This is a genomic window from Amycolatopsis sp. NPDC049159 (assembly GCF_040648295.1).
In the GTDB taxonomy this organism is placed as follows: domain Bacteria; phylum Actinomycetota; class Actinomycetes; order Mycobacteriales; family Pseudonocardiaceae; genus Amycolatopsis; species Amycolatopsis pretoriensis_A.
Window position 1 is genome coordinate 1 of the sequence record NZ_JBEZDL010000033.1, and the last position, 56,829, is coordinate 56,829.

General features: G+C 70.7%; 51 protein-coding genes (1 of these 51 only partly in view). 28 read left to right on the plus strand and 23 right to left on the minus strand.

The annotated features are described in order from the left end of the window. Positions 1-98 precede the first annotated feature (98 nt). Positions 99-935 (minus strand): PHP domain-containing protein, encoded by an 837-nt coding sequence (locus tag AB0B33_RS41810; protein ID WP_360782367.1) that lies wholly within the window; start codon positions 933-935, stop codon positions 99-101. A gap of 40 nt (positions 936-975) precedes the next feature. Here AB0B33_RS41810 and ligD point away from each other — a divergent pair, with 40 nt between their 5' ends. Together ligD and AB0B33_RS41820 are read left to right on the plus strand one after the other, a co-directional pair. Continuing rightward, entirely contained in the window at positions 976-1,926 is a 951-nt protein-coding gene (ligD, locus tag AB0B33_RS41815; RefSeq protein WP_247023416.1) for a non-homologous end-joining DNA ligase, read from the plus strand. A gap of 35 nt (positions 1,927-1,961) precedes the next feature. Beyond that, positions 1,962-2,381: a hypothetical protein gene (locus AB0B33_RS41820; RefSeq protein WP_360782370.1), complete on the plus strand. Its 420-nt coding sequence runs from the start codon at positions 1,962-1,964 to the stop codon at positions 2,379-2,381. Here the strand turns inward: AB0B33_RS41820 and AB0B33_RS41825 are convergent. After that, a complete protein-coding gene (locus AB0B33_RS41825; protein ID WP_360782371.1) occupies positions 2,312-3,508 on the minus strand; it encodes a thiolase family protein in 1,197 nt (398 codons plus the stop codon). The two genes, AB0B33_RS41820 and AB0B33_RS41825, sit on opposite strands and share 70 nt — an antisense overlap. A gap of 167 nt (positions 3,509-3,675) precedes the next feature. Between AB0B33_RS41825 and AB0B33_RS41830 the strand changes: the two genes are divergently transcribed. From AB0B33_RS41830 to AB0B33_RS41860, 7 genes are all read left to right on the plus strand, one after another. Continuing rightward, entirely contained in the window at positions 3,676-4,116 is a 441-nt protein-coding gene (locus tag AB0B33_RS41830) for a helix-turn-helix domain-containing protein (RefSeq protein WP_247023413.1), read from the plus strand. A gap of 276 nt (positions 4,117-4,392) precedes the next feature. Next, entirely contained in the window at positions 4,393-7,992 is a 3,600-nt protein-coding gene (locus AB0B33_RS41835) for a discoidin domain-containing protein (RefSeq protein WP_360782374.1), read from the plus strand. Between the two features lie 69 nt (positions 7,993-8,061). Continuing rightward, on the plus strand, positions 8,062-8,817 hold the full coding sequence (locus AB0B33_RS41840; RefSeq protein WP_360782554.1) for an SDR family oxidoreductase: 756 nt from the start codon (positions 8,062-8,064) through the stop codon (positions 8,815-8,817). A gap of 89 nt (positions 8,818-8,906) precedes the next feature. After that, positions 8,907-11,207, plus strand: coding sequence for a glycoside hydrolase N-terminal domain-containing protein (locus tag AB0B33_RS41845; protein ID WP_360782376.1), 2,301 nt, complete (start codon positions 8,907-8,909; stop codon positions 11,205-11,207). A gap of 221 nt (positions 11,208-11,428) precedes the next feature. Then, complete coding sequence (locus tag AB0B33_RS41850; RefSeq protein WP_360782378.1) at positions 11,429-12,199, plus strand: alpha/beta hydrolase; 771 nt, start codon at positions 11,429-11,431, stop codon at positions 12,197-12,199. Continuing rightward, positions 12,196-13,077 (plus strand): LysR substrate-binding domain-containing protein, encoded by an 882-nt coding sequence (locus AB0B33_RS41855; RefSeq protein ID WP_360782380.1) that lies wholly within the window; start codon positions 12,196-12,198, stop codon positions 13,075-13,077. The genes AB0B33_RS41850 and AB0B33_RS41855 overlap by 4 nt, the downstream gene beginning before the upstream one ends. Beyond that, positions 13,074-13,742: an HAD family hydrolase gene (locus AB0B33_RS41860; protein ID WP_360782383.1), complete on the plus strand. Its 669-nt coding sequence runs from the start codon at positions 13,074-13,076 to the stop codon at positions 13,740-13,742. Before AB0B33_RS41855 ends, AB0B33_RS41860 begins: the two co-directional genes overlap by 4 nt. Here the strand turns inward: AB0B33_RS41860 and AB0B33_RS41865 are convergent. Together AB0B33_RS41865 and AB0B33_RS41870 are read right to left on the minus strand one after the other, a co-directional pair. Continuing rightward, positions 13,739-13,906 carry a hypothetical protein gene (locus AB0B33_RS41865; RefSeq protein ID WP_247023406.1) on the minus strand — a complete coding sequence of 56 codons (168 nt, stop codon included), beginning with the start codon at positions 13,904-13,906 and terminating at the stop codon, positions 13,739-13,741. The two genes, AB0B33_RS41860 and AB0B33_RS41865, sit on opposite strands and share 4 nt — an antisense overlap. Positions 13,907-14,028: 122 nt before the next feature. Further along, the gene (locus AB0B33_RS41870; protein WP_360782384.1) at positions 14,029-14,883 is read right to left on the minus strand and encodes an NAD-dependent epimerase/dehydratase family protein; all 855 of its coding nucleotides are present in this window, start codon (positions 14,881-14,883) and stop codon (positions 14,029-14,031) included. 102 nt (positions 14,884-14,985) lie between these two features. On the opposite strand from AB0B33_RS41870, the gene AB0B33_RS41875 reads away from it, so the two are divergent. Further along, positions 14,986-15,744: a CoA ester lyase gene (locus AB0B33_RS41875; RefSeq protein ID WP_360782385.1), complete on the plus strand. Its 759-nt coding sequence runs from the start codon at positions 14,986-14,988 to the stop codon at positions 15,742-15,744. Between the two features lie 38 nt (positions 15,745-15,782). Here AB0B33_RS41875 and AB0B33_RS41880 read toward each other — a convergent pair whose 3' ends face one another. The 3 genes from AB0B33_RS41880 to AB0B33_RS41890 all read right to left on the minus strand — a co-directional run bounded on the left by AB0B33_RS41880 (position 15,783) and on the right by AB0B33_RS41890 (position 18,249). After that, the gene (locus tag AB0B33_RS41880) at positions 15,783-16,958 is read right to left on the minus strand and encodes a CaiB/BaiF CoA-transferase family protein (RefSeq protein ID WP_360782387.1); all 1,176 of its coding nucleotides are present in this window, start codon (positions 16,956-16,958) and stop codon (positions 15,783-15,785) included. A gap of 22 nt (positions 16,959-16,980) precedes the next feature. After that, positions 16,981-17,961 (minus strand): hypothetical protein, encoded by a 981-nt coding sequence (locus tag AB0B33_RS41885; RefSeq protein ID WP_360782389.1) that lies wholly within the window; start codon positions 17,959-17,961, stop codon positions 16,981-16,983. Between the two features lie 144 nt (positions 17,962-18,105). Continuing rightward, on the minus strand, positions 18,106-18,249 hold the full coding sequence (locus AB0B33_RS41890; RefSeq protein WP_360782390.1) for a hypothetical protein: 144 nt from the start codon (positions 18,247-18,249) through the stop codon (positions 18,106-18,108). A 619-nt stretch (positions 18,250-18,868) separates the two neighbouring features. On the opposite strand from AB0B33_RS41890, the gene AB0B33_RS41895 reads away from it, so the two are divergent. Together AB0B33_RS41895 and AB0B33_RS41900 are read left to right on the plus strand one after the other, a co-directional pair. Beyond that, positions 18,869-19,048, plus strand: a complete 180-nt coding sequence (locus tag AB0B33_RS41895) for a hypothetical protein (protein WP_360782391.1) — start codon at positions 18,869-18,871, stop codon at positions 19,046-19,048. A 137-nt stretch (positions 19,049-19,185) separates the two neighbouring features. After that, positions 19,186-19,395 (plus strand): hypothetical protein, encoded by a 210-nt coding sequence (locus AB0B33_RS41900; RefSeq protein ID WP_360782392.1) that lies wholly within the window; start codon positions 19,186-19,188, stop codon positions 19,393-19,395. Positions 19,396-19,597: 202 nt separating this feature from the next. On the opposite strand, the gene AB0B33_RS41905 is transcribed toward AB0B33_RS41900, so the two are convergent. The 4 genes from AB0B33_RS41905 to AB0B33_RS41920 form a co-directional block, all read right to left on the minus strand. Next, positions 19,598-19,924, minus strand: a complete 327-nt coding sequence (locus tag AB0B33_RS41905) for a hypothetical protein (protein ID WP_360782394.1) — start codon at positions 19,922-19,924, stop codon at positions 19,598-19,600. An 888-nt stretch (positions 19,925-20,812) separates the two neighbouring features. Next, the gene (locus AB0B33_RS41910; protein ID WP_360782396.1) at positions 20,813-22,135 is read right to left on the minus strand and encodes a hypothetical protein; all 1,323 of its coding nucleotides are present in this window, start codon (positions 22,133-22,135) and stop codon (positions 20,813-20,815) included. Positions 22,136-22,182: 47 nt separating this feature from the next. Then, complete coding sequence (locus tag AB0B33_RS41915) at positions 22,183-23,220, minus strand: hypothetical protein (protein ID WP_360782398.1); 1,038 nt, start codon at positions 23,218-23,220, stop codon at positions 22,183-22,185. A 398-nt stretch (positions 23,221-23,618) separates the two neighbouring features. Then, a complete protein-coding gene (locus tag AB0B33_RS41920; RefSeq protein WP_360782400.1) occupies positions 23,619-23,816 on the minus strand; it encodes a hypothetical protein in 198 nt (65 codons plus the stop codon). On the opposite strand from AB0B33_RS41920, the gene AB0B33_RS41925 reads away from it, so the two are divergent. From AB0B33_RS41925 to AB0B33_RS41945, 5 genes are all read left to right on the plus strand, one after another. Next, positions 23,809-24,099 carry a hypothetical protein gene (locus AB0B33_RS41925; RefSeq protein WP_360782401.1) on the plus strand — a complete coding sequence of 97 codons (291 nt, stop codon included), beginning with the start codon at positions 23,809-23,811 and terminating at the stop codon, positions 24,097-24,099. The genes AB0B33_RS41920 and AB0B33_RS41925 overlap by 8 nt on opposite strands. A gap of 662 nt (positions 24,100-24,761) precedes the next feature. Further along, a complete protein-coding gene (locus AB0B33_RS41930) occupies positions 24,762-26,084 on the plus strand; it encodes a M20/M25/M40 family metallo-hydrolase (RefSeq protein WP_360782403.1) in 1,323 nt (440 codons plus the stop codon). After that, complete coding sequence (locus tag AB0B33_RS41935) at positions 26,084-26,977, plus strand: alpha/beta hydrolase (protein ID WP_360782405.1); 894 nt, start codon at positions 26,084-26,086, stop codon at positions 26,975-26,977. The genes AB0B33_RS41930 and AB0B33_RS41935 overlap by 1 nt, the downstream gene beginning before the upstream one ends. A gap of 32 nt (positions 26,978-27,009) precedes the next feature. Next, positions 27,010-27,609, plus strand: coding sequence for a helix-turn-helix domain-containing protein (locus AB0B33_RS41940; RefSeq protein ID WP_247023399.1), 600 nt, complete (start codon positions 27,010-27,012; stop codon positions 27,607-27,609). Further along, a complete protein-coding gene (locus AB0B33_RS41945) occupies positions 27,599-28,321 on the plus strand; it encodes an SRPBCC domain-containing protein (protein ID WP_360782407.1) in 723 nt (240 codons plus the stop codon). The genes AB0B33_RS41940 and AB0B33_RS41945 overlap by 11 nt, the downstream gene beginning before the upstream one ends. Here the strand turns inward: AB0B33_RS41945 and AB0B33_RS41950 are convergent. The 3 genes from AB0B33_RS41950 to AB0B33_RS41960 form a co-directional block, all read right to left on the minus strand. Beyond that, positions 28,318-28,542 (minus strand): DUF5703 family protein, encoded by a 225-nt coding sequence (locus AB0B33_RS41950; protein WP_247023397.1) that lies wholly within the window; start codon positions 28,540-28,542, stop codon positions 28,318-28,320. The genes AB0B33_RS41945 and AB0B33_RS41950 overlap by 4 nt on opposite strands. After that, the gene (locus tag AB0B33_RS41955; protein WP_360782409.1) at positions 28,539-29,552 is read right to left on the minus strand and encodes a hypothetical protein; all 1,014 of its coding nucleotides are present in this window, start codon (positions 29,550-29,552) and stop codon (positions 28,539-28,541) included. Before AB0B33_RS41955 ends, AB0B33_RS41950 begins: the two co-directional genes overlap by 4 nt. Positions 29,553-29,643: 91 nt before the next feature. Then, entirely contained in the window at positions 29,644-30,612 is a 969-nt protein-coding gene (locus tag AB0B33_RS41960) for an aldo/keto reductase (protein ID WP_360782411.1), read from the minus strand. A gap of 87 nt (positions 30,613-30,699) precedes the next feature. Between AB0B33_RS41960 and AB0B33_RS41965 the strand changes: the two genes are divergently transcribed. The 4 genes from AB0B33_RS41965 (at position 30,700) to AB0B33_RS41980 (ending at position 35,525) form a co-directional block, all read left to right on the plus strand. Beyond that, on the plus strand, positions 30,700-31,737 hold the full coding sequence (locus AB0B33_RS41965) for an LLM class F420-dependent oxidoreductase (RefSeq protein ID WP_360782413.1): 1,038 nt from the start codon (positions 30,700-30,702) through the stop codon (positions 31,735-31,737). A 1-nt stretch (position 31,738) separates the two neighbouring features. Further along, on the plus strand, positions 31,739-32,581 hold the full coding sequence (locus AB0B33_RS41970) for an undecaprenyl-diphosphate phosphatase (RefSeq protein ID WP_247023393.1): 843 nt from the start codon (positions 31,739-31,741) through the stop codon (positions 32,579-32,581). 76 nt (positions 32,582-32,657) lie between these two features. Next, positions 32,658-33,377, plus strand: coding sequence for a histidine phosphatase family protein (locus AB0B33_RS41975; protein ID WP_360782415.1), 720 nt, complete (start codon positions 32,658-32,660; stop codon positions 33,375-33,377). Positions 33,378-33,470: 93 nt separating this feature from the next. After that, positions 33,471-35,525, plus strand: a complete 2,055-nt coding sequence (locus AB0B33_RS41980) for a M3 family metallopeptidase (protein ID WP_360782417.1) — start codon at positions 33,471-33,473, stop codon at positions 35,523-35,525. 103 nt (positions 35,526-35,628) lie between these two features. On the opposite strand, the gene AB0B33_RS41985 is transcribed toward AB0B33_RS41980, so the two are convergent. The 4 genes from AB0B33_RS41985 to AB0B33_RS42000 all read right to left on the minus strand — a co-directional run bounded on the left by AB0B33_RS41985 (position 35,629) and on the right by AB0B33_RS42000 (position 38,612). Beyond that, positions 35,629-36,309, minus strand: coding sequence for an SGNH/GDSL hydrolase family protein (locus AB0B33_RS41985; protein WP_360782419.1), 681 nt, complete (start codon positions 36,307-36,309; stop codon positions 35,629-35,631). A gap of 69 nt (positions 36,310-36,378) precedes the next feature. Beyond that, the gene (locus tag AB0B33_RS41990) at positions 36,379-36,975 is read right to left on the minus strand and encodes an ATP-dependent Clp protease proteolytic subunit (RefSeq protein WP_360782420.1); all 597 of its coding nucleotides are present in this window, start codon (positions 36,973-36,975) and stop codon (positions 36,379-36,381) included. A gap of 123 nt (positions 36,976-37,098) precedes the next feature. Next, complete coding sequence (locus AB0B33_RS41995) at positions 37,099-38,079, minus strand: malate dehydrogenase (protein WP_360782422.1); 981 nt, start codon at positions 38,077-38,079, stop codon at positions 37,099-37,101. An 80-nt stretch (positions 38,080-38,159) separates the two neighbouring features. Next, positions 38,160-38,612 carry a MarR family winged helix-turn-helix transcriptional regulator gene (locus AB0B33_RS42000; protein WP_360782424.1) on the minus strand — a complete coding sequence of 151 codons (453 nt, stop codon included), beginning with the start codon at positions 38,610-38,612 and terminating at the stop codon, positions 38,160-38,162. Between the two features lie 102 nt (positions 38,613-38,714). Between AB0B33_RS42000 and AB0B33_RS42005 the strand changes: the two genes are divergently transcribed. From AB0B33_RS42005 to AB0B33_RS42020, 4 genes are all read left to right on the plus strand, one after another. Beyond that, positions 38,715-39,116, plus strand: coding sequence for a nuclear transport factor 2 family protein (locus AB0B33_RS42005; RefSeq protein WP_360782426.1), 402 nt, complete (start codon positions 38,715-38,717; stop codon positions 39,114-39,116). Further along, positions 39,116-39,481: a VOC family protein gene (locus AB0B33_RS42010; protein ID WP_360782428.1), complete on the plus strand. Its 366-nt coding sequence runs from the start codon at positions 39,116-39,118 to the stop codon at positions 39,479-39,481. The genes AB0B33_RS42005 and AB0B33_RS42010 overlap by 1 nt, the downstream gene beginning before the upstream one ends. Positions 39,482-39,483: 2 nt before the next feature. Then, positions 39,484-40,338 (plus strand): TIGR03560 family F420-dependent LLM class oxidoreductase, encoded by an 855-nt coding sequence (locus tag AB0B33_RS42015; protein ID WP_360782429.1) that lies wholly within the window; start codon positions 39,484-39,486, stop codon positions 40,336-40,338. A 242-nt stretch (positions 40,339-40,580) separates the two neighbouring features. Beyond that, a complete protein-coding gene (locus AB0B33_RS42020) occupies positions 40,581-41,210 on the plus strand; it encodes a DUF4360 domain-containing protein (protein WP_360782431.1) in 630 nt (209 codons plus the stop codon). A gap of 76 nt (positions 41,211-41,286) precedes the next feature. Here AB0B33_RS42020 and AB0B33_RS42025 read toward each other — a convergent pair whose 3' ends face one another. From AB0B33_RS42025 to AB0B33_RS42035, 3 genes are all read right to left on the minus strand, one after another. Further along, a complete protein-coding gene (locus AB0B33_RS42025) occupies positions 41,287-43,368 on the minus strand; it encodes an FUSC family protein (protein ID WP_360782434.1) in 2,082 nt (693 codons plus the stop codon). Further along, positions 43,365-46,487 carry a GH92 family glycosyl hydrolase gene (locus AB0B33_RS42030; protein ID WP_360782436.1) on the minus strand — a complete coding sequence of 1,041 codons (3,123 nt, stop codon included), beginning with the start codon at positions 46,485-46,487 and terminating at the stop codon, positions 43,365-43,367. Before AB0B33_RS42030 ends, AB0B33_RS42025 begins: the two co-directional genes overlap by 4 nt. A gap of 122 nt (positions 46,488-46,609) precedes the next feature. After that, positions 46,610-50,926 (minus strand): GH92 family glycosyl hydrolase, encoded by a 4,317-nt coding sequence (locus AB0B33_RS42035; RefSeq protein ID WP_360782557.1) that lies wholly within the window; start codon positions 50,924-50,926, stop codon positions 46,610-46,612. A gap of 245 nt (positions 50,927-51,171) precedes the next feature. On the opposite strand from AB0B33_RS42035, the gene AB0B33_RS42040 reads away from it, so the two are divergent. Then, positions 51,172-51,804: a class I SAM-dependent methyltransferase gene (locus AB0B33_RS42040; RefSeq protein WP_360782438.1), complete on the plus strand. Its 633-nt coding sequence runs from the start codon at positions 51,172-51,174 to the stop codon at positions 51,802-51,804. Here the strand turns inward: AB0B33_RS42040 and AB0B33_RS42045 are convergent. Both AB0B33_RS42045 and AB0B33_RS42050 read right to left on the minus strand, forming a co-directional pair. Next, positions 51,794-53,083: a M20/M25/M40 family metallo-hydrolase gene (locus tag AB0B33_RS42045; protein WP_247023380.1), complete on the minus strand. Its 1,290-nt coding sequence runs from the start codon at positions 53,081-53,083 to the stop codon at positions 51,794-51,796. The genes AB0B33_RS42040 and AB0B33_RS42045 overlap by 11 nt on opposite strands. After that, positions 53,076-53,903 carry a M55 family metallopeptidase gene (locus tag AB0B33_RS42050; protein ID WP_360782440.1) on the minus strand — a complete coding sequence of 276 codons (828 nt, stop codon included), beginning with the start codon at positions 53,901-53,903 and terminating at the stop codon, positions 53,076-53,078. The genes AB0B33_RS42045 and AB0B33_RS42050 overlap by 8 nt, the downstream gene beginning before the upstream one ends. A gap of 169 nt (positions 53,904-54,072) precedes the next feature. Here AB0B33_RS42050 and AB0B33_RS42055 point away from each other — a divergent pair, with 169 nt between their 5' ends. Together AB0B33_RS42055 and AB0B33_RS42060 are read left to right on the plus strand one after the other, a co-directional pair. Beyond that, on the plus strand, positions 54,073-55,896 hold the full coding sequence (locus AB0B33_RS42055; RefSeq protein WP_247023378.1) for an ABC transporter substrate-binding protein: 1,824 nt from the start codon (positions 54,073-54,075) through the stop codon (positions 55,894-55,896). A 2-nt stretch (positions 55,897-55,898) separates the two neighbouring features. Continuing rightward, a protein-coding gene (locus AB0B33_RS42060; protein ID WP_247023377.1) for an ABC transporter permease crosses the window boundary here: on the plus strand, positions 55,899-56,829 show its 5' portion. The gene runs 95 nt beyond the window's last position; only the first 931 of its 1,026 coding nucleotides appear in the window; the start codon lies at positions 55,899-55,901; its stop codon lies beyond the right edge, outside the window.

Here is a 56,829-nt window from a genome sequence, read left to right on the forward strand (position 1 = left end):
TTGTGCTATTTTGATCTTTTCTGGCGGGGGTTTTGCGCTTAACTTTGATTGGGAAAGTGCGCACCTGGGGGCCGCACTTTCACGTGAAAGTGCGCGGGTCAGCGGCGCCAGAAGTCGTGGGGGGTGCGGCCCGGGCGGAAGCCGCAGGACTCGACCAGTGCCGCGGCCTCGGCGAACCCCCGGCCGACCAGGCCGGGCTCGTGGGCGTCGCTGCCGAACGTGACCGCCTCGCCGCCGTCTTCGAACCACCAGCGGATCACCTCGCCCGGCAGCGGCACCTGCGTGTTGACCTCCAGGGCCCGCCCGCTCGCCTTGAGCGCGCGCAGCACCGTCCGGAACTCCTCCTCGTAGTCCGCCGCCGCGAACGGCGGGCCCTCGGCGGGCCAGGACCGCAGCGCGTAGTCGATGTGCGCGAGCACCGCGAAGTCCGCCGTCGACTCGACCAGGCCGAGCGCCTCCGTCAGGTACGCCCGCAGGATGTCGCCGGGCGGCCGCCCGGAAACCACGGTCAGCTCGTGGTAGTGGTCGCCGTCCGTGAGCGAGTGCACCGAGCCGAGGACACGGTCGAAGTCGTGGGCCGCCAGCAGCGCGTCGGCCCGCGGGCGGTGCCAGTGCGGTTCGCTCAGCTCGACGCCGGACAGGATCCGCAGCGCCGGGAACCGGTCGCGGCACTCGGCGACCGTCGCCAGGTAGCCCTCGACGTCGAGGGCCGGCGGTTCGAGGACGCCGTCCGGGCGCAGCCGCACCCGGAAGTGGTCCGGCAGCAGCGGGCGGACCGGCTCGGGGATCAGCCACGGCGTCAGGTCCGCGTGCTCGGTGAACGCCACCGAGGGCAGACCGAGCTCGAGGGCCCGCTCGCACGAGCCGATCATCGACCCGGTGACCGTGTCCCATGACCATTCGGTGTGGACGTGACCGTCCGGCGGCAGGCTCACCGACCCACCGTAACGCGGTTTTTGGGCTACCGTCTGGCTCATGGCGCAGAAGTCGGCGGCGGTGGAGCTCGAAGTCGGGCACCGGACCGTGCGGGTCTCCAACCCGGACCGGGTCTACTTCCCGGCCCGCGGCGAGACGAAGCTCGACCTGGTCAACTACTACCTCTCGGTGGGCGACGGCATCGTCAACGCCCTGCGCGAGCGGCCGTGCATGCTGCACCGCTTCCCGTCCGGCGTCGCGGGGGAGAAGGTGCACCAGAAGCGCGTGCCGAACGGCGCGCCGCCGTGGCTGGAAACGGTGCGCGTCGACTTCCCGCGCTACGGCAGGCACGCCTACGAGCTGTGCGTCACGGAGCTGGCGCACGTCGCCTGGGCCGTGCAGATGTCCACAGTGGAGTTCCACCCGTGGAACTCCCGGCGCGCCGACACGGAGAAGCCGGACGAGTGGCGCATCGACCTGGACCCCATGCCCGACTGCGGTTTCGACCGCGTGCGCCGCGTCGCCCACGTCGCGCACGAGGTCCTCGACGAGCTCGGCGCGGTCGGCTGGCCGAAGACCTCCGGCGGCCGCGGCCTGCACGTCTACGTCCGGATCGAACCCCGCTGGGGCTTCACCGACGTCCGCCGCGCTGCGCTCGCGTTCGCCCGCGAAGTCGAGCGGCGCGCCCCCGACGACGTCACCACGACCTGGTGGCGCAAGGATCGCGACCCGCGGCTGCTCTTCGTCGACTACAACCAGAACGCCCGCGACCACACCATCGCCGCCGCCTACTCGGTGCGCGGCAACCCCGAGGGCACGGTGTCGACGCCGATCCGGTGGGACGAGATCGACGACGTCGAGCCGGGCGACTGCACCATCGCGACCGTCCCGGCCCGCTTCGCCGAGCTGGGCGACCTCCACGCGGGCATCGACGACGCCGTGTTCTCCCTCGACCCCTTGCTGGAGTGGGCCGACCGCGACGGCGTCGAGGAACCACCCGACCCGGACTGACGTATTTTCCGCGCCCGCCCGCGGCTCTGCCCGGGGTGAAGGTCGTACTGTCGGGTTTGGACGCGGGCGCGTGGAGCCTGGTCGCGTTGCGGGTGGTCCTCGAGCGCGAGGGTCACGAAGTGTCGGTGGCGGCCGACGTGCTGAAAGTCTGCCGCCGGGAGCGGCCGGACTGCCTGGTGCTGTCCACTGTGCGCGGTGCTTCGGGGGTGGACGTGCTTCGCCGCGTGCGCGCCGACCCCGGCCTGGGCGAGCTGCCGGTGGTGCTCGGCGGCCGGCTGCGGAACACGCGCGCGGACCTGCTCGCGCTCGGCTTCGACGAGGTGTTCCCGGTCGCCGCCGCGGATCCCGGGGGAGCCGTGGCGGCACTGCGGGCGTACCTGGCGCGTCAGTCCAGGCGTTCGACGATCGTCGCGTTGGCGAGGCCGCCCGCCTCGCACATCGTCTGCAGGCCGTAGCGGCCGCCGGTCTGCTCCAGCACCGACAGCAGCGTCGTCATCAGCCGGGCGCCGCTGCCGCCGAGCGGGTGCCCGATGGCGATCGCGCCGCCGTTGACGTTGACCTTGGCCGGGTCCGCGCCGATCTCGGCCTGCCAGGCCAGCACGACGCTCGCGAACGCTTCGTTGACCTCGAACGCGTCGATGTCCGAGACGCTCAGCCCGGCCCGGTCGAGGACCTTGCGGGTGGCCGGGATGACGCCGGTGAGCATGTACAGCGGGTCGTCGCCGGCGACGGCGAAGCTGTGGAGCCGGGCACGCGGCCGCAGCCCGAGCGCCTTCGCCGTCTCGGCGCTGGTGATCATCAGTGCGGCGGCACCGTCGTTGATCGGCGACGAGTTCCCGGCGGTGACGTGCCAGCCGAGCTCCGGGAACCGCTGCTCCCAGACGTCGGCGCGGAACGCGGGCCTGAGCCCGGCGAGGATCTCCGGCGTGGTGCCCGGCCGCACGGTCTCGTCGGTCGTGACGTCGACGAGCACCCCGTCCGGCCCGGGCGCCTTGAGCGGCGCGACCTCGCCGGCGAACTTCCCGTCCGCCCACGCCTTCGCGGCCCGCTGGTGGCTTTCGGCGCTGAACTCGTCGAGCTGAGCGCGGCTGAAGCCCCACTTCGCGGCGATGAGCTCGGCGCTGATGCCCTGCGGCACGAGCCCGTCGGGGTAGCGGGCGGCGACGTGCGGCCCGAACGGATCCCGCCCGGCGACCTGGCTGCCCATCGGCACCCGGCTCATGGACTCGACCCCGGAGGCGATGACGGCGTCGTACGCACCGGCGATGACGCCCTGCGCGGCGAAGTGGACGGCCTGCTGGCTGCTCCCGCACTGCCGGTCCACGGTCACGGCGGGCACCGACTCCGGGAGGCCCGCGGCCAGCGCGGCCCAGCGGGCGGTGTTCATGCTCTGCTCACCGATCTGGCCGACGGCCCCGGAGATGACGTCGTCGATCCGGGCCGGGTCGATGCCGGTGCGCTGGACGAGCTCGCGCAAGACGTGGGCATGCAGGTCGACCGGGTGCACCCCGGCGAGCGTTCCGTTCGGCTTGCCCTTGCCGATGGGGGTCCGTACCGCGTCGACGATCACCGCGTCCGTCATGGCGTCTGCCTCCTCGCAGATCGGGGATGTGTTCGGTATACGCCGGGTAAGTTGGATTACACAACTCACCTGTCCGGCACGTCACAAAGGGGAGTGGGCCCGTGGGTGATCGACGGCCGCTTCCCGACCGAAGTGCTAGGTTGGATTTTCAACCCGATGGAGGTGGCATGGTCCGGCGTGGTCGTGAGTGCTCGGTCGCCGAGGCCCTCGAGGTCGTCGGTGAACGGTGGAGCCTCCTGGCGTTGCGCGAGATCATGCTCGGCGAACGGCGGTTCAACCAGATCGCCGAGAACACCGGTGCCAGCCGGGACATCCTCGCCACCCGGCTGCGGAAGCTCGTCGACGCCGGGGTGCTCGAAAAGGTCCAGTACGAGGCCCACCCGCCGCGGCACGAGTACTACCCGACCGAAGCCGGGCGGGCGTTGCAGCCGATCCTGCTCGGGCTGATGGCCTGGGGTGACAAGTACGTCCACCAGGGCGAACCGCCCACCCTCTGGCGTCACGCCTGTGGTGAAGAGCTGCTTCCGGTCACCGTCTGCGCGCACTGCGGCGAGCCGGTCAACGCGCCGGGCACCCACGCGATCCGGCTCGGGGCCGTCCACTCCTGATCCACACCGCAAAAAGGCCTCCTCGCATCCCCCGCGAGGAGGCCTTTTTGCGGCCCGGGCGTTGACTTGAGACCCCCGTCACGGTAACTCTTGAACGAATCAGTGCAAGAACCTGACAGCAGCGCGAGAAATCGCAGCAGTCGTCAGGAAGCCCTCGACGAAGAGGTGCCCATGACGTGCTGCCCGCGTGCGCCGCCGAACCGGTTCCGCGCGTGTCCGTTCCCTGGTTGTGCCGTCCCGACGCGTCTCCCCTCCTCCCCGGATCCGAGGAACCCCATGAGAACGAAGCGACTCCTGTCGCGCGCGGCGACCTACGCCGCCCTGTCCCTCCTCCTGGCCGCACCCGCCGTGGCTGCCGGCAACGTGCCCGCACCCGCACCCGCACCCGCACCCGCACCCGCCGCTGTTGCCGCGGAAGCGGCGGCCGCGACCTACACCGCGAGCAGCCAGCTCGCCGGCTACCCCGCCTCGAACGTCGGCGACGGCAACCAGGCCACCTACTGGGAGAGCGCCAACAACCAGTTCCCGCAGTGGGTCCAGGCGGACCTCGGCGCGGCCACCACCGTCGCCCAGGTGGTGCTGAAACTGCCGGCGAACTGGGAGGCCCGCACCGAGACCTTCAACGTCCAGGGCAGCACCAACGGCACCAGCTTCAGCGACCTCAAGCCCGCCGCCGGCTACCGGTTCGACCCGGCCACCGGCAACACCGTCACCGTCGACGTCACCGGCAGCACCCGGTACGTCCGGCTGAACGTCAGCGCCAACACCGGCTGGCCCGCCGCGCAGCTGTCGGAGTTCGAGGTGCACGGCCCGGCCGGCGGGGACACGCAGCCGCCGTCCGCGCCCGGCAACCTCGCCTACACCCAGCCCGCGAGCGGCCAGATCCGGCTGACCTGGTCGGCCTCGACCGACAACACCGGGGTCGCCGGCTACGACGTCTACGCGAACAACCAGCTGCGCGGCAGCGTCGCCGGGAACGTCCTGACCTACACCGACAGCCAGCCCGACGGCACCACCGTCTCGTACTTCGTGCGCGCGAAGGACGCCGCGGGCAACCAGTCGGGCACCAGCAACACCGTCACCCGCACCGGCACCCAGGCCGGGACGAACCTCGCCGTGGGCAAGCCGATCACGGCGTCGTCGACCGAGTTCACCTTCGTCGCCGCCAACGCCAACGACAACTCGACCAGCACGTACTGGGAGGGCGGCGGCGGGACCTACCCGAACCTGCTGACCGTCGCGCTCGGCTCGAACGCCGACCTGAACCAGGTCGTCGTCAAGCTCAACCCCGACGCCTCATGGGGCCCGCGCACCCAGACGATCGCCGTCGAAGGCCGGGAGCAGAGCGGCACCGCGTTCACCACGCTGGCCGCCGCGCAGACCTACAGCTTCAGCCCGGGCAGCGGCAACACCGTCACGATCCCGCTCAGCGGCCGGGCCGCCGACGTCCGGCTGCGCGTCACCGCCAACTCCGGCGCCGGCGGCGGGCAGGCCGCGGAGTTCCAGGTCTTCGGCGTCCCCGCGCCCAACCCGGACCTGACCGTGTCGGCCGTGTCCTGGTCGCCGCAGAACCCCGTGGAGACCGACGCGATCACCGCGTCGGCGACCGTCCGCAACGCCGGGACGGCGGCCTCGGGCGCGACGAACGTCAACCTCTACCTGGGCACCACCAAGGTCGGCACCGCGAACGTCGGCGCGCTCGCGGCCGGTGCGTCGGCGACCGTGTCGGCGAACATCGGCACCCGCGACGCCGGCAGCTACCAGCTGACCGCGAAGGTCGACGAGGCCAACGCCGTCATCGAGCAGAACGAGGCCAACAACTCCTACACCGCGTCGACGGCGCTGGTCGTCAGCCCGGTGCAGAGCTCCGACCTCGTCGCGGCGACGGCGTGGTCGCCCGGCAACCCGTCCGCGGGCAACACCGTCACGTTCAGCACGACCCTGCGCAACCAGGGCACGGTCGCGTCGGCGGCCGGGGCCCACGGCATCACGGTGACCGTCACCGACCAGAACGGCACCGTGGTGAAGACCCTCAGCGGCAGCTACACCGGCGCGATCGCCGCGGGTGCCACCGCGGCGCCGGTCACCGTCGGGACCTGGACCGCCGCCAACGGCCGGTACACGGTCAAGACGGTCGTCGCGAACGACGCCAACGAGCTGCCGGTCAAGCAGGCCAACAACACCAGCACCCAGGCGCTGTTCGTCGGCCGGGGCGCGAACATGCCCTACGACATGTACGAGGCCGAGGACGGCGTCGTCGCGGGCGGTGCTTCGGTGGTCGGTCCCAACCGCACCATCGGCGACCTCGCCGGTGAAGCGTCGGGCCGCAAGGCCGTCACGCTGAACTCGACCGGCTCGTCGGTGGAGTTCACCACCCGCGCGTCGACCAACACCCTCGTCACCCGGTTCTCCATCCCGGACTCGGCGGGCGGCGGCGGGCAGAACTCGACGCTGAACGTCTACGTCGACGGCACGTTCCTGAAGGCCATCGACCTGACCTCGCACTACGCCTGGCTCTACGGCGCCGAAACCGGCCCGGGCAACTCGCCGGGCGCCGGGCCGCGGCACATCTACGACGAGGCCGGCGCGATGCTCGGCACGACCGTGCCCGCCGGGCACAAGATCAAGCTGCAGAAGGACGCGGCCAACAGCACGAACTACGCGATCGACTTCGTGAACTTCGAGCAGGCCACCGCGACCGCCAACCCGGACCCGGCACACTTCGCCGTGCCCACCGGCTTCACGCAGCAGGACGTGCAGAGCGCCCTCGACAAGGTCCGCCAGGACACGACACTGACCGGCGTCTACCTGCCGGCCGGGAACTACGCGATGTCGAGCAAGCTGAACGTCTACGGCAAGGCCGTGACGGTCACCGGCGCCGGGCCGTGGTTCACGAAGTTCTCCGCGCCTTCGGGTCAGGAGAACACCGACATCGGCATCGACGTGCAGGCGAGCGCGAACGGGTCGACGTTCAGCGGGTTCGCGGTGTTCGGGAACTACACCTCCCGCATCGACGGTCCCGGCAAGGTGTTCAACCTGACCAACGTCGCCAACCTGACGATCGACAACATCTGGGTCGAGCACCAGGTGGTGATGGTCTGGGGCACGAACGTGGACAACACCACGATCAAGAACTCCCGGATCCGCGACACCTTCGCCGACGGCGTCAACCTGACGAACGGGAGCACCGGCAACCACGTCACCAACATCGAAGCCCGGTCCACCGGCGACGACAGCTTCGCGCTGTTCGCCGCCACGGACCTCAACCCGGGCAACCAGTACGACAACGTGTTCGAGAACCTGACCTCGCTCACCCCGTGGCGCGCGGCCGGGCTGGCGGTCTACGGCGGGTACAGCAACACCTTCCGGAACCTCTACATCGCGGACACGCTGACCTACTCGGCGATCACGATCAGCTCGCTCGACTTCGGCTACCCGTTCCTCGGGTTCGGGCCGCAGCCGACGACGGTCCAGAACGCCTCCCTGGTCCGGGACGGTGGCCACTTCTGGGGCCAGCAGACCTTCCCGGCGATCTGGTTGTTCTCGGCGTCCAAGGAGTTCCGCGGCATCCGGGTGTCCGATGTGGACATCCAGAGCCCGACCTACAGCGGCATCATGTTCCAGACCAAGTACGACGGCACCACGCCGGAGCACCCGGTCGAGGACACCGTGCTGACGAACGTGTCGATCACCGGGGCGCACCGCAGCGGGGACGCCTTCGACGCCAAGTCGGGGATCGGCATCTGGGCCAACGAGCTGCCGGAACCGGGGCAGGGCCCGGCCGTCGGCTCGGCGACGTTCACCGGGCTCACCCTGAGCGACAACGCCCAGGACATCCGCAACACGACCAGCACGTTCACCATCACCCGCAACTGAAAGCACGCACAGGTGCCCGCCGGGAAACCGTTTCCCGGCGGGCACCGCCGTGCCAGGATGGCGCCGGAGGTGGTCGACGTGCGGATCCTGGTCACCGGCGGCACCGGGCAGCTCGGCTCGGCGGTCGTGGCGGGCCTGCGGGCGGCGGGGGAGGAGGTCCGCGTGCTCAGCCGGCGGGCCGCGCCGGACGTCGTCCGGGGTGATCTGCGGACCGGTCGGGGCATCGACAGCGCCGTGGCCGGAGCGGACGTCGTGGTCCACTGCGCCACGGACTTCCTGCACGAGACGACGCTGGCGCGGACGCTGGTCGAGGCCGCGCGCTGGGCCGGCGCCCCGCACCTGGTGTACGTCTCGATCGTCGGCGTCGACCGCGTGCCGCTGGGCTACTACCGGGCCAAGCACGAGACCGAGCAGCTGCTCGCCGCGTCCGGGCTGCCGTACACGATCCAGCGGGCCACGCAGTTCCACGGCCTGGTCCGGACCCTGCTCGCGGGTGCGGCCCGGCTGCCGGTGGTACCGGTGCCGCGGATCTCGTTCCAGCCGGTGGACGTCCGCGACGTCGCCGGGCGGCTCGTCTCACTCGTGTCCGATGAGCCGGCGGGCCGGGTGGCCGACTTCGGCGGCCCGGAGATCCTGACGGCGGCGGAGCTGGCCGGGGCGGTCGGCGAGGTGAGCGGGCGGGTCCGGCGGATCGTGCCGCTGAAGGTCCCGGGGGAGACGTTCCGCGCCTACGCCGGCGGTGGCCACCTGGCCCCGGAGCACCGCGAAGGCGAGATCACGTTCCGGGAGTACCTGACCGAGCATGCTCGGATGTATTCGGATTAATTACGAAGATTCTTGACCTCGGATCCGGATAGGTCATATGTTTGGCGGGCTGCACGCCGGTCCCGCCTTCAACGCCGAACGGATCCGACATGTCGAACCCTCCCTCTCGCCGTACCTTCTTCAAGCTCGGTGGCGCGGTCGGCGCCGGTCTCGCCTTCAGCGGCATCCCGCCTTTCGCTGCCAGTGCGGATGTTCTGCGTCCGGCCGAGGCCGACCTCGTGCCGGACGCGCGGGCGACGACGCTGTGGTACCCGGCCCCCGCGGCCGAGGACAAGATCATCGAGCAGGGCTTGCCGATCGGTAATGGTCGGATCGGTGCCCTGGTCGGCGGTGACCCGGCCGCCGACTTCCTGTACCTCGCCGACGCGTCGCTGTGGACCGGCGGCGCCAACGACGTCCTCGAAGACGACGGCCAGTTCCCCTACGAACGCGAGAAGTTCGGCACCCTCGGCCTGCTGGCCGAGCTGCGGATCTCGGTGCCCGCGCACACCGGCGTCACCGACTACCGCCGCACGCTCGACCTCAGCAACGGCGTCGTCGTGATCACCTACCGGCACCAGGGCGTGCGCTACCGCCGCGAGTACTTCGCGAGCCACCCCGACGACGTCGTGGTCGTCCGGCTCACCGGCGGCCCGGTGACCGGCTCGGTCTCGCTGGAACCCACCCGCGGCGAAACGATGTCCGGCACGGCGGCGTTCGCCGGCTCGTTCGCCAACGGCCTGGAGTACGCGTGCACCGTGGCCGGCGGGGTGACCTTCAGCGGGAGCCGGGACGTCGTCATCGTCTTCAGCGGCGGCACGAACTACGTGCCCGACGCGGCCCGGAAGTTCCTCGACGCCGCCCTCGACCCCTTGGCGCTCGCGAAGCAGAAGGCGGCGAAGGCCGTGCACGCCGGGGGTGGCGCGCTGCTGGCCACGCACGTCGCCGACTACCGGCGGCTCTACGACCGGATGGCCGTCGACCTGGGCCAGTCACCGCCGGCGAAGCGGGCGCTGGACACCTGGTCGCGGCTGCTGGCCCGGCACGACGACCCGGCGACCGCCGACCCGGAGCTGGAGGCGAGCTACCTGCAGTTCGGGCGCTACCTGACCATCACCGGATCGCGCGGCGGCCTGCCGATGGGGCTGCAGGGCCTCTGGCAGAACACCAACACGCCGGACTGGATGAGCGACTACCACACCGACATCAACCTGCAGATGAACTACTGGCTGGCGGACCGGGCGGCGCTGCCCGGGAGTTTCACTGCCTTGGCTGATTACTGCCTCGCGCAGCTTCCCGTGTGGACGGACAGCACGAACCGCCTGTTCAACGACCCGAGGAACCGCTTCCGCAACACCAGCGGCAAGATCGGCGGCTGGGCGGTCGCGTTCTCCACCAACATCTACGGCGGCTCCGGCTGGTGGTGGCACCCGGCCGGCAACGCCTGGCTGTGCAACTCGCTGTGGGACCACTACGCGTTCACCCAGGACAAGGCGTACCTCACGCGGATCTACCCGCTGCTCGAGGGCGCGTGCGAGTTCTGGGAGGCGCGGCTGGTGCCGATGACGCTCGGCGGGCGGGAGGTGCTCGTCGACGACCACGACTGGTCGCCCGAGCACGGGCCGCAGGACACCCGCGGCAACACCTACGCCCAGGAGATCGTCTGGGACCTGTTCGAGCACTACCGCGAAGCCGTCGCGGTGCTCGGGCGGGACCGCGCGTACGGCGACCGGATCGGCGGCCTGCAGCGGAAGCTCTACCTGCCCGAAGTCAGCCCGGCGACCGGCTGGCTCGAGGAGTGGATGTCGCCGGACAACCTCGGCGAGACCACGCACCGGCACCTCTCGCCGCTGATCGGCTTCTTCCCCGGCGACCGGATCGCGGCCGACACGTCCCCGAAGGCCCTGCTCGACGGCGTGCGCGCGCTGCTCGTCGCGCGCGGGATGGACAGCTACGGCTGGGCGACCGCGTGGCGCTCGGCGTGCTGGGCCCGGCTCAAGGACGCCGACCGCGCGTACCAGCTGCTGCTCACGGTGCTGCGGCCGTCGGTGGCCAACGGCAACGGGACCGCGCCCAACTTCTTCGACATGTACAGCCAGGGCAGCTACACGATCTTCCAGATCGACGCGAACCTCGGCGCGCCGGCGGCGATGGTGGAGATGCTCGTGTACTCGCGGCCGGGAGTGCTGGAACTGCTGCCGGCCCTGCCCACGGCGTGGGCGGCCTCGGGCCGGGTGACCGGCATCGGCGCACGCGGCGGGTTCGAGGTCGACCTGTCCTGGCGCGCGGGGAAGGTGACGAAGGCGGTGATCCGCAGCGTCGGCGGCACCCGGACCGAGGTCCGCGCCGGGGCCTGGAAGCGCACGATCACCCTGCGCCCGGGCGGATCGGTCACGGTCCAGCCGAGTTGAGGCGTTGCCGGAGAACCCGGACACGGGCTGGACGGCGGACTTCTCCGACGCGGCGGTGAGGCAGCTCGCCGCCACCGAACTGGCGGCGATCCGGATCGGTGCGATCATCGTGCACGCACGGCGCGAGGAAACGAAGGCGCTGCCGATCAACGCCGTGCTGCTGGTGCCGGCGGCGTTCGTGGCGATCGGCCGGTTCGCCGGCCGAGGATCCGGAGGGTGCGATGACGCTCATCGGCGGGCGGGAAGTGGCCTGGACCGACCACGGCGGACCGGCCCCGGTGGTCGTGCTCCTGCACAGCTTCCTCATGGACGGCCGGATGTTCGCCGCGCAGCTGGCGGCCTTCGAGGGCTTCCGGTGCGTCACCGTCGACGAGCGCGGGCACGGCGGCACCCCCGCCGGCGGCGCGTTCGACTACTGGGACGTCGCCCGGGACGTCCTCGGCGTGCTCGACCACCTCGGAGTCGAGCGCGCGGCGGTCGTCGGGACGAGCCAGGGTGGGTTCGTCGCGCTGCGGCTGGCGCTGCTCGCCCCGGCACGGATCAGCGCCATCGCGGTGCTCGGCACCTCGGCGGCCGCGGAAGACCCCGCCGTCGCGGCCGGCTACCGGGCCGTGCTGGACGCGTGGGTGGCCGGCGGCGCCCCGGCCGAGGTGCTCGACGGCGTCGCGAAGATCTGCTTCGGCGACTTCGACGCTCCGGAGTGGAAGGAGCGCTGGCGCTCGGTACCGCCCGCGCAGCTGACGCCGGCCATGAACGCGCTCGTCGACCGGGACGCCGTCCTGCCGCGCGCGAGCGAGATCTCGTGCCCGGCGCTGGTCCTGCACGGCTCCGCGGACCTCGCCTACCCGGTCGAGCGCGCGTCGGAGCTGGCAGCCGCGCTGCCCGCCGCCGAGCCGCTGGTCGTCGTCGAGGGTGGTGCCCACTTCCTGAGCTTCACCCACGCGGCGGCGGTGGACCCGCCCCTGCGGACGTTCCTCGGGGCGCACGCGTGACGGACGTCGACCTGCGCAAGCTGCGCTACTTCGTCGCGGTCGCCGAGGAGCTGAACTTCGGCCGCGCCGCCGCGCGGCTGCACATCGCGCAGCCGGTGCTGTCGCGGCAGATCCGGGCGCTGGAGGCCGAGCTGCGGGCGCAGCTGTTCCGGCGGGACAAGCGGTCCACCGAGCTCACCGACGCGGGCCGCCAGCTGCTCGCGGACGCGCGTCCGCTGCTGGCCTCGGCCGAAGCCCTGCGCCGCCGGGTCGCGACGGCCGCTCGCGCCACGTTCACCGTGGCGTTCATGCCGGGTCTCACGGTCACCGACGCGGTCCAGGCGCTGTCCGCGCGCCACCCCGGCGTCGCCGTCGAGCTGCTGCGCACGACGTGGGAGGACCAGACCGAGGTGCTGCACGACGGCCGCGCCGACGTCAGCCTGATCCGCCTCCCGGTGGACCGGCGCGGGCTGACCGTCCGGCCGTGGTTCGCCGAACCGCGCGTGGCGGTGGTGCGGGCCGGGCACCGGCTGGCGGGCAAGGAGTCGGTCCGCGTCACCGACCTGGCGGACGAGCACGTGCTCAACGACCCGGACGCGGTCCCGGAATGGCGGGACGTCGCGGTCGAGCTGCGCGACGGCACGGCCCCGCGGCGGCGCGAGTTCCGCAGCGTCGAAGAGAAGCTGGAGCACGTCGCCGCCGGGCGCGGGATCGCGGTGGTGCCGCGGTCGACGTCGGCGTACTACACCCGGCCGGACGTCGCGCACGTGCCGGTCGAGGACCTGCCGCCCAACGAGGTCTGCCTCGCCTGGGTGGCCACCCGGCGATCGCGGCTGATCTCCGAGTTCGCGGAGATCATCGCCGGGGAAGACCGGACGACGAGCACGGGAGAGCGATGATCCGCTGGGCGACCTTCGACTGTTTCGGCACGCTGGTGGACTGGCGCCACGGCATCGCCACCGGGATCGAGCTGCTGTTCCCCGGCCGCGGCGCGGAGCTGCTCGAGGTCTACAACCGCTTCGAACCCCAGGTGCAGGCGGAAGAACCGGGGCGGCGCTACCGCGAGGTGCTCGCCGAGTCCCCGCGCCGGACCGCGGCCGAAGCCGGGCTGGAGCTGGTGCCCGACGACGCGTCCGTGCTCGGCACCGGGCTGCCGCACTGGCCGGTTTTCCCGGACACCCGCGCGGCACTGGCCGGGCTGCGGGAAGCGGGCTGGCGGATCGCCTTGCTGACCAACTGCGACCGCGACCTGATCGGCGAGACCCAGCGCCGGCTGGTGGTCCCGGTCGACGCGATCGTCACCGCGGAGGGCGTCGGCGAGTACAAACCCGCCCACGGCCACTTCCGGCGCTTCGCCGAGACTTTCGGCGCCACCGCGGAGAACTGGGTGCACATCGCGCAGAGCCACTTCCACGACATGGTGCCGGCGCGGGCGCTGGGCATCCCGCGCGTGTGGATCAACCGGCACGCGGACCCGCACGACCCGGCGGTGGCGGATGCCGTCCTGCCGGGTTTGGCCGGGCTGCCGCCGGTGGTCGAGCGGGTGCACGCGGCGGCCCGCTAACGCTCGGCCGCCACCCGCAACTCCGCTCGCCGCACCGGGAACAGGCCCGCGCGCAGGCTCCGCCACACCTTCGACGGCCGGCGCCGGGCCACCGCCGCCGGGGCGGGGCCGGCCCGGTACTCCATCTCCACCTTGGCCCAGTCGTAGATCCAGTCGCCTCGCATACCGATCCCTCACTCCGTCGAACGGTGCCGAACGCTGTCGAACGTTGCCGACGGAGTCCACGATCGTGCTGAGGCCGCCCCGCCCGCATCGGGCGAACACGCACTCCGGCCGGGCCGGGCCCTTACCCCCGGAGTTCGGCCACCGCGTCCAGGTGCCGCGGCGCCCAGCCGAGTTCGCGCCTGGCCCGGGCCGCCGTCAGGCGCTGGTCCAGCGCGAACGCTTCGGCGATCGGCCCCATCCGGTCCGCCGCCTCCTCGGACGACAGCGAAGTGACACGGCCGGGACAGCCGGCGGCGTGGGTAAGGGCTTCGACGACGTCCCGCACCGGCACGTTCTGGCTCACCCCCGCGTACACCGCCTTCGCCGGCGCGTTCAGGGCGAGCACGTACAGCTCGGCGACGTCCTCGACGTGCACGACGGCCCAGTGGTTGCCGCCGTCGCCGATCATCGGGACCGAACCCGCCGCGCGCCCGGGCTCGGCGAAGAACGCCTCGACGAGCCCGCCGCTGAGGCCGTAGACCAGGCCGGGCATCACGAGCACCGGATGGCCGCCGCGCGAGAGGACCCGGTCCTCGTTCGCGCGGCGCCACGCCGTGATCGACGGCGGGGACTGGGGCGTGTCCTCGTCGACCACGCCGTCGGTGTTCCCGTAGACCCAGACGCCGCCGGTGTGCACGTACGGCCCGCGGTCGCCGAGGCCGTCCTGCAGGGCGTCGGCGGCCGCGCGGTCGACTTCGGCGGTGTCAGCGCCGTAGTGCTGGCCGAGGTGGATGACGCCGTCGGCCGAGGCCGCGGCCTCGCGCAGGACGCCGGTGTCCGTCAGCCCGCCCGTGACCGGTCGCGCACCCAGTCCGGTGAGCGTCCGCGCCGCGGCTTCGCTGCGGGCCAGCGCGCTCACCTCGTGCCCGTCCCGCACGAGTGCCCGGACGGTCGCGCGGCCGACGTACCCGGAGCCGCCGGTGAGGAAGACCTTCATTGCCAACCCTTCGTGGTCGTGGTGGTTCGCCCTCCACTCTCGGCCGGACCCCGCCGCCGCGTCCAAGACCCTTCCCGTCGCCTTTGATACCTTCGGGGCACCATGACCGCGACGACGTTCCTGTTCGTGCCCGGCGACCGGCCCGACCGCTTCGCCAAGGCGGTGGTAAGCGGCGCCGACGTCGTGATCGCAGACCTCGAAGACGCCGTGGCCCCGGCGGATAAGGACACCGCCCGCGCGGCGGTCGGCGAGTGGCTGGCGGGCGGCGGCACGGCAATGGTCCGGATCAACGCCCCGGGCACGCCGTGGTTCGAGGCCGACGCCGCGCTCGTGGCGGCGCGCGGGGTGCCGGTCATGGTGCCGAAGGCGGAGACGCCGGGTGTGCTCGCCGGGTTCCGCGAGGTCGTGGCCCTGGTCGAAACCGCGCGGGGCGTCGAAGGCGCCGGTGAACTGGCGGCCGTGCCGTCGGTGTCACGGCTGGCGTTCGGCAGCGTCGACCTGGCGGCGGAACTCGGCGTCGACCCGGACGACCCGGAGCCGTTCGCCTACGCCCGTTCGCGGCTGGTGGTCGCCTCCGCGGCGGCGGGTCTGGCCCCGCCGGTGGACGGCGTGACGACGGACCTGAGCGACGACGAACGGCTGTCCGCCGATGTCCGCTACGCGCGGCGGCTGGGGTTCGGCGGGAAGCTGTGCGTCCACCCGCGGCAGATCGCCCTGGTCCGAGCGGGTTTCGAGCCCACGGAAGCGGAACGCGCCTGGGCACGACGTGTCGTCACGGCGGGCGATTCGGTGTCCACTGTGGACGGGAAGATGGTGGACAAGCCGGTGCTCACCCGCGCCCGGCGGATCCTGGGGGAGTGAGGCCGGCCGGACCCGCGGTACCACAAGATCCCGATGCGCTACACGGCTCCCTGACGCCGCAACGCCTCCGCGTCGAAGCCGAACTCCGTCAGCACCGCGTCGGTGTGCTCGCCCACGTCCGGCACCGGGTCCATCCGGGGCGCCCGGCCGGCGACGGTGATCGGCGGCAGCGTCGCCCGGATCGGCCCGGCCGGCGTCGCCACGTCGGCGAAGCGGTCGCGTGCCGTCAGCTGCGGGTGGCTCAGGACGTCGGTCAGCTCGCGGCGACGCGCGTGCGCGATCCGGCCCGCCTTCAGCCGGGACTCCAGCTCACCGCCGCTCAACCCGGCGAAGATCGCCTCGATTTCGCCCTCGAGCAGCGCCCGGTTGGCGACGCGGGCGCTGCCGGTCGCGAACCGCTCGTCCGTCACCCACTCCGGCCGCTCGACCGCGTGCTCGCAGAACGCCGCCCACTCGCGGTCGTTCTGCACCGCCAGCACCAGCTCGGTGCCGTCCCCCGCGGCGAACGTGCCGTACGGCGCGATCGCGGGGTGGCTCGTGCCCGTCCGCGGGGGTGGCGTCCCGCCGTAACCCGCGTAGTACAACGGAAATCCCATCCACTCGACGAGCGAGTCGAACAGGCTGACCTCCAGCTCCGTGCCCCGCCCGGTGCGCTCCCGGTCGTAGAGTGCGGACAGGATGCCGGAGAACGCGTACATCCCGGCGCCGATGTCGGCGGCCGGGATGCCGCTCTTCGCCGGCTCCGCCTCGGACCCGGTCACCGAAACCAGGCCGGCCTCGGACTGGATGAGCAGGTCGTACGCCTTCGCGTCGCGGTAGGGTCCGCTCGAGCCGTACCCCGACACCGAGCACGTGATCAGCCGCGGCCGGGACGCGCGGATGTCCGCCGCACCCAAGCCGAGCCGCTCGGCGACGCCGGGGGCGAAGTTCTGCACGAAGACGTCGGCCCGGTCCAGCAGCGCGGCCATCACCCCACCCGCGGCCTCGCTCTTCAGGTCGAGCGTGATGCTCTCCTTCGACCGGTTGAGCCAGACGAAGTGGCTGGACAGGCCGTGCACGGTTTCGTCGTACGCGCGGGCGAAGTCGCCGCTGCCCGGCCGTTCGATCTTGAGCACGCGGGCGCCGAGGTCGGCCAGGTGCCGGGTGGCCAGTGGCGCGGCGACCGCCTGTTCGCAGGACACGACCGTGACGCCGTCGAGGGGCAACGAAAACATGGCCGCATCCTGCCACCGGACCTCAGCCGGCGCGGGCGATGGCGATGTTCCCGGCCAGCCGCGCGCCGGCCTCGTAGATCATGTACTCCCAGCCCTGGTAGGTGCCGAAGCTCGGCGCCGCGCAGCGCCCGTTGTCCGGGGCGCCGGCCAGCGGGGCGTGGAACACCCCGAGGTGGTCGCGCTTCGAGAAATCGGTCCCGACCTCGGTGATCATCAGCTTCCCGCCGTGCGCGATGTCGGTGTTGTAGACGACGTACGTGCTCCCGTTGCGCTCCAGCAGGTGCGGGCCGCCGATGTCGGACGCGCCGACGTCGGTGTGGCGCACCAGCGGCGTCTGGGAGAACGTCCACGTCCGCGCGTCGGCCGACCAGCCCCAGCCGATGTCACGGTGGTTGGTGGTGTTGTTGAGCATGAAGACCATGACGTACCGGGCGTTCTTCGCCGGCAGGTCGTGGCGGAACACCCGGGCGTAGGACGTCTCGGTGGTGCCCGCGGGCTGCAGCCGCGTCGAGAGGACTTCCTTCTCGTAGCCGAAGTGGATGCCGTCGGCCGAGCTGGCCAGCCGCGTCACGGTGTTCTCGCCGTGGAAGTACAGGTAGAGCCGCTGGACGTCGTCGTTCCACAGGGCGTGCGGGGAGGAGACGTGGCTGACCGAGTACTCACCCGGCCACGAGTTCTTGATGACCGGGTTGCCGGCGTACTCGGTGAACTCCTCGTCGAGGGAGTTCGCGTACGCCAGGCAGATCCCGCCGGGCGCGTCGTGCGGGGCGTAGTAGAGGTAGTACGCGCCGAGCGCGCCCGGGATGCGGCCCTTGGTCCCCCGGATGCAGGGGAAGATCAGCTCGCCGGTGGGGTTGTAGCGCAGCTTGCTCTTCACGAGGGCGAGCCGCTGGTACCGGTAGTCCGGGAACCCGGCCGGTGCCGCGGAGGCGGTCCCGGGCAGGAACGCGGCCGCGCCGAGCGCGGCGGTACCGGCCAGCAGGCCGCGGCGGGTGAGGGTCATGGCGGCTCCTCCGTCGTCGAAGTGTGCCGTGACGGTGGCATGGGGCCGGGGCTGGGTCAAGGGAGTGATACGTATTACTGACTCCGGGGCAGCGATGGGGGAGTTTCGGGCACTCCGACCTTCAGTCGAGACAGCGGAGGCTGCTCACTTCGCTCGCCAATTCGTCATCAGCCCGTTCCGCGGGCGGTCCATCACGGCGGCGTTGAACGCATTCCCGCTCGCTGCGAACTTCTGCAGGGTCTCCTCCGGCGTCGCTTGGGCGTCGGCCTCGACGTCGGCCGTCGCCATCAGCCGGCAGAGCTCGGGGAGGGTGCAGATGTACAGGTCGATCAGCCTCCGCTGGTCTTCTTGACCACCTTGCTCAGGAGTGGTTCCCAGCTGAAATCGCCCAAAGCTCCTTTGTGGGTGAACGTCGTGCGGTATGAACTGTCCGCCTGCAGCAGATGCAGGGAAACGCCTGATTGCGCGTGCGCATCATTTTGGTAGTGGGCACGCCTGATCCAATTTTCCTCGCTCAGTTTGCCGCGCAGCTCCGGTGGTCGAAGTTCCGGTGCAGGTAGTGGCCGACGTAGCAGGGGTTCGCGAAATAGCCGAACAAGAACGGCCGCGATGACGTGTGAAGGGTCGTGATAATGGGATCCCGTGTTACAGCCGCCGTCTCGATTCCGTCACGTTCGGTTCGCCGGCATGTAATCCGTAACTCGGCCGCCGGCGCAGGCGACTCCGATGGCACTCGCCTAACGAGAAGGTCCGATGAAACCGTTCTTTTGTCACGCGAATCGTCCGATCGGCGTCGCCCTCGAGGTGGTCGCTGTCGCTGGATTGCTGGGCATCGCCGGGGCGATGACTTCCGCGCCGGCCGACGCGGCTCCCGGGCGGACCAGCCGCGGCGACGCGGAAGCCCGTCTTGCGCGCGAGCTGTGCCGGCGGAGCCGCCATCCGGAACCACCACGTGGTCGGCGGTGGCTCGCCGGCCGACATCGACGGGCGGGTGTCCATTCGCGTGCTGCCGTCGGTGGACGGCCGCCACTATTGCCAGGACGACTGGCACGTCATTCTAGTGGCGGAAATCAGCGGCGGGGACTAGCGCCGCAGCGCCGTCTGGGGGTCGAATTCACCTAGTGCCGGAGGTCCTGCTGCCGCTTGCGCAGCTGCTCGAACTCCGGGACCCGGCTCGGGCTCGATGTACCGCCTGGGTGAACGGCTGCTCGTACGGGCGCGGCGGTGGGCGTCGACAACGCGGCCGTCCAGCTCGGTTACGCCTACGAAGCCGAGGTCACGGCTTTGGCGCTCGCCGCGAACCTCGGCTTCATCAGTCAGCTGGGGCCACCCGGGGTTTCGACCACCGTACCGTCGGGCCCGCGGAGCTGGGCCGGTTCGACGCCGTCCCGGACATCGCGGGCACCGGCCTGCCGAGCGTCCGGCGGCTACTGACTCTGGGAGGCCGCATGGTCACCATCGCCTTCGCTCTGACTTGGCCCGGACCTCGCTGGGTTACATCGCGGCCAGCGCAGCACACGGGCGTGGCGCGGCCGTCGACAAGGTGCCTTCCCTGGCGGAGACGGCGCAAGCGCACCGCGCTGGAAGCCCGGTGGTGTGCGGGGGGAAGTACGTCGTACAGATCGGGTAGGTCGGGTCACTTCGTCTGGACGTCGGGACTGAGGTAGATCCACCCGGCACCGCAGACCACGCTGGAGTAGATTTCGTCGCCTTGCTTCCGCCATGCGCCGTAGAAGAAGTTGTGGTCTTCGGAGCCCGTGGGCGTGAGGTACTTGCAATAGGCCGCCGCCCGGAACTGCGAGCCGGGAGCGGATGCGATGCAGTAGGCCATCGACCCGTTGTTGCCGTACTTCGCGGTGGTGCAGCCATTGACGGCCGCGGCCGCGGGTGACGCCAGGGAGACGGACAATCCGGCGGCCGTCAGTGTTGCGGCGACCACGGCTTTTGCAGTGCGAGAGTTCATCGATCCTGCCTTCCGGCGTGTCGGATGGGTGCACAGTGCCCCACGCGGCCGTCCCGTGTGCGGTTGAGAGGACATCCGGAACGTCACCCGGTCGGCCCAGCCGGTCCCTTTCGTCGCTCCCTGGCGGATCCGACGGAGAAGTACCCGGGAGCAAGGGAGCCACCGATCCGGCCGGTGCCGCTCGGTAAGGCATCCGGCCATGCTCATGGTCCGGGAGTTGTGGATCTTGGCGCGCGGCGGCCAGGCCCCACCGTGGACAACGAGATGAGCGCCGCCGCGAGCGGGACCTTCCTCGTCGGAAGGCGCGGCCGGGCAGACGTCCGGCTTCGAAGAACCGGGCGAACGGCAGCGTTGCCCCTGCGCGACCGCCTCACCGCCTCGACGCCGATCACCTGGGTCGAAGTCGAAACTGCTCCAACGCCGCTCAGCTCACCGCTACCGCCAACGATGTCCTCGACCGCGCCCAGTAGCTTGGCAACCTTCTCGCTGAGCTTGGGAAAGTGAAACTTGGCTGTCGGCAGACATAAAACCACCCGACTGGTTGATGCGCCGGTGTCCCGAGTCTAGCTTTTCTCGATGACAACAGGGCGCAATTACCCGAGTGGTGACCGCGATTCGGCGTGTATCGCTTTCGCGTCGTGAGAGGTAGGGCTCGGCGGCAAACAGGGGGAGTATTGCCGCCGAGCCGCACAGCCTGCGATCGGGACGGTCGGGGGGGGCATGCCGGACCGGTCACCTCAGCACTAGACAAGAGGGTCGCCACGACCGGGAATGACGTCCCACCTCGGAGATCACCAAGTCGAGTGATGCGCGCCGGTGCCCGGCGCTCCGCCGAGCGCGCCGGCTCGGCCCCTCACTGAACTGCTCGAGGCGGCCTCAGGTCGACTATCAACGGATGATCACGTAGAACGGGTCGCCATCCAAGATATGGTCAGTACCCAGCCACTTTCCGTAGAGCTGTCCCGCCGTCTCGTTGTGCAGGGCATTGACTGGCCTGACAGCGTAGGTGAGCGGGGTGCTGTCGTTGACTCTGGCCGAGTTCTCGTAAGTGGTGGCAAAGGGATACTCGTCGCATTGGAGCACTTCACCCGCCGCGTTGAGGGTGTAGTCGACGCCCCACCGGACCTGGCAAGCGCGGCGGACCTTGCGGTGCGAGCCCGCGATGTCGTTCTTGGTGTCATAGTCTTTGTAAAGCCTGTGCAGCGGTTCTTCCCCAAATCTGCCAGGCACCTTCTTTCCCAGCGAGCCGGGGTAGGTTAGAACGAGATTGGTCTGAGCATCTTTGATGAACTTCGCCGACTCCCCGTGCTTCGGGTCGCTGGTGTAAAGGGCAAGTGATGAGGAAACCTTATGGAAAACGCATTTGCTTCCGGACACGTACTTGGCGTCGTCGCATCGAACATCTGCTGCGGGATAGAATGTCGTCGCCATCCTGCCCTCGCGATCGGTGACGGTCACCAGGTGGTCAACGGAAAAATAGCCACGCCTCTCCGCACTGTACATATCGGTCGACGCTTTGGTTGTGCTCAGTGTCGACTCGAACCAGGCGGGATCTGCTCCGTTCTCGACCTTCAGCTGAGCAATTGTTTTTGGGGCGCCGCCAAGAGATGTTGTGCAACTACCTTCCCAGGCGGGATCCAGATGAACCTCCAGGCAGCCTATCTTGAGGTCTACTAGCACGCTGTCATCGACAACGTCTTCGTCATGATCGTGGATGAGTCGAATGCCGAATTTTATCCGATTTTCCGCAGGCTGCGCGATCGAAATATAACTTCTTCGAAACACTGACGTGCCAGTGAGGACCCGTTGTCCATTTCGGGTCACATAGTGATCGATGCCGAGCGCCGTTGAAACGCACGAGTTGTATTTATTCTTGAACCAGATGGGATTCGCTGGAGTTACCTGATGTGATTGACATTCATCGAAGGTCACCGGATCGATCTCGTCGCCGGCCAGCATCTCCGGTGTTGTCTGCACGACGTATTTGCTCGACTCCGCCAGGTTGCGCAGCGCATCACCCTGCGGGCCGGAGCTCAGTCTGGCCCGGTGGACCGCCTCGGCTTCCGTCGCCATACCATGGAAGACCGCTGACCGACTCGGGTCGAGCACTGCTGAATCGACGGCGGAGAGCGAGCCGGCCGCGGCTGGCGCCGGAGGTGTCAACAGGCCGGCCGCAAGAGCGCACACGGCAACTTTGATTCTCATCTTCACGGCGTGATCACCTGTTCCAGTCGAATGGGTCGTATAGTCGGCGAGGCTCAGGTGAGCAAATCCATTGCCTGCCAGCCGCCGGTCCCGATCGTTCTCGGGGTTCCCAGCGCCGGGTTGGACTTCCAGCCGTTGAACGGGTAGTAGATCAACACTCCGGCCGGTGTCGCCTTGACAATGTCATTCTTTCCATCTCCGTCGACGTCCATCAGGAAGACCCGTTGCGTCGTCGTCTGATCGAGCTGTCCGGCTGTGAACTTCCACGGGTCATCGGTGTCCCATGTACCCGCGCCCACGGTGAGTTTGTGTGTGTGGCGGATTGCGGTGACAACACCGTCTTCCCCTATGCCGACCAGATCCGGGTCCTCGCGGGCCCATTCTGTGAAGAACAATCCGGCATCTGTTTCCGAGTACCCTGCACCGAAGAGCTGGCGCGGCAGGAATGTTGATTTGCCGTTGAGCCTTCCGGTGTGCAGGTAGAAGTAAATCTTCTGCTCGTCGTTGTCGACCGCGAAGATGTCGTCGAAGCCATCCGTGTTGATGTCGGCGAGCATCAAGGTTTCGTAGATGTTCCAGTTGGTGCCGACGGTGACCGGTGTCCCCCAGGTGGACTTGCCGTTGAGAGCTCCGCTGTGCGGGTAGATGAACAACGTGCCGTCGGTGCGCCGGGCGAGCAGATCCGCCGGCGCCGACGCCGAGGTTTCGTATTCCGGGGTGTCACCGGTGAGTTCGGCGACTCCGATCCAGTTCATCGTGTTCCAGTTCGTGCCGGCCAGGACTCGGGGCCCCAAGATGGCCCCCTGCGGGTTGCGCGTGTGGGGGTAGATCCACAGCGTTCCGTTGTTCAGGTCCGGTTGTCGTGCGATGAGGTCAGGCCAGCCGTCGCCGGTGACGTCCCGCGACCGCGCGGTCGAACGTTGCAGCCGGTCGCCGACCGCCGCCGCCATGTTCGTCGGCCTCGTCGATCCGAGAACCACCGACAGCGGCGCCGGAGGATCACCAGCGGCCGCCGTCGTTGGCACCACGGCACCGAGCGCTGTCACCACGACCAACAGCGTTCGCGACACCACTCCACGTTTGATGAACAACTTCGCCTCCCCAGAGGCAGGTCGGGGACAACCCGGATGTTCCGGGCTCGCCGCCACCACGCCGACATCGAAGACGAGGTTGATGTCCGCGGACGCTGTTCACCTGAATGCTGTAACCCTTGGCTGGCCGCCGGCGCGGATCCGGTCGGGAAAGCTGCGGGCGGTACACGCCCCAGGAGTCCGTCTCGGACGTCGCCGTGGGTCGGATGCTCCGCGCGGTGGATCAGGCTCTGCCAGTCATTGGCCAGGAGCACGTCGATCACGGCCTCTCGGGTGCTGTCGCGGAACCGCCGCCGCGGCTTCAGGTTGAGCCACTCGAACGGGAGCGCCTTGGCCGCGTCCCGGCTTCCCCTGATGAGCAGTTCGCGTCGCGCGCGGGCGGCCGCCTCGAACAGCAGTCACCGCAGCACCTCGTCCGTCGGGTCGCCGAAGTCGCGAACCTGCCGGAAGAACCGGTGGCAGTAGTCGCGCATGGCCGTGATGGCCTGCACGCCGGTCGTGGCCGGGTTGAGTCCGATCAGTTTGTTGACGCCCGTCACGCCCAGGAGATCCATGAACGGCGGTCGGACCAGGGCGCCGAGGTCGGGCGTGATCAAGCTCGCGCCCGACCGTCACGCCGAGGTGCTGCTGCGTGGTGGCGGTGATCCCGGCGATCGGGGTGGTGCCGATCAGCGGCCGGTCGAACACCCACGTCGTCAGCTGCTTCCGCGGCTTGAACCACGGCGAGCGAGCCGGGCGGGGTTCGGCGTCGTCGAAGCGGTCCAGCTCTTGGGCGGCCGCGGTCGCGCGCGCGTCGACGGCCTGGTCGTCGACCTCGTTGGCCGGGTCAGCCGCCAGCTCCTCGGCGTCCTCGGCGCAGCCGTCGTCGTCGCGCGTTGATGCGCATCTGGTTGACGGAGAACGGGGCGGGCGTGGTCACGATGCGCCTCCACCCGGGAGCGGGCGTCATCGCCGCGGGCTTGCGCGCCGAGCGGGATGTCGGTGCGGGCGGTGGTGACGCGGTAGGCAGCGGCCGGCCGGCGAACTCGTCCCACCGGGCCGCGGCGGCCGGGTTGTCCAGGCCGTTACCTGGATTTCGATGGCGTCGGGGCGTCGCGTCTGGAAATTGTCAAGAAACGCGTCGTCTGGCGCAAGGCTAACGGCAGACAACTCACCGGTGGCAGTTGGCTGGCCGCTGGCGCCATAACCCGTCCACAGTGGATCGGCTGGGCCGAATCTGGGTCATAGCGTGATCGGTTGCAACCGGCATCCATCGGTTCTGACCAGCTAAAACGCCCCGTCGTGGCGTCCTGGGCTTCCGCAGTGTGGATGGCGGGCCGCGACGCACGTCGGGATCTGGTCTACCGGGTCGCGGGACGGTCAGCTCACCGGGTCCAAGCCTGCTTGGCCGGCCCGGCTGGTCCCACCCTTGCTTGCCACAGAGAGGAGCCTGGTGCGGTCGATGCGCGCCGTCGTGGCTCGGCGGCTCCACCGGGGCCCGCCGGCCGTCCCAGCAGGCGCGCGGCCAGCGCACCCGGCCATCCGGGTGATAGGAATGGCCGGTGACCGAACCGAACACCATCGAAGCCGCCGCGGCCGAGGCCGTCACGCTGACCAGCGAGCTCATCCGCATCGACACCACCAACACCGGGGACCCCGACACGCTGGTCGGCGAGCGGGCGGCGGCCGAGTACGTCGCGGAGAAGCTGACCGACGCCGGCTACGAGATCACCTACGTCGAGTCGGGTGGGAAGAACCGGCACAACGTGATCGTCCGGCTCGAAGGCGCGGACCGGTCCCGGGGTGGGCTGCTCGTCCACGGGCACCTCGACGCCGTCCCCGCGGACCCGTCGGAGTGGTCGGTCCACCCGTTCTCCGGCGCGATCCAGGACGACTACGTCTGGGGGCGCGGCGCGGTCGACATGAAGGACATGTGCGGGATGGCGCTCGCGCTGGCCCGGCACTACAAGCTGAACAACGTCGTGCCGCCGCGCGACCTCGTCTTCGCCTTCCTCGCCGACGAAGAAGCCGGCGGCAAGTACGGCGCCCAGTGGCTGGTCGAGAACCGGCCCGAGCTGTTCGAGGGCGTCACCGAGGCGATCAGCGAGGTCGGCGGCTTCTCGATCACGCTCAAGGACGACGTCCGCGCGTACCTGATCGAGACCGCCGAAAAGGGCATCCGCTGGATGAAGCTGCGCGTGCGCGGCACCGCCGGGCACGGCTCGATGATCCACCGCGACAACGCCGTCACCAAGCTCGCCGAGGCCGTCGCGAAGCTCGGCAACCACCGCTTCCCGCTCGTGCTGACCGACTCGGTGAAGGAGTTCCTCGCCGGCGTCACCGAGATCACCGGCTGGGACTTCCCGGAGGACGACCTCGAAGGTTCGGTCGCCAAGCTGGGCAACATCTCGCGGATGATCGGCGCGACCCTGCGCGACACCGCCAACCCGACCATGCTCACCGCCGGGTACAAGTCGAACGTCATCCCGTCGGTCGCCGAAGCCGCGGTCGACTGCCGGATCCTGCCGGGCCGGCTCGACGCCTTCGACCGGGAGCTCGACGAGCTGCTCGGCCCGGACATCGAGAAGGAGTGGATGGAGCTGCCGCCGGTCGAGACGACGTTCGACGGCGCGCTCGTCGACGCGATGACCGCCGCGGTGCTGGCCGAGGACCCGGGTGCGAAGACGCTGCCGTACATGCTCTCCGGCGGCACCGACGCCAAGTCGTTCCAGCAGCTCGGCATCCGCAACTTCGGCTTCGCGCCGCTGAAGCTGCCCGCGGACCTCGACTTCTCGGCGCTCTTCCACGGCGTCGACGAGCGGGTCCCGGTCGAGGCGCTGAAGTTCGGCACCCGCGTGCTGGACCGGTTCCTGCGCACGTCCTGATGACCGGCTTCGCGCTCGCCGACGGTACGCCACTGCAGGTCATCCGCAGGGGCGACCCGGCCGCGCCGGTGACCGCGGTGTTCGTCCACGGCTACGCGCTCGACCAGCGCAGCTGGGGCCGGATCGCACCGCTCGTCCCGGACGCGGCCGAGGGGCCGGTGGCCGTGCTGACCTACGACCAGCGCGGCCACGGCGGTTCGGGGCGGGCGCGGCGCGGCACCGCGACCATGGCGCAGCTGGGCGACGACCTCGCCGAGCTGCTCGAGCGCGAAGTGCCCGGCGGCCGGGTGGTGCTCGTCGGGCACGACATGGGCGGCCTGGCGATCATGTCGCTGTCGCAGCGGCACCCGGCGCTGTTCGCCGCCCGCGTGTCCGGCCTGGTGCTGCTGGCGACGTCGTCGGGGACACTGGCCACCGAGGTGTCGGCGGCCTGGCCCAGCGCGCTGGGGAAACTGGCGCGCGACCTCGAAGCGGTGCTCGGTTCGAAGCTGTTCGGGGTCGTGCGCGAGCGCACCAGCCGGGCGGTCAGCGCGGGCCTGCGCTGGTGGCTCTTCGGCGACGACCCCGACCCGGAGCTGGTCGAGCTGACCGTGAAGATGATCCGCGGCAACTGGCCGCACACCGTGTCGCTCTTCCGCCCGGCCCTCGACGCCTACGCGCGCGACGCGGCGCTGGCGCAGGTCGGCGGCGTGCCGGTGACGGCGATCGTGGGGGAGCGGGACCGGATCGTGCGGGCGTCCGACGTCGAGCAGTGGGCCGGCGGGCTCGACGACGGGGCCGCCGTGGTGCTGCCGGGCGTCGGGCACGTCGTCCCCTTGGAAGCGGCGGCGCAGGTGCTGCCGCGGGTGGTCGCCCTCGTCAACGCCGTCTACCGACAAGACGAGATTTCTTGACAACTTCTCTGTTCGGCCGCGATGCTGGGCGCATGTTCTCCGTGGCGGTGATCGAAGACCCGGCCGCGGCCGAGGTGTCGCTGGACCCGATCCGCGCGCGGCTGCTGGCCGAGCTGGCCGAACCCGCGTCCGCGACGATGCTCGCCGCGCGCGTGGACCTGCCGCGCCAGAAGGTCAACTACCACCTGCGGGCGCTGGAGTCGCACGGCCTGGTGGAGCTGGTCGAGGAGCGGCGCAAGGGCAACGTCACCGAGCGGATGATGCGGGCGACGGCGGCGTCCTACGTGATCTCGCCGGCCGCGCTCGCCGCGGTGCAGCCCGACCCCGCGCAGTCACCCGACCGGCTCTCGGCCCGGTGGCTGCTCGCCGTGGCCGGGCGCCTGGTGCGCGACGTCGGCCTGCTCATCACCGGCGCGGCCAAGGCGAAGCAACGGGTCGCGACCTTCGCGCTCGACGGCGAGGTGCGCTTCGCCTCGCCCGCCGACCGGGCCGCGTTCGCCGAGGAGCTGACCACGGCGATCACCACGCTGGTGGGGAAGTACCACGACGAGGCGGCCGAGAAGGGCCGCGGTTACCGGGTGGTCGTCGCCGTCCACCCGAGCATCCCGGAGGAGACCGCCAGTGGGGCGTGAGTTCGAGCTGACCGACGTCGCCGAGGTCGACGCGACGCCGGAGCAGGTGTGGGACGCGATCGCCACCGGCCCGGGCATCGACTCGTGGTTCATGGGCCGCAACGAGGTCGAGGGCGGCACCGGCGGCGTGGTCCGCGGCGCGTTCGGCGGGTACCGGCCCGAGTACCGGATCCGCGAATGGGACCCGCTGGAGAAGCTCGTCTACGGCAGCGACCCGGCGCCGGACGGGCGGAAGATCGCCTACGAGTTCCTGGTCGAAGGCCGCGACGGCGGGAGTTCGGTCGTCCGCTGCGTCACCAGCGGTTTCCTGCCGGGCGACGACTGGGAGGACGAGTTCGAGGCGATGAGCGCGGGCGGCGCGCTCTTCTTCCGCACGCTGGTCGAGTACGTCACGCACTTCGCCGGCCGCACGGCGGTCCCGGTGACGGCGTTCGGCCCGCCGGTGGGGGACTGGGCCGAGGCGTGGACCCGGCTCGGCCGGGCGCTGGGGCTGTCCGCACGACCCGCGGTGGGCGACCCGGTCTCCCTCGGCGGTGTCGTCTACGTGGCCAACGACCAGACGGTCGGGATCCGGACCCCGGACGCGATGCTCCGCTTCATGAAGGGCTTCCACGGCCCCATGGTCGCGGCGCACCACGTCTTCACCCCGGGCGCGGACGCCGAGGTGGAGGAGAAGACCTGGACCGCGTGGCTGAACCGGGTGTTCGGCTAGGTCGGGAGCCCGCCCGGCAAGCTTTCCTTGGTCTTCTTCCGGCGCAACCAGACCCTGCGCGTCCCGTCGGCGTAGAGCCGCACGGTGCGCAGTTCCCAGCCCGCGAACTCCGCGTGGATGGAGAGCTGGATCGCCGCCGCGCGCCGGGACACGCCCGGGGGGAGGTGCAGGCGGCGGTACTCCCAATCCCCTTCGACCACCGCCTCGCTGACCGTCGTCATGGCTGGATCACCTGGGTCCCTTCTCCGGCGGCCGAGCCGACGAGCACGCGGCCGCTGCTCTCGTCCACCCCGACCGAGTCCGGCTGGCGCACGGTGGGGAACCGGTACTTCTCCACGGGTTCGCCGCCGCGGACGTCGAACCCGGCCACTTCGTTGCGTTCGGTCAGCGTCACCCAGGCCAGGCTCCGCTTCGCGTCGTAGGCGATCCCGTACGCGCCGCCCGGCACCGGGTAGCGCTGCCGCAGGATCAGCGGGCCCGCCGAGAACGCCAGCAGGGCACCCGCCCGCACGTCCGTCACCAGCACCCGCCCGTAGGAGTCCGCCACGGCGTTCGCGGCACCGTCGCCCGCCCGCAGGCCCTCGTCGACCTTGCCCGCCGCGACGTCGACCGAGAACACCGCCGTCCGCAGCCGGTCCAGCACCACCACGCCGTCGCCGGTGTCGACGACGTCGTCGGCGCTGTAGAGCTGCCCGCCGATCGTCCGCGCCGGGCCGCTCGCGGGGAGCACCCGGATGTCCTTGCCGTCGCCCATCGCGACCAGCCGGTCCGCGCCGAACGCGATGCTCGACGCCGGCTTCCCGCCGGTCTTCGTCTCGGTCAGCTTCCGGTCGGGCAGGGTCAGCTGCTGCACCACGCCCGCACCCGGCTCGGCGATCTCCACCCGGCCCGGCGTCACGGTCAGCTTCTCCGCCTCGCCGTATAACGGCATATTCACCGGGGCGGACGCGAGCGCGTTCAGGTCGTAGAGCCGCAAGGACGGCGGCTCGGAAAGCGCCACGACGAGGGTCGAGGTCTTCGCGTCGACGGCCAAGGCGGAAACAGCGCCGCCGGGCAGCACCTGCCCGGCGGGCTTCACGCTCACCGCGGGGGACACGGCCGGGCGCGCGGCCTGCGGGTTCGCCACGATCTGCAGCTCGTCACCGGTCGACTGCGCCGACGAACACCCCGAGAGCACCAGGGCACCGGCGAGCGGCAGCGCGATCCACGACACGGCGGTGAGCCGACCCACGCTGTGGCCTCCGGTTGTTCCTCGGCGGATGGTCTTCACCAGCATGCTCCTCGATCCCCTTGCCGTCACGTCCGTGTCACCCAACAGACACCTACCGCGGCCAGCGCTCGGGGTAGCCGGCTTCGATGGCGCTGACGTCGTCGAGCGCGGACCGGATGGCGGGCGGCAGGGTGATGGCTTCGGCGGTCAGCGAACCGGTGAGCTGACCGGTGTCCCGCGCGCCGACGACCGGGGCGACGACACCCGGCCGGTCGCGGACCCAGGCCAGCGCGACGGCCAGCGGCGAGGTGCCCAGCCCGTCGGCGGCGGTGGCGACCGCCTGCACGATCCGGGCGGCGCGGTCGGTGCGGTGGTGCTCGACGTAGCCGGCGTACGCGCTGTTCGCGCCGCGCGAGTCGGCGGGGGTGCCGGTGCGGTACTTGCCGGTCAGCACGCCGCGGCCGAGCGGCGCCCAGGGCAGCAGCCCGATGCCGTGGTGGTCGGCGGCGGGGACGACTTCGCGGTCGACGCCGCGTTCCAGCAGCGAGTACTCGACCTGGGTGGAGACGATCGGGGCGACCGCCGATGCGGTCGCGGCGGCCGTGGCCAGCTGCCAGCCCGCGTAGTTCGAGACGCCGACGTAGCGGACCTTTCCGCTGGTCACGGCGTATTCGAGGGCGGAGAGGGTCTCGGCGAGGGGCACGCAGCCGTCCCAGGCGTGCAGCTGCCACAGGTCGATGTGGTCGGTGCCGAGCCGCTTGAGCGAGCCGTCGAGCGCGGTGAGCAGGGCGCCGCGGGAGGCGCCGCCGCCGAACGGGCCGTCGGTGCGCTTGGCGACCGCCTTCGTCGCGATGACGACGTCTTCGCGGGGGACGAGGTCGCCGAGCAGGGAGCCGAGCACCCGCTCGCTTTCGCCTTCGCCGTAGATGTCGGCGGTGTCCACCAGGGTGCCGCCGGCGTCGACGAAGGCGACCAGCTGGCTGGCCGCTTCCTCCGCGTCGGTGTCGCCACCCCAGGTCATGGTGCCGAGCGCCATCCGCGAGACACGCAGTCCCGAGCGGCCGAGCAGTCGCTTTTCCACGACCGCCGAGCCTAGTGGGCGGGCCCCGGCGAACCTGACCAAGGTGAGTCGTGTCGCGGCGGAGGGCCCCCGTTAGGGTTCGGCCCCGTGCGACTCGGACTCAATCTCGGCTACTGGGGAGCGGGGAACGACCCCGCGAACCTGGCCCTGGCGAAACAGGCGGACGACCTCGGCTACGCCGTCGTGTGGGCGGCGGAGGCCTACGGCTCGGACGCGGTGACGGTGCTCACGTGGATCGCGGCGCGGACGTCCCGGATCGACGTCGGCGCCGCCGTGCTGCAGATCCCGGCGCGGACGCCGGCGATGACCGCGATGACGGCCGCGACACTGGACACGCTCTCGGGCGGCCGGTTCCGGCTCGGCCTCGGCGTGTCCGGCCCGCAGGTGTCGGAGGGCTGGCACGGCGTGCGGTTCGATTCGCCGCTGGAGCGCACCCGGGAGTACACGGCGATCGTGCGGTCGGCGCTGCGGCGCGAGCGCCTGAAGTTCGAGGGCGAGCACTTCACGCTGCCGCTGCCGGACGGTCCGGGGAAGGCGCTGCGGCTGACCGTCCGCCCGGCGCGCAAGCACCTCCCGCTCTACCTGGCCGCGATCGGCCCGAAGAACCTGGAGCTGACCGGCGAGCTCGCCGACGGCTGGCTGCCGGTGTTCTTCTCGCCGGCGCACGCGGGGGAGCAGCTGGACCGGATCCGGGCCGGCGCCGAGCGGGCCGGGCGCACGCTGGAGGGTTTCGACGTCGTCCCGACGGTGCCGCTGGTGCCGGGTGAGGACTGGCGGGTGTGCGCGGACGCCGTGCGCGGCTACGCGGCCCTCTACCTGGGTGGGATGGGGAGCAAGGAGAAGAACTTCTACAACCGGCTGGCTTGCCGGATGGGCTTCGCGGCCGAAGCCGCGGAGGTGCAGGACAAGTACCTGGACGGCGACCGGGCGGGGGCGATGGCGGCGGTGCCGCTGGAGTTCCTCGACGCGACGTCGCTGCTGGGACCGAAGGAACGGATCGCGGAGAAGATGACCCAATACGCCGAAGCCGGCGTGACGACCCTGTCGGTGTCGCCGTTCACCCCGGAGCCGGCCGCTGCGCTGCGCACCGCCGCCGAGGCGCTCGAGCTGGCGGGGGTGGCGTGACGTGGGCTGGTTCGAAGCACTGGTGCTGGGCCTGGTCCAGGGCCTGACCGAGTTCCTGCCGATCTCGTCGAGCGCGCACCTGCGCATCGTCGCGGCACTGGCCGGCTGGGACGACCCGGGCGCGGCGTTCACGGCGGTCACCCAGATCGGCACCGAGCTGGCGGTGATCATCTACTTCGGCCCGAAGATCGGGAAGATCCTGCGGGCCTGGTTCTTCTCGCTGACCAAGCCGGAGTGGCGGCGCGACCCGGACGCCCGCCTGGGCTGGCTGATCATCGTCGGCTCGCTGCCGATCGTGGTGCTGGGCCTGCTGCTGCAGGACCAGATCGACAGCGCGTTCCGCGACCTGCGGATCACGGCGAGCGTGCTGATCGTGTTCGGCCTGATCCTGCTGCTCGCCGACCGGATCGGGAAGCAGGAGCGCACGCTCGACCACCTGACGGTCCCGCACGGCCTCGGCTTCGGCTTCGCCCAGGCGCTCGCGCTGATCCCGGGCGTGTCCCGCTCGGGCGGCACGACGAGCGCGGGCCTGCTGCTGGGCTACACCCGCGCGGAGGCGGCGGAGTACTCGTTCCTGCTGGCGCTCCCGGCGGTGTTCGGGTCGGGCGTGTACAAGCTGAAGGACATCGGCTCGGGCGAGGTACCGGCCCAGTGGGGCCCGACGATCCTGGCGACGCTGGTGGCGTTCGGTGTGGGGTACATCGTGATCGCGTGGCTGATGGCCTACATCAAGAAGCGCAGCTTCGTGCCGTTCGTGGTGTACCGGCTGGCGCTGGGCGTGCTGCTGTTCGTGCTGATCTTCACCGGCGCCTTGGACCCGAACGCGGGCCCGGTCGGGCACTGACCCGGAACCGGGTGTCGCCCGCCGCTCGCCGCCCGCGTGGGGGCCGGGTGATCGGCCCCCACGTAGGGTGGGTCCCGTGAGTACGGTGATCCTCCTCCGGCACGGCAAGTCGACGGCCAACGGTTCCGGCATCCTCGCCGGGCGCTCCCCGAAGGTGAACCTCGACGACACCGGCCGCGCCCAGGCGGAGAAGCTCGTCGAACGGCTCGACGGGGTGCCGCTTTCCGCGCTCGTCGTCTCGCCGATGCTGCGGTGCAAGCAGACCGTCGGCCCGCTCGCCGCCGCCCGGAGCCTCGGGAAGACCGTCGAGCCCGGGCTGTCCGAAGTGGACTACGGCGACTGGACCGGCAAGGAGCTCAAGCACCTGGCGAAGGAACCGCTGTGGCGGGTCGTGCAGGCGCACGCTTCGGCCGCGGTCTTCCCCGGTGGTGAGGGCCTAGCGCAGATGCAGGCGCGCTCGGTCGCCGCCGTGCGGGCGCACGACCGGCGGATCACCGCCGAGCACGGTGACCACGCCGTGTGGCTCCTGTGCAGCCACGGGGACGTGATCAAGTCCATCCTCGCCGACGCGCTCGGGCAGCACCTCGACGCCTTCCAGCGGATCGTCGTAGACCCGGCGTCCATCTCGGTCGTGCGCTACACCGAGACGCGGCCGTTCGTCATGCGGGTCAACGACCACGGGGGCGATCTGCGCGGCATCGTGCCGCCGGAACCGAAGCCGGAACGCAAGCCGAAACGGGGCAAAAAGGCCGCGTCGAGCAGCGACGCCGTCGTCGGTGGTACCACCGGGCCGTGAGCTTGGCCACCTCCGGAAAGCGCTGACATCGGCGACGGCGGAACACGTAGGGTGGCGGGACCGAGTGCCCCACCCGACCAGGAGCCTGCGCCGATGATTTCGCCGGACAACCCGTTCGCCGCACCCAGCGAGCTGCCCTACGCCCTGCCGCCCTTCGACCGGATCGCCGACGAGCACTACCGGCCCGCGTTCGAGGCCGGGCTGGCCGAGCACGCCGCGGAGATCGAGCAGATCGCGGCGCAGGACGCCGAGCCGACGTTCGACAACACCGTCGTCGCCCTCGAGCGCGCGGGCGAGCTGCTGAGCCGCGTGGCGAGCGTGTTCTACAACCTGTCCGGCTCCAACAGCACCGACGAGATCCAGGCCATCCAGGCGGAGTTCGCACCCAAGCTGGCGGCCCACCACGACGCGATCCACCTGAACCCGAAGCTGTTCGCCCGCATCGACGTCCTGCACGCGAAGCGGGACGAGCTCGGCCTGGACGGGGAGTCGCGGCGGCTGCTCGAGCGACGGCACCTGGACTTCAGCCGCGCCGGCGCCGGGCTCGGCGAGACCGAGCAGGCCCGGCTGCGGGAGCTGAACGCGCAGCTGTCCACGCTGCAGACGAAGTTCCAGCAGAACCTGCTGAAGGACACCAACGAGCTCGCCGTCGTCATCGGGGACCGGGCGGAGCTGGCCGGGTTCGGCGAGGGCGCGATCGCCACCGCGGCCGAGGCGGCGGCCGCCCGCGGCGAGGACGGCAAGTACGTCATCCCGCTGACCCTGCCGACGAGCCAGGCCTCGCCGCTGGAAACGCTGCGCGACCGCGACGTCCGCGAGCGGATCCACGCCGCGTCGATGGCGCGGGGCAACGGCGGCAACGACTTCGACAACAACGGCGTCGTCGCCGAGATCGTCCGCCTCCGCGCCGAGCGCGCCGCGTTGCTGGGCTACCCGAACCACGCGGCGTACGTCATCGCCGACGAGACAGCCAAGACGGCGGAAGCCGCGGCCGGGCTCCTCGAGCGGCTGGCGCCCGCCGCGGTCGCGAACGCCCGCGCCGAAGCCGCGGAGCTGCAGCAGCTGCTGGAAGCCGACGTGCCGGGCGCGAAGCTGCGGCCGTCGGACTGGCCCTTCTACGCCGCCCAGGTCCGCCGTGAGCGCTTCGACGTCGACACCGAGGCCCTGCGGCCGTACTTCGAGGCCGACCGCGTCTACCTCGACGGTGTCTTCTTCGCCGCGAGCAAGCTCTACGGCCTGACCATCACCGAGCGGCACGACCTCCCGAAGTACCACCCGGAGGTCCGGACCTTCGAGGTCTTCGACGCCGACGGCACCGCGCTCGGCCTGTACCTGCTCGACCTCTACGCCCGCGACGCCAAGCGCGGCGGCGCCTGGATGAACACCTTCGTCGACCAGTCGCAGCTGCTGGACCGCAAGACGGTCGTGGTGAACGTCCTCAACGTCGGCAAGCCGCCGGCGGGGGAGCCGACCCTGCTGACCTTCGACGAGGTCGTCACGGCGTTCCACGAGTTCGGCCACGCCCTGCACGCGCTGGTCTCGTCGGTCCGCTACCCGACGTTCTCCGGCACCAACGTCCCGCGCGACTTCGTCGAATACCCGTCCCAGGTCAACGAGATGTGGATGCTGTGGCCGGAGGTGCTGGCCAACTACGCCAAGCACCACGAGACGGGCGAAGCCCTGCCGCAGGAGCAGGTCGACAAGCTCCTCGCCGCCCAGCAGTACGGCGAAGGCTTCGCCACCACCGAGTACCTCGCGGCGTCGCTGCTCGACCAGGCCTGGCACGGCCTCGGCGTCGACGACCGGGTGGGGGAGGTGCAGCGGTTCGAGACCGACGCGCTCGTGAAGGCCGGCGTGGCCGTCGAGGCGATCCCGCCGCGCTACCGCACGACCTACTTCGCGCACATCTTCAGCGGCGGCTACAGCGCCGGGTACTACTCCTACATCTGGAGCGAAGTCCTCGACGCCGACACCGTCCAGTGGTTCCGCGAGAGCGGGGGACTGACCCGCGAGAACGGCGACCACTTCCGCCGCACCCTGCTGGGCCGGGGCGGCAGCATCGACCCGATGGACGCCTTCCGGGCGTTCCGCGGCCGCGACCCGGAGATCGAGCCACTGCTCGCCCGCCGCGGTCTCGGCGGAGTCTGACTCTTCAACTGTATAACGTCCTATACTGCGGGGCTGGTTTCAAAAAACCGGCCCCGCAGTACTTTTCCGACGTGCCAAAGAAAGCAACGACCGGGGAAGTTGCCTAGGCCACCAGGTCGAGCCAGGCTTGCGCGAGTGCGCCGTGGCCGGCCGGGGTCGGGTGCACGCCGTCCTCGGACCAGTGTTCGGCCCCGGCCGTCGCGCTGAGTTCGGCGAACATGCGGTCGGCGGCCAGCAGGGCGGCGCCGTACTCGTGGGCCAGTTCCCGCACGGCCCGGATCTTGGGGTCGAGGCCGGTCCGCCACGCCTGGCGGACGTCGTCGCCGATGATCACCTCTTCGGCTTCGCCCGCGCGGTGGATCCCGGCTTCGACGTCGCCGTGGACCGGGATGAGGAACGGTTCGATGAGGATCAGCTGCGTGCCGGTGGCGGCGAGGGGTGCGAGCAGGCGGTCGTAGCCCGCCGCGAACTCGTCCGCGGAGACCTCGGGTACGTCCGGGTGGAAGGTGTGGCGTCCGTTGTCGTTGACGCCGACGAGGATCGAGACCAGGTCGGGGCGGGTGGCGAGGACGTCGGTGCGCCAGCGGGCTTCGAGGTCGGGCACGGTGTTGCCGGCGTGGGCGGTGTTGCGCCAGGTGATGGGGCGGCCGGGGTGGTGGAAGCACCATTCGCCGGCGACCAGTGCGGGATAGGCGCAGCGGTCTTCGCCTTCGGGGCGCCAGAGGTCGGTGATGGAGTCGCCGGTGAAGAGCACGGTGCTGTGGGGCTTCAAGGTGATCGTCATGCGGTCGAGCGTGGCGGGGGTGGCTGGCGGGGAACGCACAGCGGGCTGGCATTCCCCGCCGCCCCGCTGTCAGGCGGTCGCGGTGCGCTCGTGGGTGACGATGTGGTCGACGAAGCCGTAGGTGAGGGCTTCGTCGGCGTCGAACCAGCGGTCGCGGTCGGCGTCGGCGGTGATGCGTTCGACGGTCTGGCCGGTCTGGGCGGCGGTGATCTGGGCGATGCGGTGTTTCATCTTGCCGAAGACGGCGGCCTGGATGGCGATGTCGGTGGCGGCGCCGCCGATGCCGGCGGAGGGCTGGTGCATGACGATGCGGGTGTTGGGCAGGAGGTAGCGCTTGCCGGGGGTGCCGGAGGAGAGCAGGAACTGGCCCATGGAGGCGACGAAGCCGAGGCCCCAGGTGGAGACGTCGGGTTTGACGAGCTGCATGGTGTCGTAGATGGCCATGCCGGCGGTGACGCTGCCGCCGGGTGAGTTGATGTAGAAGGTGATGTCCTTGGCGGGGTCGTCAGCGGCGAGGAGGAGCAGCTGGGCGATGATCCGGTTGGCGACTTCGTCGTTGACTTCGGAGCCGAGGAAGACGATGCGATCGCGCAGGAGCTGCTGGTAGACGGAGTCGTCGGGGGCTTGGTTGGGGGTGTGCATGTCGGGTAGGGCGAGAAGGGTCATGGGCCGACGTTAGGGCCGGGGCTGCTGGTGGCGGGGTGGGTTTCGCTGTGGGCGTGCGGTGTTCGCGGGACGCGAAAGGGCCGCCGTCCGGTGTGGACGGCGGCCCTGGGGGTGTGCGTGGGCTCAGATGAGGCCGAGCTTCTTCACGGTGTCGCGTTCTTCGACGAGTTCGGCGACGGAGGCGTCGATGCGGGCGCGGGAGAAGTCGTCGATCTCGAGGCCCTGGACGATTTCGTACTTGCCGTTCTCGGCGGTGACCGGGAAGGAGGAGATGATGCCTTCGGCGACGCCGTAGGAGCCGTCGGAGACGACGCCGGCGGAGGTCCAGTCGCCGGCCGGGGTGCCGTTGACCCAGGTGTAGACGTGGTCGATGGCGGCGGAGGCGGCGGAGGCGGCGGAGGAGAGGCCGCGGGCTTCGATGATGGCGGCGCCGCGCTTGGCGACGGTGGGGATGAAGTCGTTTTCGAGCCAGGCCTGGTCGACCTCGACGCTCTTGCCGCCGACCTCGGCGTGCTGGACCGAGGGGTACTGGGTGGCGGAGTGGTTGCCCCAGATGGCGAGCTTCTTGAGCTCGGTGACGGGGACGCCGAGCTTCTTGGAGAGCTGGGCGAGGGCGCGGTTGTGGTCGAGGCGGGTCATCGCGGTGAAGCGGTCGGCGGGTACGTCGGGGGCGTGCGACTGGGCGATGAGGGCGTTGGTGTTGGCGGGGTTGCCGACGACGAGGACCTTGATGTCGTCGGCGGCGCCGGCGTTGATGGCTTCGCCCTGGGGCTTGAAGATGCCGCCGTTGGCTTCGAGGAGGTCGCCGCGCTCCATGCCCTTGCTGCGGGGGCGGGCGCCGACGAGGAGGGCGATGTTGGTGCCTTCGAAGGCCTGCTTGGGGTCGTCGAAGATGTCGATGCCGGACAGGAGGGGGAACGCGCCGTCGTCGAGCTCCATGGCGGTGCCCTCGGCCGCCTTGACCGCCTGCGGGATCTCGAGGAGCCGCAGCTTCACCGGGACGTCCTGGCCGAGGAGCTGACCGGAGGCGATGCGGAAGAGCAGCGCGTAGCCGATCTGGCCGGCGGCGCCGGTGACGGTCACGTTGACAGGGGCTTGGGTCATTGCGGTTCTCCAGCTTGAGACGACTTTGGCTAGTGCGTGGAGCCTATCCCTCCTGGGCGTTGCGGGTCGGGTGCGTCCAGTCACTGTTGCGTGGATCGCTTTTCAGGGTCGGTGACGTTGGCCGTGAGGCGGTGGAGGAGGTCGGTGAGCTGGGTGATTTCGGTGTCGGTGAGGCCGCGGCGGAGGCGTTGGTCGTGGGCGATGGCGGCGGTGGCGAGGCGGTGGAAGAGCTGTTCGCCGTCGTCGGTGAGTTCGACGAGGTGGACGCGGCGGTTGTCGGGGTCGCGGCGGCGGGTGACGAGGCCGGTGGTTTCCATGGCGTTGAGGTGGTGGGTGAGGGTGGCGCCTTGGATGCCGACGGCGTCGGCGAGTTGGCGTTGGTTGGCGACGGGGTGGGTTTTGAGGGAGATGAGGATCTGCCAGACGGGTTGGGAGCCGCCGGCGGTGGCGAGGGCTTGGTCGAAGGCGCGGCTGGCGGTTTTGGCGGTGCGGGTGAGGACGACGCCGATGGGTGTGGTGGTGGGTTGGGGCACGGGTGGACCGTACCGCAGATGCATCGGACTCTAAGCGTTTGACATCAAACGATTAGATATCTAACGTTGTGCTCGTCAACCGGCAGCCGGAAGGGGAGCACGATGAGCACCGAAGAGCAGGTCCGCGAGTTAGGCCGGGTCTGGGCCGCGGCCGAGGAGCGGGGCGACACCGGAGTACTGGCCGGCCTGGTCGTCGACGGGTTCCGCCTCGTCGGCCCGCTGGGCTTCGTCCTGGACCGGGAGCAGTGGCTCGCGCGCTACGGCGGCGGGGACCTGGTGACCGAGAAGCTGACGTGGGACGAGGTCGAGGTCCGCGACTTCGGCGCGACCGCCCTCGCGATCGGCGTGCACGAGCAGGTCGCCCGGCATCGCGGGAACCCGGTGAACGGCCGGTTCCGCGCCACGCACGTCCTGGTCCGCGACGACGACCGCTGGCGCCTGGCCGGCATGCACCTGAGCCCGATCGGCGGGCCGCCGCCGTTCGCCCCGGCCGGGGAGCGGTGATGGGCGTCGAACTGAACCACACGATCGTGTGCGCCACGGACCGGGAGAAGTCGGCGGGGTTCCTGGCCGGCGTCCTCGGCCTCGAGGTGGGCCCGGTGACCGGGCCGTTCGTGCCGATCCGGCTCGCGAACGGCGTCACGCTCGACTACCTGCGCGTGGACCGGGTGACCAGCCAGCACTACGCGTTCCTGGTGAGCGAGGACGACTTCGCCGCCGCGCTGGCGCGGATCGAGCGGGCCGGGATCACCTACTGGGCGGACCCGTTCCACGAACGGGCCGGCGAAGTCAACGGCCTCAACGGCGGCCGCGGGGTCTACTTCGAAGACCCGGACGGCCACAACCTGGAACTGCTGACGAGGGGGTAGCCGTGCGGTTGAGCATCGGGGTCACGGACTTCTCGTGGCCGGAGGACCTGACCGGCGAGCTCGCGGCCGTCGCGGTGGCGGCCGAGGACGCCGGGCTGGACACGCTGTGGGTGGCCGACCACCTGCTGCAAGCCGACCCGAACAGCACGCCGGACTCGGCGATGCTGGAGGCGTACACGACGCTGGGGTTCCTCGCCGCCCGGACGCACCGGATCGGGCTGGGGACGATGGTCTCGGCGGTGACGTTCCGGCCGCCGGCGCTGCTGATCAAGGCGGTCACGACACTGGACGTCCTCTCCGGCGGCCGCGCCCGGTTCGGGGTCGGCACCGGGCACCACGACGGCGAGGCGCGGGCGATGGGCCTGCCGTTCCCGCCGGTGGCCGAGCGGTTCGAGCGGCTGGAGGAGACGCTGCGGCTGGCGCTGCGGATGTGGGCCGGGGACGAGTCGCCGTTCGAGGGCACCCACCACCGCCTCGACCGTCCGGTCGGGAACCCCCGGCCGGTGCGGCGGCCGCGGGTGCTGATCGGCGGCGCCGGGGAACGCAAGACGCTGCGGCTGGTCGCGCGCTACGCCGACGCGTGCAACGTCTTCGACGTCCCCGACGGCGGCCGGACCGTGCGGCACAAGCTGGCCGTCCTCGCCCGCCACTGCGAGGAGGCCGGGCGGCCGTACGGGGAGATCGAGAAGACGATCAGCACCCGGCTCGCGCCCGGTGAGTCCGCGGCGTCGTTCGCGGGGCGGTGCGTGGAGTTCCCGGAGTGGGGGATCGGGCACGCGGTGGTGATCACGGCGGGCCCGTGGTCGCCGGCGGCGGTCGGAACGCTGGGGGAGGCCGGGGTGCTGCTGGCGCGGTGAAACGATCAAGCCCGGACGTCGCGCGGTGATCGGGTGCGGCGGGCGGCGGTCCGGGGGTGCGAAATCGTTTTCCGATAGTATTCCTTCGTTTCGTTGAGAATGCGGGTCCGAAATTATCGGTATACCGCGTGGCGGGACGACTGCGGAGTGTTGCTCCGTTCAGGGGCGTTTGCGACCATGATCCTTTCGCTACCATGGTCGGCGCCCCCGTACCCAATTCGAATGTATTGGGAAGGATTCCGATGCTGTCTGCGGTCGTTGCTGCCGTAATGGCGCTGTCCTCAGTGGTCGCCCCGCATTCGTGGAACACTCCTCCGCCGCCCGACAAAATCGTCATCGACGTGGTGAACGCCATCGGCACGGGCTGCCCGACCGGCACGTCGGCGGTGGCGGTCTCGCAGGACAACACGGCGTTCACCGTGACGTACAGCGCCTACACGGCGTTGGTCGGGATCGGTGCCGGCCCGCTGGACGCGAGGAAGAACTGCCAGATCGGCCTGCGGGTGCACGTCCCGCAGGGTTTCACCTACGGAATCGCGCAGGCGGACTACCGCGGATTCGCCCACCTGGAACGGGGAGCGACCGGGCTGGAAAGAGCGAACTACTATTTCCAGGGAAATTCGCCGACGGCGTACGTGCAGCACCCGCTGGCGGGTCCGTTCGAAGACGACTGGCATTTCACCGATTCGACGGAGGTCGGTGCGATCGTGTTCAAGCCGTGCGGCGAGGAACGCAATCTGAACATCAACACGGAATTGCGCGCGGCGGCCGGGACGTCGGATCCGAAGAAGACGACGAGCTACGTCACGATGGACTCGACCGACGGCAGCATCACCACGGTGTACCACTTCGCGTGGCTGGTCTGCCCCTGATCGGCTCCGGCTCCGGGTGAGGCGGAGAAGGTGAAGAGGGGCGGCGCGGCCAGGCAACCGCGCCGCCCCGGACCCGCTACTTCGCCGGGGCGCGTGGGTCGGTGGCCTGCAGGCCGAAGACGAGGCCGAGGGAGACCAGCGCCTCGTCGAGGTGGCTGAGGCTGGAGAGGACGGCGCGGGTTTCGGCCTGCTGGATCCGGTCGGAGACCGGGGTGCCGTCGTCGCGCACGAGCGTGCCGGGTGTGGGGCCACCCGGCGCGTCGAGCGCTTTGCGCAGGACGTCGATGTTGGCCAGCAGCCGCCCGGTGAACTGGCGGAGCCGGTCGGTGTCGGCGCCGGCGAGCATCCCGGGCTGGGCGCGGGCGGCGACGTGGCGGGCCCGGAAGGCGATGGTCTCCAGGGTGGTCAGCACGTGCCAGCCGTAGTCGCGGCGGGCGCTGCGCAGGTTGACCGGGTGGGTCAGCGGCTCGATGGTGGTCCGGACCACCTCGACCGAGCGGTCGAGGTCGCGGGAGAGCTCGATGATGTTGACGTTCTCCTCCCCGGCGAGGAGCTCGCGGGCGTGTTCGAGGAACTCCTCGAGCTCGTCGAGCACCTCGGCGATGTCGTCGAGCATGACCGCGCGGGTGCGGACCGGGACGATGACGACGGCGGCGAGGATCCCCGCGGCGGCACCGACGGCGGTTTCGGCGACGCGGATCCAGAGCACGGCGAGGCTGAACGTGCCCAGCAGGCTGTAGAGCAGGCCGAGCATGCTGGTGATGAAGAACGCCATCACCACCTGCGAGACGCGCGCGGTGTAGACCATGCCGAACACGCAGACCAGGATCAGCGCGAGGGTCGCCGGGGTGTTCCCGCCGACGAGCAGCGCGAGCAGGACGCCGCCGACGATGCCGATCAGGGTGCCGCCGAGGCGGCGGACGCCCTTGACGAAGGTGGCGCCGGCGCTGGAGGCGCCGATGAACACGACGAAGACGGTCAGCACGGCCCAGTACCAGCGCTGGTGGGAGACCAGTTCCCCGCCGAGCACGGCGAGCCCGCCGCCGACGACGGCCTGGATGGCGCTGCGGGTCCGGTTGTCGTAGGCGAACCGGGGTTCCGGCTCCTCCGCTTCGGCCTCGAGCGGGTCCACCGTGGCCTCGGGGACGGCGGCGCGCTGGGCCCGGTCGTCGGCCAGCGCCAGTTCGGCCAGTGCCTTGCGGACGCCGTCGCCCGGGGCGGCGTGTTCGTCGATGCGGCTGCCTTCGACGAGCATCCGGCTGTACTCGCCGGTCTGGCTGATCAGCGGGAGCTCGCGCGGGTCGCGTTCCATGAGGGCGCGGAAGCGGGCGAGCCGGGCGATGAGGTCGTCGCGGACGTCGGTGCCGAGTTCGTCGGAGCAGGTGCGCTGGACGGTGCTGGCCAGCCACTGCACGGCCAGTTCCACTTCGATGGCGCGGCGGCGGAGGCGGTCGGCGGCGCGGGCGTCGACGACGTCGGGGGCGGCGTCCTCGATGAGCAGGACGCACTCGTGGAGCCGGGCCAGCGACGTCCGCAGCTGCTTGCGGGTCCGGTCGCTGCCGCCGACGGCCAGGTGCGCTTCGGTGGCGCGGACGACCGCGGCGAGCCGGGCGCGGAAGGCCCGGCGGACCCGCAGGAACTCGGCTTCGGCGTTGTGCCGCAGCAGGACGAACCGGACGACGGCGTTGGCGAGCACCCCCACGGCCAGCGCCAGCAGCAGCTGCGGCACCTGCTTGAGGTGGGCTTGCAGGAACATCGGGAAGAAGAACAGGAAGAACGCGATCGACCCGAGCGCGGTGCCGCGCGGGCCGAAGCGCTGGGCGTAGACGGCGACGAAGATCAGCAGGACGAACACGATGCTGTCCAGCGGCGGCAGCGCCGAGCCGAGGCTGGCGGTGGTGATCGACGCGGCGCCGGTGAGGAACGCCAGCGCGAGCGTCACGCCCTGGGCGCCCGGGGTCGCGTCGTTGACGGTGAACGCCGTCATCATCGCGGCGATGGCGCCGACGAGCATCACGGTGAGCGGCAGGTGCGCGGGCAGCAGCGCGCCCACGGCGAGCACGATGCCGAGCACCGCGGACCCGGCCAGCCGCAGCCGGACCAGGCCGGGGTCGGCCGCCGCGAGCCGGTCGAGGGCGGCGAGGCGGAACCGGTTCATCGGGCGAGCAGCTCCCATTGGGCGAGGGTGGTGCGGCGGCCGCGGGTGGCGGTGATCCGCAGCCGGTAGCGGGCGTGCGCGGCCGGGGCGGCGAGGGCGAAGGGCCGGGTCTGGCGCCGCCAGCGGAACAGCTCGCCTTCGCGCTCGTCGAGGGTGGTCCAGTCGGTCCCGTCGGCGGAGCCTTCCAGCACCCACGCGCTGGGGTCGCCGGAGCGGGTGCCGGAGGTGAGCGTGTACATCGTGACCGGGCGGGGCTCGCCGGTGACGGCGAACTCGATCGACGGCGTGGCGCTGCGGAAGGTGACCTGGGTGCGGGTGGTGTCGTCGACCAGCGCGCCGACGTTCTTGGCTTCGGCGCTGGTCACGGTGCCGGTGAGGTCGGTGACCGGGTCCGGTGGCTCGGCGGGGGGCGGCGGGGTGCCCCAGCCGGTGGGTTCGGTGGTGAGGTCGAAGACCAGTTCGGCGCCGCCGGCGAGGGTGGCGTGCGCGATCGAGGTGTCCTCGTGCGGCTCGCCGTTCACCGTGAGCCCGCGGACGTAGACGGTCTCGTCGGTGTTGCCCGGCGCGTGGACGACCAGCTTCCTGCCCTCGCCCAGGTGGACGGTCGCCTTCTCGAACGACGGCGACCCGATCGCGTAGCGCGGGCTGCCGACGGCGAGCGGGTAGAAGCCGAGCGCGCTGAACAGGTACCACGCGGACATCTCGCCGTTGTCCTCGTCGCCGGGGTAGCCCTGGCCGATTTCGCTGCCGAGGTAGAGCCGCCGCAGCACCTCCCGCACGACGCGCTGGGTCTTCGCGGGCGCGCCGGCGAGGTTGTAGACGTAGGGGATGTGGTGGGAGGGCTGGTTGGAGTGCCCGTACTGGCCCATGCGGACGTCGCGGGCCTCGGTCATCTCGTGGATCAGGCCGCCGTACGCGCCGGGCCGCCGTCCGGTCTCCGGGGTGGCGAAGAACTCGTCCAGCTTGGCCTCGAGCCCGGCGTTGCCGCCGTGGAGGGCGGCCAGGCCGGGGCCGTCGTGGGGTGCGGTGAAGGCGGTGTTCCAGGCGTTGGTCTCGACGAAGTCGCCGCCCCACGCCGCCGGGTCGTAGCCGGCGGGCCCGAACTTGCGGCGCCCGTCGCGGTGGCGGCCCTGGAAGAACCCGATCTCCGGGTCGAAGTGGTGGACGTAGTGCTTCGCGCGCTCGCGGAAGTAGGCCGCGTAGTCGGCGTAACGGCGGGCCCGCTCGCCTTCGCTTTCCCGCGCGAGGGCGTCGGCGAGGTTGGCGAGGCCGAAGTCGTTGATGCAGCCTTCCAGCGCCCACGACAGTCCTTCGTGGACCGACACCGGCGTCCAGCCCAGGAAGATCGACTCCTCGAGGCCCTTCCGCCCGACCGCGCGGTGCGGCGGGGTGACGGTGGCGTTCTTCAACCCGGCGTCGAAGGCGGCCTCGACGTCGAAGTCGCGCACGCCCTTGAGGTAGGCGTCGGCGAACGCGACGTCGGAGCTGGTCCCGGTCATCAGGTCGGCGTAGCCGGGTGAGGACCAGCGGGAGATCCAGCCGCCCTCGCGGTACTGCTGGACGAAGCCGTCGATCATCCGGCAGCACTGCTCCGGGGTGAACAGCGCGTACGCCGGCCAGGTCGTGCGGTAGGTGTCCCAGAAGCCGTTGTTGACGTACAGCTCGCCGTCGACGACCTTCGCGCCGGTGCGCCGCCGGGTGCTCGGCCACCTCCGCCGCACGACGGGGCTCGCGTGCCGGATCCCCTTCGGCGTGTTCTCGTGCGCGGCGTTCGGGTACAGGAACAGCCGGTACAGGTTCGAGTAGAGCGTGGTGGCCTGGTCGTCGGTCGCGCCTTCGACCTCGACGCGGCCGAGCTGCTCCTGCCACAGCTGCCTGGCCCGCGCCCGCACCTCCTCGAACGTCGTCCCGGCCGGGATCTCCAGTTCGAGGTTGCGCTTGGCCTGGGCGAGGCTGATCAGCGACGTCGCGATCCGCAGCGTCGCGTCGGGCCCGTCGAACTCGAAGTACCCCGACACGCGCCGCCACGGCGGGCGGCGGACCTTCGCGCCCCGCGTGGCCGGGGCGTCGGTGACGCCGTAGACGAACATCCGGCGCGCCCCGGCCGAGAGCCGGCTGCGGACCCGGGTGTACCCGCTGATCACGCCGGTGTCGGCGTTGAGCCGCAGGCGGCCGCGGTTGCGGACGTTGTCGAACAGCAGCCAGCCGTGCTTGTCCGGGAAGGTGAACCGCAGGATCGCCGCGTGCGACGTCGGGGCGAGGTCTGCGGTCATCCCGTTGGCGAACCGGACGCCGTAGTGGTGCGGTGAGTCGGTCTCGTCGGCGTGGGAGAAGGCCAGCGCGCGCTTGCGGCGCTTCGGCTCGACCGGGCCCGTGCCGGGCATGACGTGGAAGGTGTGCCGGTCGCCCATCCACGGGCTCGGCTGGTGGCTCAGCGCGAGGGCCTGCAGCGCCGGCTGGTTCTCGGCGTTGTTGTGGCGGTGGTAGGAGTAGAGCCAGTTGGTGACCCCGGCGTCGGTGACCGGGGTCCAGAAGTTGAAGCCGTGCGGCACCGCGGTGGCCGGGAAGTTGTTGCCCCGGGAGAAGTCGCCGCTGGAGTGCGTGCCCCGCGTGGTGCGGGCGAAGTCGACCGGATCCCGCGGCGGCCCGGGACGTTCGGCGACGCGGACGTCGTCGATCCACCCCGTGCTGTCGTCCGGTGCGTCGGTGCGCAGGACGATCCTTCGGATCCGGCGTCCGGCGAACGCGCCCAGCGGGCGGCGGACCGGGTTCCACTGGTCCACCCAGAGCGTCTTGTCGTCGACCGGCTCGAACCCGGCGCTCGTGCCGTCGGCGAATTCGACGTCGAGGCTGACCCGGGTGGCGTGGTAGGCGGGGACGTCCCCGTCGGCGGCCGGGAACACCACATAGGACAGCTCGGTGCGCCCGGTGACGGGGACGTCGAGCTCGAACAGCACCGCGCGCGCCGGTGAGCCGTAGCGGAGGGCGCGTGCCCCGGTGAAGCCGACGCCGGTCTTGGCCGTGGGGGAGCGGTCCGGCCCGGTGTCCACGACGAGGCCGGGATCCGCGGGCTGCGGATCACCCGTTTCGAAGGAGGAGAAGAACACGGCGTCGGACATGGGGACACCGTATCCGCCGAACGGCGCAGCCGCGGTCCCGACGCGGCCGGCCCCCGAACGCGGTGAAGGCCACCTTCAGGAACGAAGAGTTCCTGAAGGTGGCCTTCACCGCACTTACCGGGCTAGATCTTCGCGCACTGACCCGCGGCCGGGCCGCGGACCATGTTCGGCAGGTCGTGGTCGGTCGGGACCGGCGAGTTCGCCGCGCACGCCAGCGGGCCGCCCACCGTGCTCGACGTCAGGACGGGGCCGTGGTTGGCGGTCAGCGCGACCGGGCCGGAGATGTCGGTCAGCTCGATCGACACCGTCCCCGTCGCCCCGGTGATCGCCACCGGGCCACCCACCTTCGTGCGGTTCAGCACGACCTGCGCGGCGCCGGTCGCCGCGAGCGGGCCCTTGATCTGGCCGCCGCGGACGATCAGCGACGCGCCGCCGCCCACCGTGACCGGGCCGGAGATCGTCGCGTCCTGCAGGCACACCGTGCCCGAGGTGACCGACAGCGGCCCGTTCGAAGCACCCGTCACCGTGCGGGTGCACGCCGCGTCCGGCTTGCCCAGCAGCTCGAACTCGGCCAGCTGCGCCGGGGCGCCGGTGCTGGTCGCGGTCACTTCGAGCTTGTAGTACGCGTAGTGCGCCGGGTTGGCGACCTTGAACGCGCGGGTCTGCTGCCGCCAGCTGAACGACTGGTTCGCCTGCTGGTCGGCCACCGCCCACGTCTTGCCGTCGTAGGAGCCCTTCAGTGTCCAGCTCTTCGGGTCGCCCGCACCGGTCTGGGACGTCAGCGTGTAGTTCGTGACAGCCTCGTCGGTGCTGTCGAGCTGGTACTGCACGGCCCCGGTGACGGCGGCCTGGGTGCGTGACGTGTTGTCCACCAGCGCCTTGGCGTCGGAGCCGTCCGAAGTGGACAGCGTGCCCCGGCCAGGACCGGTCTCGTCGTGCAGCGGTGCCGGGACGGCGTCACCCTGGGTGATCGACTTCGGCGCGTCGTTCGGGCCGGTGCCCCACTTCGACGGGTTCGGGCCCATGTCGAAGTCGATGACCCCGCCGCGCGCGATGACGTCCTGCGACAGCGACGTCGAGGAGTACGCCTTGCCGTTGACCTTCACGCCCTGGACGTAGACGTTCTTCGCGCTGTTCTTCGGCGCGTTGATCACCAGGTCCTTGCCGCCGGCCAGGTGGATCGTCGCCTTCTTGAACAGCGGCGACCCGATCGCGTAGTTCGGGCTGCCCATCTGCAGCGGGTAGAAGCCCAGCGCGCTGAACGTCCACCACGCCGACTGCTCGCCGTTGTCCTCGTCACCCGCGTAGCCCTGGCCGATCTCGCTGCCGGTGTAGAGCCGCGAGAGCGCCTCGCGGACCTTCTCCTGCGTCTTCGACGGCTGGCCCGCGTAGTCGTACATGTAGAGCGTGTGGTGCGAGGCCTGGTTCGAGTGACCCAGCTGCCCCATCCGGACGTCGCGGGCCTCCCGCATCTCGTGGATCACGCCACCGTAGGAGCCGGGGAAGTTCGCGGTCTCCTGGTCGGCGAAGAACGCGTCCAGCTTCTTCGCCAGCCCCGCCTTGCCGCCGTAGAGGTTCGCCAGGCCCTGACCGTCCTGCGGCACGGAGAACGCCATGCCCCAGCCGTCGGTCTCGGTGTAGTCGATGCCCCACACCCGCGGGTCGTAGTCCTGCGGCGAGCGGCTGAACTTGCCCGCCGCGTCCCGGCCCTGGAAGAACCCGACGCTCGGGTCGAACAGGTTCACGTACTGCTGCGCGCGGCTGGTGAAGTACTCGTAGTTCGACAGGTACTCCTGCTTGCGCGGGTCGCTCGCCGGGGCCTCGTCGTAGAGCTTCTTCGACAGGTTCGCGATGCCGAAGTCGTTGACGTACCCCTCGATCGACCACGAGAACCCGTGGTCGGCGGTGTTGGGCGCGTAGCCGAGGAACATGCCCTCGTCGACACCCTTGCGGCCGACCGCGTTGTTCGGCGGCGTGACCGTCGCGTCCTTCAGCGCCGCGTCGTAGAACGACTTGACGTCGAAGTTCTTCACGCCCTTGAGGTAGGCGTCGGCGAAGGCGACGTCGGCGCTGGTGCCGGTCATCAGGTCGGCGTAGCCCGGGGACGACCAGCGCGAGATCCAGCCGCCGTCGCGGTACTGCTGCACGAACCCGTCGACCATCTTCCCGGCCATGTCCGGGGTGAGCAGCGAGTACGCCGGCCACGTCGTGCGGTAGGTGTCCCAGAACCCGTTGTTGACGTAGGTCTGGCCGTCGACGATCTTCGACCCGGTCTGCGTCGGGGTGTCGGCCCCGGCCTTCGGCGAGACGAAGCTCGCGTACTTGTAGGCCGGCTTCTCGGTCGTGCCGGTGTTCTCGAACGCCGAGTTCGGGTACAGGAACAGCCGGTACAGGTTCGAGTAGAGCGTCGTGATCTGGTCCTTCGACGCGCCCTCGACCTCGATCACCTTCAGCTGGTCGTCCCACGTGCGCTGCGCGGCGTCGCGGACGGAGTCGAAGGTCGCGGTCGGGGCGATCTCCTGGGCCAGGTTCTTCTTGGCCTGTTCGACGCTGAGCAGCGACGTCGCGATCCGCATGGTCACGGTCTTGTCGGCGCCGGCGGCGAACCGCAGGTAGCCGGTGACGTTGTCGCGGCCCTGCCCGGTGAGCTTGCCGCCCGTGGTGACCGGCTTGTCGAAGGTGGCGTAGACGAACATCCGCCCCGCACCGGCCGACAGGCCGCTCTTGGCGTCGGTGAAGCCGGACAGCGTGCCCGTCGCCGGGTCGAGCGTCAGCCCGCCGGAGTTGTTCACGTTGTCGAAGATCAGGCTCGAGTCGGCGCCCGGGAAGCCGAACCGCATGACCGCCGCGTGGTCGGTCGGGGCGATCTCGGTCTTGATCCCGTTCTGGAACTGCACCCCGTAGTAGTGCGCCCGCGCGGTCTCGTCGCTGTGCTTGAACGCCAGCGCGCGCTTGTCGCGGTTGGCGTCGGGCACCCCGGCGGCCGCGGACGGCATCACCTGGAAGCTCTGCCGGTCACCCATCCAGGGGCTCGGCTCGTGGCTCACGCTGAACGCCTGCAGCGCCGGCAGGTTGTCCGCGTTGTTCTGGGTGCTGTAGTTGTACAGCCAGCTGTCGGACCCGGCGTCGGTCACCGGCGTCCAGAAGTTGAAGCCGTGCGGCACCGCGGTCGCCGGGAAGTTGTTGCCCCGGGAGAACGTGCTGTTGGCCATCGTGCCGCGCGTGGTGAGCACGTTGTCGCTCGGGCGGGTGCTGGCCGGCGGGGTCGGCGTCGCCGAGATCTTGACGTCGTCGAGCCAGCCCTGCAGCGAACCGGGGCCGTCGGGGTTGTCGTAGCCGACCAGGATCCGGTCGATCGTCTTGCCCTTGGCGACCGTGCCGATCGCCGAGCGCACCAGGTTCCACTGGTTGGTGTAGAGGACCTTGCTCTTGCCCTGGCCCTCCGGTGTCAGCGGGAAGCCGTACTGGTCGGTCGCGCCGAGGTCGCGCAGCCGGGTGCCGTCGGTGAAGACCAGGTCGATCGCCACGTTCGTGCTCTGGTACTTCAGGTCACCGGTGATGAACTGCGGCTGCACCTTGTAGGACAGCTCGGTCGAGGCGACGACCGGGACGTCGACGTCGAAGACCTTGTTGTAGGACCAGCCGTGGCCTTCCGCGGTCTGGCTGCCGGAGTAGCGGAACGCCTTGAGCCCGGTGTAGCCGACGCGGTTCTTGTTCGTGTACCCGCTGGTCGGGCCGGAGTCGGTGAAGCTGCGCATGTTCGGCAGCGGCGGCGGCGCCGGCTCGTCGTTGGCCAGCAGCAGCTCCGAGAGCTGCAGGATGGGCCCGCCGTTGTTGCGGGTGACGTTCAGCCGGAAGAACTTGAACGCGGCGCTCGGGGCGGCCAGCGTGTAGTCCTTCTGCTGGAAGCGGGCGGTGAACGCCTGGTCGGCCTGCTTGTCGAGGTCGGTCCAGGTGAGGGCGTCGTTCGAGCCCTGCAGCGTCCAGTCCTTGGGGTCGCGGTTGTCGAAGTCGTTGGCCGAGGACAGCGCGTAGTGCGTGATCGACGTCGGCTCCGACAGCGACAGCTGCGCCCACGCGGTCGGGTCCCAGGACAGCCACTTCGTATCGGTGGTCCCGTCGAAGAGGTTCGACACGACCTCGCCGCCGCTGGTGTTCTCGCTGCTGGCGCTGCTTTCGGTGACCTTGCCGCGGATGTCGCCGGGGATGGCGGTGCCGTTCGCGCCGTTGATCCCGGACGCGCGCGGCTTGCCTGCGGCGTCGGTGTCCACGGTGTCGGTCCAGGTCGGCTGGACGTCACCGGCTTCGAACGAGGACGAGAAATCGGCGGGCAGAGCTTCGTCGGCGGCGGCCGGGACCGCGGGGACGGCGACCAGGCCGGCGGCGACCACGGCGGCGGTCACCAGGAAAGCGACCGGTGGTCTGGCGCTTCGGGGCATCATTGCTCCCAGTGCTGGAGGGCGGGTTCATCAAGCGCCGCGCAGGCGGGGACCGGCGGCGCCCAGGAAGACAAACGCGCGGGTGACATCGATGTCAAGGCTGCCGGTCAAACCTGGCCAGAAGTGGACAACTCGACGGCACCGGCCCCGTCGACGGGCACTCGACCGGGCCACCGGACTCCCCGGTCCGGCCGCGCGCGGTAACCGGATCCCGGCCGGTTCACCCGATCGGTAAGGTCACCGCCATGACCGACCCCGCCGACCGGGTCCTCTCCCGGGCGTCCCTCGCCGCAGGCAATCCGACCGGCTGGTTCGACCAGCTCTACACCGCCGCCGAGCGCGGCGAGGCGGAAGTCCCCTGGACCCGCGGCGAACCCAACGCCGACCTCGCCGACTGGGTCGAGCCGGGTGAAGGCCGCCGCGCGCTGGTCGTCGGCAGCGCCCTCGGCGACGACGCCGAGCTGCTGGCTTCCCACGGCTGGGCGGTGACGGCGTTCGACGTCGCCCCGACCGCGGTCAAGGCCGCCCGCGCCCGCTTCCCGGACTCCGCGGTGGACTACGTAGTGGCCGACCTGCTCGCCCCGCCGGGGGAGTGGCGGCACGCGTTCGACCTGGTCGTGGAGATCATCAACGTCCAGGCGATGCCCCGCGAGTACCGCGCGAAGGCACTGTCCGCGCTGGCCGGCTTCCTCGCCCCGGACGGCACGCTGCTGGTCTCCGAGGTCGCGGAGGAGAGCACGGACACCGAGACGTGGGTCGGCCCGCCGTGGCCGTTCAACCGCGCGGAGATCGCCTCGATCGCCCAGGACGGCGTCCACCTGGTGAGCCTGGAAACCATCCGCGACGGCGGCCGCTACTGGGCCGAGTTCACGCGGTAGCCAGGAACCGGGACAGCACCCGCGTCCCGAAGTGCAGGCCCTCGACCGGGACCCGCTCGTCCACGCCGTGCGCCATCGCCCGGTACGGGAAGCCTTTCGGCAGCCACAGCGGCGCGAACCCGTAGTTGTCGATGCCCAGCTGCGCGAACGCCTTCGCGTCCGTCCCGCCGCCCAGGCAGTACGGCACCACCACGGCCTCGGGGTCTTCCGCCCGCAGCGCGTCGGCCATCGCCGAGAACCACGGCGAGTCCACCGGGGCCTGCACCGGCGGCTGGTGCGCGACGAACTCCCGCGTCACCCCTTCGCCGAGCAGTTCGTCCAGTTTCGCGAACAACGACTCCTCGGTGCCCGGCAGCACCCGGACGTCGACCTGCGCGGTCGCCGTCGACGGGATGACGTTCACCTTGTAGCCGGCGTCCAGCATCGTCGGGGTGGTGCTGGTGCGGACCGTCGGCAGCACCAGCGAACCCGCCGGACCCAGCGCGGCCACCGTCGCGTCCACATCGGACAGGTCCACCGGGACACCCAGCGCCGCGCCGGTGCGTTCCAAGAACGCCCGCACCGCCGGGGTCAGCGACACCGGCCACTCGTGCGCCGCGATCCGGTGCAACGCGCCCACCAGCCGGGTGACGGCGTTCTCGGCATTGGGGCGCGAACCGTGCCCGGCGCGGCCGCGGGCGGTCAGGCGCAGGTGCGCCGTGCCGCGTTCGGCCGTCCCCACCGGGTACAGGCGCACGTCACGGCCGTCGGCCGCCGGGACGTGGTAGGTGTAGCCGCCGGACTCGCTGATCGCCGCCACGCAGCCTTCGAACAGCTCGGGGTGCTCGGCGACGAGCCAGTGCGCGCCCCACTCGCCGCGGTCCTCCTCGTCGGCGACGAACGCCAGCACCAGCTCACGCCGCGGCCGCACGCCGCTCGCCAGCGCGGCGAGCACCATCGCCACGAAGTCCTTCATGTCGGTCGCGCCGCGGCCCCACAGGTACCCGTCGCGCACCTCGCCCGCGAACGGCGGCACCGACCAGTCCGCCGCGTCCGCCGGGACGACGTCCAGGTGACCCTGCACCAGCAGCGCCGGCAGCGACGGGTCCGTGCCGGGTACACGCGCGATCACGCTGGCCCGCCCGGGCGCCGCTTCGAGGAGCTGAGACGGGATCCCCAGGCCGGCCAGGAACGCGGCCACGTACTCCGCGGCCGGGCGCTCGGGCTCGGCGTCGTTGCCGCCGCGGTTGGTCGTGTCGAACCGGATCAGGTCCGCGCACAGTTCGACGACGTCAGCCATAGATGCCCTGCACCGCCCCCGCCGCGATCGCCGTGACGACCTTGAACGCCTTCATCGCTTCGGTCATGTCCGGCGCGTCGAACCCGACCCGCCGGGTGCCGATCTGCTCCACCGTCGGGATCACCGCCGTCGCCTGCGCCAGGTGGCTCGCGTCGAACTCCACCTCGATCCGGTGCACCCGGACCCGCCGCTCCTCGCGCCCGGCCCGCGCCATCGCGTCGGCCGCCGCGCCGGTCAGCAGCTCCGCCGTGCGGGCCGGCGGCAGGCAGATCGCCGCGTACCGGCTCACGCACTCCTTCACCTGGACCAGCTCCGCCTCCGGAGCGTAGTCACGGGCGTCTTCACACGTTTCGTCGTCACCCGAAACGAGCAGGACGGGGACGCCGTACTCGGCGGCCACCGCCGCGTTCAGCCTGCCCTCGCTCGCCGGGACGTCGTCCAGCCACACCCCGGTGATCTGGTTCTCCAGGTAGGTGTGGGAAAGCACCCCGTCGGACCCGGCACCGGCGTGGTAGCCGAGGAAGACGACACCGTCCACACCGGAATCGATGCCCTGCATCATCGACATCGGCTTGTGGCGCCCGGTCAGCATCCGCGCCCGCGGGTCCAGGTCCTCCAGCAGGAGGTTCCGCTGCGACGAATGCGCCTCGTTGACCAGCACGTCCCCGGCCCCGGCGTCGAACAGCCCGGCCAGCACCGCGTTGACGTCGCCGGTGAACAACCGGCGGAAGCGGTCCCACTGCGGCGATCCGGGCACGACGTCGTCGGTCCAGGTGACGCCGGTGGCGCCTTCCATGTCCGCCGAGATCATGATGCGCATGCCCGGCACTCTAGCCAGCCCGTCCCGGCCCCGGACGCGGAATCCCCGATCACGCTGCGTCGTCGAAAGCGATCGATAACGATCGGACACCTGCCGGGGCGGGAACATATTGCGCGGTTGTCCCGGTATGTGGTTACTTCTCGTCCTTGGGGAGGCTCACAAGCGAACGATGGGGTGGTTTTTGGTGCATGTGCAACGCAGACTCGGCCGGGTGGCGGCGGTGCTCGCCGTGGCGGCGCTCGGGGCGGTCCCGCTCGCGGCGCCCGCCCAGGCCCAGCAGGGCAAGGTGCTGCGCGTCGCGCTGACCACCGGCATCGACCACCTGAACCCGTTCACCGCCGTGCTCGCCGCGTCCACGCAGATCGGCCGGTTCACCTACGAGTTCCTGACCGTCCCGAACGCCGAGAAGGCCGAGGCCTCGCCCGCGCTCGCCGAGTCGTGGACGCCGTCGCCGGACAAGCTGACCTGGACGTTCAAGATCCGCACCGGCGTCAAGTGGAGCGACGGGAAGCCGGTGACGGCCAAGGACGCGGCCTACACCTTCAACCGGATGCTCACCGACGAGAACGCCCGCACCGCCAACGGCAACTACGTGGCGAACTTCGAGACGGTCACCGCGCCCGACGACACCACGCTCGTCATCAAGACCAAGACCGTGCAGGTCAACATGAACCTGCTCGACGTCCCGATCGTGCCGCAGCACATCTGGGAGCCGGTCACCGACCTCAAGGACCCGAAGACCGACGACCTGGCCATCGCCGGCGTCTCCGACGGTCCCTACCAGGTCACCGAGTACAAGCCGAACGAGTACGTCAAGTTCAAGGCCAACAAAGACTACTGGCGCGGCGCCCCGAAGGTCGACGAACTGCAGCTGCTGCAGTTCAAGGACACCGAAGCCGCGGTCAACGCGCTCAAGCAGGGCGAAGTCGACGTCATCAACCGGCTCAACCCCAACCAGTTCGCCGCGCTGCAGGGCCAGGAGGGCATCACCACCAACGCCGCCCCGGGCCGCCGCTACGACGAGCTGTCGATCAACTTCGGCGTCCAGGACAACGCCAACCACCCCATCGGTGACGGCAACCCCGTCCTGAAGGACATCAACGTCCGCAAGGCGATCACCCAGGCCGTCGACACCCAGGCGATCGTGGACAAGGTGCTCAAGGGCCTCGGCCAGGTCGGCGGCGGCGTCGTGCCCGCCGTCTACGGCGCCTACCACTGGGACCCCAGCGACAGCGAGAAGGTCAAGTTCGACCTCGCCGCCGCCAACACCACCCTGGAGCAGGCCGGCTACCAGAAGGGGCCGGACGGCATCCGCACCGCCCCCGGCGGCGCCAAGCTGGAACTGCGCCTGACCGGCCACTCCAACCGCAGCTACGACCAGGGCGTCGCCCAGTACGTCTCCGGCTGGCTCAAGGAAATCGGCATCGCCGTCAAGCAGGACCTGGTCTCCGACGACGAGCTGTCCGACCGCACCGCCACCGGCAAGTACGACCTCGCCATCGGCGGCTACGGCACCAACCCCGACCCGGACTACGCGCTCTCGCTGCACACCTGCGCCGCCCGCCCCAGCGCCGACGCCAAGGGCGGCAGCACCGACACGTTCTTCTGCGACGCCCAGTACGACGAGCTCTACAAGAAGCAGCTGACCGAGACCGACGACGCCAAGCGCGCCGACTACGTCAAGCAGGCCCAGGCGCGGCTCTACAGCCAGTACCCGACGATCGTCCTGGACTACCAGAACGCGCTCGAGGCCTACCGCTCCGACAAGTTCTCCGGCTTCACCACCCAGCCGCAGCCCAAGGGCGCGATCCTCGAGCAGACCGGCTACTGGGGCGTCTACGGCGCCACCCCGGCCGGCACCGAGAACACCGCGGACTCCGGCTCCGGCAACACCGTGCTGTGGATCGTCATCGGCGCGGTCGTCGTGGTGGTCCTGGTCGGCGGCGGGATCGTCCTGAGCCGCCGCGGCAAGACGTCGGAAGACCGCGAGTAGGCATGACCGCCCCCGAACAAGCCGCGGTGCTCGTCGACCCCGACGAGCACCGCGGCGGGACCGGCACCGCCCGGTTCGTCCTCCAGAAGGTCCTCGAAGCGGTCGTCAGCGTCGTGCTGGTGGTCGTCCTGTTCTTCTTCCTCTTCCGGATGCTCCCCGGCGACCCCGTCGCCGCGATGACCCGCGACCGCGTCACCAGCCCCCAGCAGATCGCCGAGCTGCGCGAGAAGATGGGCGTCGACAAGCCCGTCTTCGTCCAGTTCGGCCAGTACTTCTGGGACCTGCTGCACGGCGACCTCGGCGAGTCCCGGCTGCTCAACAACGGCCGCCCGGTCGCCGACATGATCGGCGAACGGCTCTGGCCGACCATCCTGCTCGTCGGCAGCGCCACCGTCCTGGCCGTGCTCATCGGGCTGTGGCTGGGCATCCGCGCCGCCTGGCGCCGCGACAGCTTCTTCGACCGCGCCCAGACCGGGATCGCCCTGACCCTCTGGTCGGTCCCGCAGTTCTGGCTCGGCCTGATGCTGCTCGTGGTCACCAACGGCCTGTTCCCCAGCCGCGGCATGCACTCCCCGGACGCCGCGCCCGACGTCCTCTCCCAGACCCTCGACGTCCTGCACCACCTCGTGCTGCCGTGCGTGACGCTGCTGGCGGTGTTCTACGCCCAGTACATGCTGATCATGCGGTCGTCGCTGCTGGGGGAGATGAACGCCGACTACCTCACCACCGCCCGCGCCAAGGGCCTGCGCGACGACCTCGTCCGCAAGCGCCACGCCGTCCCCAACGCCCTGCTGCCGACCACCACGCTGGTGTTCATGCAGTTCGGCCAGGTCGTCGCCGGCGCGGTCACCGTCGAGGCCGTGTTCAGCTGGCCCGGCCTCGGGCAGCTGACCTACGACGCCCTGCACGGCCCCGACCTGCCGGTGCTCCAAG

What these genes read in the sequence shown, in the direction of transcription:
- AB0B33_RS41995 (WP_360782422.1), bottom strand. Translation starts at nt 38,079, where the DNA reads ATGACCCAAGCCCCTGTCAACGTGACCGTCACCGGCGCCGCCGGCCAG.
- AB0B33_RS41985 (WP_360782419.1), bottom strand. Translation starts at nt 36,309, where the DNA reads ATGACGATCACCTTGAAGCCCCACAGCACCGTGCTCTTCACCGGCGAC.
- AB0B33_RS41875 (WP_360782385.1), top strand. Translation starts at nt 14,986, where the DNA reads ATGACCGCGACGACGTTCCTGTTCGTGCCCGGCGACCGGCCCGACCGC.
- ligD (WP_247023416.1), top strand. Translation starts at nt 976, where the DNA reads ATGGCGCAGAAGTCGGCGGCGGTGGAGCTCGAAGTCGGGCACCGGACC.
- AB0B33_RS41845 (WP_360782376.1), top strand. Translation starts at nt 8,907, where the DNA reads ATGTCGAACCCTCCCTCTCGCCGTACCTTCTTCAAGCTCGGTGGCGCG.
- AB0B33_RS41950 (WP_247023397.1), bottom strand. Translation starts at nt 28,542, where the DNA reads ATGACGACGGTCAGCGAGGCGGTGGTCGAAGGGGATTGGGAGTACCGC.
- AB0B33_RS41980 (WP_360782417.1), top strand. Translation starts at nt 33,471, where the DNA reads ATGATTTCGCCGGACAACCCGTTCGCCGCACCCAGCGAGCTGCCCTAC.
- AB0B33_RS41825 (WP_360782371.1), bottom strand. Translation starts at nt 3,508, where the DNA reads ATGACGGACGCGGTGATCGTCGACGCGGTACGGACCCCCATCGGCAAG.
- AB0B33_RS42050 (WP_360782440.1), bottom strand. Translation starts at nt 53,903, where the DNA reads ATGCGCATCATGATCTCGGCGGACATGGAAGGCGCCACCGGCGTCACC.
- AB0B33_RS41830 (WP_247023413.1), top strand. Translation starts at nt 3,676, where the DNA reads ATGGTCCGGCGTGGTCGTGAGTGCTCGGTCGCCGAGGCCCTCGAGGTC.
- AB0B33_RS42005 (WP_360782426.1), top strand. Translation starts at nt 38,715, where the DNA reads ATGAGCACCGAAGAGCAGGTCCGCGAGTTAGGCCGGGTCTGGGCCGCG.
- AB0B33_RS41885 (WP_360782389.1), bottom strand. Translation starts at nt 17,961, where the DNA reads ATGACCCTCACCCGCCGCGGCCTGCTGGCCGGTACCGCCGCGCTCGGC.
- AB0B33_RS41835 (WP_360782374.1), top strand. Translation starts at nt 4,393, where the DNA reads ATGAGAACGAAGCGACTCCTGTCGCGCGCGGCGACCTACGCCGCCCTG.
- AB0B33_RS42020 (WP_360782431.1), top strand. Translation starts at nt 40,581, where the DNA reads ATGCTGTCTGCGGTCGTTGCTGCCGTAATGGCGCTGTCCTCAGTGGTC.
- AB0B33_RS41860 (WP_360782383.1), top strand. Translation starts at nt 13,074, where the DNA reads ATGATCCGCTGGGCGACCTTCGACTGTTTCGGCACGCTGGTGGACTGG.
- AB0B33_RS41990 (WP_360782420.1), bottom strand. Translation starts at nt 36,975, where the DNA reads ATGACCCTTCTCGCCCTACCCGACATGCACACCCCCAACCAAGCCCCC.
- AB0B33_RS41850 (WP_360782378.1), top strand. Translation starts at nt 11,429, where the DNA reads ATGACGCTCATCGGCGGGCGGGAAGTGGCCTGGACCGACCACGGCGGA.
- AB0B33_RS41880 (WP_360782387.1), bottom strand. Translation starts at nt 16,958, where the DNA reads ATGTTTTCGTTGCCCCTCGACGGCGTCACGGTCGTGTCCTGCGAACAG.
- AB0B33_RS42025 (WP_360782434.1), bottom strand. Translation starts at nt 43,368, where the DNA reads ATGAACCGGTTCCGCCTCGCCGCCCTCGACCGGCTCGCGGCGGCCGAC.
- AB0B33_RS41935 (WP_360782405.1), top strand. Translation starts at nt 26,084, where the DNA reads ATGACCGGCTTCGCGCTCGCCGACGGTACGCCACTGCAGGTCATCCGC.
- AB0B33_RS42010 (WP_360782428.1), top strand. Translation starts at nt 39,116, where the DNA reads ATGGGCGTCGAACTGAACCACACGATCGTGTGCGCCACGGACCGGGAG.
- AB0B33_RS41905 (WP_360782394.1), bottom strand. Translation starts at nt 19,924, where the DNA reads ATGAACTCTCGCACTGCAAAAGCCGTGGTCGCCGCAACACTGACGGCC.
- AB0B33_RS42045 (WP_247023380.1), bottom strand. Translation starts at nt 53,083, where the DNA reads ATGGCTGACGTCGTCGAACTGTGCGCGGACCTGATCCGGTTCGACACG.
- AB0B33_RS42040 (WP_360782438.1), top strand. Translation starts at nt 51,172, where the DNA reads ATGACCGACCCCGCCGACCGGGTCCTCTCCCGGGCGTCCCTCGCCGCA.
- AB0B33_RS41865 (WP_247023406.1), bottom strand. Translation starts at nt 13,906, where the DNA reads ATGCGAGGCGACTGGATCTACGACTGGGCCAAGGTGGAGATGGAGTAC.
- AB0B33_RS41890 (WP_360782390.1), bottom strand. Translation starts at nt 18,249, where the DNA reads ATGGCGACGGCCGACGTCGAGGCCGACGCCCAAGCGACGCCGGAGGAG.
- AB0B33_RS41870 (WP_360782384.1), bottom strand. Translation starts at nt 14,883, where the DNA reads ATGAAGGTCTTCCTCACCGGCGGCTCCGGGTACGTCGGCCGCGCGACC.
- AB0B33_RS42035 (WP_360782557.1), bottom strand. Translation starts at nt 50,926, where the DNA reads ATGCCCCGAAGCGCCAGACCACCGGTCGCTTTCCTGGTGACCGCCGCC.
- AB0B33_RS42030 (WP_360782436.1), bottom strand. Translation starts at nt 46,487, where the DNA reads ATGTCCGACGCCGTGTTCTTCTCCTCCTTCGAAACGGGTGATCCGCAG.
- AB0B33_RS42055 (WP_247023378.1), top strand. Translation starts at nt 54,073, where the DNA reads ATGGGGTGGTTTTTGGTGCATGTGCAACGCAGACTCGGCCGGGTGGCG.
- AB0B33_RS41940 (WP_247023399.1), top strand. Translation starts at nt 27,010, where the DNA reads ATGTTCTCCGTGGCGGTGATCGAAGACCCGGCCGCGGCCGAGGTGTCG.